Genomic DNA, 55765 nt, shown 5'->3' with positions numbered 1-55765 from the left:
CGAACCGGCGGCTGGCCCGGCTGCTGTCGGGCGAGCGGCTCACCGCGCGCGACTTGTACGCCGAATCGTTCTGGGAGTCGGTGTCGGTCGGAAGCCCCGCCGCGATCGCCGACGACATGCAGGAGCGCTTCGAATCGGGCGCCGCCGACGGCTTCGTCGTGCAGGCGCTCACGCAGCCCCTCGGGTTCGAGTCGTTCGTCGACCTCGTCGTGCCCGAGCTGCAGCGCCGCGGTCTCACCCGCACCTCGTACGAAGAGACCACGCTGCGCGAGCGCCTGGGTCTCGCCCGTCCGGCCCGCCGCGTGCCCGAGCCGGTGACGGCATGACGCGCGACGATCACGCCCGGCTCGCCTTCGCCACCCGGCAGCTGCACGCCGGCGACCGATCGCCGGGTCCGCACCGGCCCCGCGCCACGCCCATCTACCTCACCGCGGGCTTCGAGTTCGACGACTTCGACCAGGCGCACGCCCGCTTCGCCGGCACCGAGGAGGGTTTCAGCTACACGCGCGTCGGCAATCCCACCAACGTCGCCGCCGAAGTGCGCATCGCCGATCTGGAATCGGGTGTCGGCGCCCTGCTGCTGGGCAGCGGCCAGGCGGCGGTGGCGACCACCGTGCTGGCGCTCGTGTCTGCCGGCGATCACGTCCTGGCCTCGTCGAGCATCTACGAGGGCACGCGCGAACTCCTGCGCGACGACCTGGGGCGCCAGGGCGTGGCCGTGGACTTCATCGACGATCCGAACGACGCCGCGGCGTGGGATGCCGCCATCCGGCCGAACACGAGGCTCGTGTTCGCGGAGTCCATCCCCAACCCCAAGAACGACGTGCTCGACGTCGCCGCGATCGCGACGGTCGCCCACCGTCACGGCCTGCCGCTCGTCGTCGACAACACGCTGGCGACGCCGTACCTGGTGCGCCCGCTCGAGCACGGTGCCGACATCGTCGTGCACTCGGCGAGCAAGTTCCTCGCCGGACACGGCACGGTCCTCGGCGGCGTGATCGTCGACGGCGGCACCTTCGCCTGGGCCGACCACCCAGACGCCTACCCCCAGCTCGCACGCCAGCGCGGGCTCGACGGTCTGACGTTCGCGGAGCGCTCGCCCCGCACCGCCTTCCTCGACTTCGCCCGCCGCGTGGCGATGCGGTACGGCCCGGTTCCCTCGCCGTTCAACGCGTTCCTCATCATCCAGGGGATCGAGACGCTGTCGCTGCGGGTCGCCCGGCAGTCGGCCACCGCGCTGCAGCTCGCGACCTGGCTCGAGCAGCAGCCGGGTGTCGAGAGCGTCGACTACAGCGGCCTGCCGTCGAGCCCGCATCACGCGGTGGCGGCGCGCTACCTGCCGCTCGGGCAGGGATCGGTCTTCGCCGTGACGATCCGCGGTGGACGCGAGGCCGCACGGATCTTCACCGACGCGCTGCACCTGTTCACGCGCATGACCCACCTCGGCGATGTGCGGTCGCTCGTGCTGCACCCGGCGACCACCACGCACGTGCTGCGCGACGACGAGCAGCTCGCCGCGGGCGGCATCGGGCAGGGGCTGCTGCGCCTGTCGATCGGGCTCGAAGAGCCCGAAGACCTCATCGCCGACCTCGACCATGCACTGGCAGCCGTCGCGGCGGCGGATCTGCTCAGCACCATAGGAGTGTCATGACCCGACCACAGCACTTCGGCTGGTTCCTCTCGCGCGGCTTCGGCCCGCACGGCTGGGCGCGGCCGTACCACGAGTGGAACTATGCGTGGCAGCGCCCCGACCTGTACCAGCAGTCCGCACGCGAACTCGAGCAGGCCGGATTCGACTTCGTGCTCATCGAGGACGCCCTGTCGGTCGGCATCACGCCCGAGACCCTGAACCTGCGCGTGCGCAAGGCGTACGGCGGCCCCAAGCACGACCCCTGGACGCTCGCCCCCTACCTGTTCGCGGCGACGCAGCATCTCGGCGTGATCCCGACGGCCAACCCCGTCGCGCTGCACCCGTACCAGGCGGCGCGGCAGTTCGCGTCGCTGCAGCACCTGAGCGGCAGCCGGGTCGGCCTCAATGTCGTCACAGACGTCGGCAGCGCCCACCACTTCGGCCAGTCCCGCCTGCCGCACGACGCCGCGTACGACCGCGCGCAGGAGTGGCTCGACGCACTCCGGCTCCTGTGGCACAGCTGGGACGACGACGCTCTCATCGCCGACGCGCGGACGCAGATCTACGCCGACGGCACGAAGATCCACGCGGTGCAGCATCGCGGCGAGTACTACTCGTTCGACGGGCCGCTCAATGCGGAGCCGTTGCCCGCGGGAGACCCGATCGTCGCCTCGCCGGGCGGCTCCCCGCGCGGCATCGGGTTCGCGGGCCGCAACTCCGAGATCCAGCTCGCGCTGTCGAACCTCGACGTGGACGCGATCCGCGCCTACCGCGAGCGCGTCCGCGAGGCGGCGGTCGCCGCCGGGCGGGGCGCGGACGAGATCAAGACCCTGTTCGTCTTCAAGCCGATCGTCGCCGCGAGCCGGGAGGAGGCCGACCGCATCGTGCGCGCATCCGAGTCGCCGACGGATGCGGCGCTGCTCGAGGTCGCCGAGGCGTGGTCGAGCGATCTCGAGACCGACCTCACGGCCCTCGCCCTGGACCGGCCGCTCGATCCCGCGATCTTCGGCGACCACGTGTCGCAGGGGACGATCAAGGGCCTGCGAGGCCGGTTCGACAGCTTCGCCGACGTGCCGCTGCGTGCGATCCTCGCCGGCAAGGCACGGCTCGGCCGGATCGGCGACGGCATCAGCGGCACGGTCGGCACGGCCGACGAGCTCGCCGACCTCATCGAGGCGCTCGGAGAGGATGCCGGCAACGACGGCCTCATCTTCTCCGGCGATCTGCACCCCGTGACGATCCACCGGACGCTCGACGAGCTGGTGCCGATCCTGCGCCGGCGGGGCATCCTCCGCTCCGAGTACGCGGCCGGCGGCCTGCGCGCGAACCTGTCGGCCTTCTGAGCCGCGTGTCGAAAGGAAAGCCCATGTCGTCGATCGTCGTCCTGGTCGGGAATCCGCAGCCGTCGTCCCGCACGCGGCTCGTGGCCGAAGAAGTCGCGCGGCAGCTCGCGGCGCGCAGCGGTGCCGAGGTGGAACCGACGATCGACCTCGCCGACGTCGCCGATCGCCTGTTCCGGTTCCCCGACGAGACGGTCGACGCGCTCCTCCAGCGCGTCACCGCCGCCGACGTGCTGGTCGTCGCGAGCCCGACGTACAAGGCGACATACACGGGACTGCTCAAGTCCTTCCTCGACCGGTACGGCGCGAACGCGCTCGCCGGTGTGACGGCGGTGCCGCTCCTCACGATCGGCGGCCCCGCCCACGCGCTGGCCGTCGAGCACGCGCTGCGGCCGCTGCTCGTCGAGCTCGGAGCATCCACGCCCACACGGGGGCTCGCGTTCCCCGCCGGAGAGGTCGAGCGCCGCAGCGAGCTCGCGTCGGCGTGGCTCGACGCCGAGTGGCACCGCCTCGCTCCTGCCCTGGACTCCGCCCGCGTCGACGCCTGACGGGCCGGACCAGCGGTCATGCCGCGCGGGCGGCCTCCAGCAGCTCCCGCGCGACAGGGGTGAGATCGCGGGCGGTGCCGCGCCAGATCGCGGTGATGGGCCGCAGGATCGGCTCGGTCGCGACCGCCACACGCGCGAGGCGGCCGAGGCGCAGATCGTCGGCGACGACGCGGCTGCTCAGCACGGCCGGCGCCAGTCCGCCCGCGACGGCGGACCGGATCGCCGCGGCGTTCGCGAGCACGATGGCGGGTTCTGCGGGTGGGCGGCCGAGTCGCCCCTCGACGACGAGTTCCCACGCGCGACGCGTGCCGCTGCCGCGTTCGCGCGCCACGAGGCCGGTGGCGGCGACCTCGTCGAGGCCGACCGCGTCGCGTGACGCCCACGGGTGGTCGGTCGCCACCACGACCACGAGCTCGTCCCGGGCGATGACCCGGCTCCACAGGTCGGTCAGCGGCTCGGGACTCTCGATGAACCCGATGGATGCCGCACCGCTGCGCACCCGTTCGCAGGTGTCGGCGCTGTTCGCGGTGAGCAGGCGCACCTCCGTCGGCGGGCGCCCGGCCGCCTGCTGCGTCGTCCGCAGGGTGACGAGCCAATGCGGCAGCAGATGCGCGGCGACGGTCTGGCTGGCGGCGACGGCGAGCTCGCGCCCTGATTCGCCGCGCAGCTGATCGACACCGGTCTCGAGCCGGTCGGCGGCGTGTAGCAGGTCGTCGGCCCACGAGGCGAACACCTCGCCGGCCGGAGTGGCGGTCACGCCGTGCGGCGAGCGCAGCAGCAGCTCGAGCCCGAGCGAACGCTCCATCGCCCGCAGCCGGGCCGACGCGGACTGCTGCGTGACGCCGCGCTCCCGCGCCGCGGCCGAGATCGAGCCCGTCTCGAACACGGCGCGCAGCAGGCGCAGCGCCTCGACATCGGGTACGTATCCCACGGAGATACAGCCTACGCCTGTACCCCTACGCATCCTGTGGGGATACCGGGGAGCCGGCCGATCGCCGAACGTGTAAGGATGCCCCACGCCGTCCCACTCGCCCGCCGCACCGCCGCCGTCGTTCCGGGAGTGCTGCTGTGCGTGGCGATCGCGGCCGCGTCGCTCGCGGTGGGCCGGACCGCTCCGGTCGTCGGCACGGCCCTGCCCGCGATCGCGATCGGCGTCTCCGTGGCGGCGATCCGCCGACCGGGCGCGCGCACGCAGCCGGGCATCGCCTTCTCGGGCAAGTGGCTGCTGCAGGTGGCCGTGGTGCTGCTCGGGGCGCAGCTGTCGCTGCAGGACGTGGTCGCCGTCGGCGCCGAATCGCTGCCCGTGATGCTCAGCACCCTGACCGTGTGCCTGGTCGCCGCCTGGGGCCTCGGCCGCGCCATGCGGATCGACGGGCGGCTGCGCACCCTCATCGGGGTGGGCACCGGCATCTGCGGCGCCTCGGCGATCGCCGCCGTCGCACCCGTGATCGCGGCGACGAGCGGCGAGATCGCGTACGCCGTGTCGACGATCTTCGTGTTCAACATCGCCGCGGCGGTCGCGTTCCCGCTCCTCGGGCACGCGCTGGGACTGGATGCCCACGCCTTCGGACTGCTCGCGGGCACCGCGATCAACGACACCAGCTCGGTGGTCGCGGCGGCGACGACGTTCGGCGCGGGCGCGCTCGGCTTCGCCGTCGTGGTCAAGCTCGTCCGCACGCTCATGATCGTGCCGATCAGCGTCGGGCTCGCCCTCCGTCAGCCGCGCCCGGGCGAGGGCGGCTTGCTTCGTCATCCGTGGCGCATCGCCACGCTGGTGCCCTGGTTCATCGTCGGGTTCGTCGTGATGACCCTGGCGAACACGGCGGGGCTCATCGCCGAGCCCGTGCGCGCCGGACTGCTCGCGGTGAGCGGCGTCCTCATCGCGGCGGCGCTCGCCGGCATCGGCCTGTCGACCGATCTCGGCGCGATCCGCCGCGCCGGCTGGCGTCCCCTCGCTCTCGGCGCGGTGCTGTCGCTGCTGGTCACGGCGACGGCGCTGGTGGCGCTGGCCTTCACCGGCCGGCTGGCGTGAGCCGCGGCATCCCCGCTCCTCCCACAGGTCAACCGCGCCCGCGCAGGACGCTCGCGCCGCATTCCTCCTGCACAACAGCGGTCGACCTGTCGAAAGCAGGCGAGGGATGCCGCCACCCGGCCCGACCCGACGGCTCGGTCATGCGGCGCCTCGCCTACATGGTGACGTGGAACTTCGGGCCCGGCCCCGCACCGGACGGACGCGAGCCGGCGAGGATCGCGGGCAGGTCGTCGAGCGCGACGGTCGCGGCGACGAGCGGGCGCGGGTCGACGACGCCCGCGGCGTACGCGGCGATGGTGCCGGCGAGACCCGGTGACGCGCTCAGCACGCCCACGGCCGTCACGTCCTTGAGGGCGAGATCGCGCGTGTCGATGAGGCTCGGCGTACCGGCGAGGCCGATGTAGACGACGCGCCCGCCCGGTTCGACGAGGTCGAGCGCGCGGGCCGGCAGCGCCGGGGAATTGGATGCCTCGATCACGGCGTCCCACGGCAGCCCGGGCAGGTCGCCGTCGGTCCAGACGTCGTCGAACCCGAGCGATCGTGCGAACGCCGCGGAGCCGGCGTCGCGGGCGAGGAGGTGCACCTCGGCACCGGCAGCGCGGGCGAACAGCGCGCACAGCAGGCCGATCGTGCCCGGCCCCAGCACGAGGCACCGGTCACCGGGGCGCAGTGCCGCGCCCTGCACCGCGCGGAACGCGTTGCCGCCCGGCTCGACCAGCGCGCCCATCGCGTCGTCGACCGTGTCAGGAAGCCGGTGCAGTGACCGCGCCGGCGTCGCGACGCGCTCAGCGAGCGCTCCGGCCTTGCCGCCGCGGATGCCGAGCTCGAGCCGCTGATCGCACACGTGCTGCCGTCCGTGCTCGCAGCGACGGCACGCGCCGCAGCCGAGCATCGTGTCGCCCGTGACGCGGCGTCCGATCCATGAGCCGTCGACGCCGGCTCCGACCGCCGTCACCGTGCCCATCCACTCGTGGCCGATGCGCATCGGATAGGCGGCGTGCCCGGAATGCAGGTACGCCATCTCGCCCGTGAAGAACTCGACGTCGGTGCCGCAGATGCCGGCCCGACGCACCTCGACGATGACCTCGCCGGGCTCGGCGGCCGGCTCGGCGACGTCCTGCACCTCGGCACGACCGGGTGCGGTGATGACGAGGGCCCTCACCGGCCCGCCCGCCGGAGCAGCTGTGGGTCAGTGGGATTCACGGGTGACCTCCGCCCCGGACGCACCGACGAGGAAGTCGAGGTCGGCGCCGCGGTCAGCCTGCAGCACGTGGTCGACGTAGAGCCGCTCCCACCCGCGGGACGGGTTCGCGTACCCGTCGACGGTCGCAGCGTTGGGGGTGCGGCGGGCGAGCTCATCGGCAGGCACGTCGAGGTCCAGCCGCCGCGCACGCACATCCAGGCTGACCCAGTCCCCGGTGCGTACGAGGGCGAGCGGTCCCCCGGCGGCGGCCTCGGGGGTCACGTGCAGCACGACCGTCCCGTACGCGGTGCCCGACATGCGGCCGTCGCAGATGCGCACCATGTCCCGCACGCCCTTCTCCAGCAGCTTGGTCGGCAACGGCATGTTCGACACCTCCGGCATGCCCGGATACCCCTTCGGCCCGCAGCCGCGCAGCACCATCACGCTGTTCTCGTCGATGTCGAGGTCGGGATCGTCGATGCGGGCGTGGAAGTCCTCGATCGAGTCGAACACCACCGCCCGGCCCCGGTGCTTCAACAGGTGCGGGGACGCCGCCGCGGGCTTGATCAGCGCCCCGCCGGGCGCGAGCGACCCGCGCAGCACCGAGATGCCGGCGTGCGGCTGCAACGGCGACTCGCGCGGCGTGATCACGTCGGCATCCCAGATCCGGGCATCGTCGAGGTAGTCCACCAGCGGCTTCCCCGTGATGGTCAGCGCCTCGGGGTCGAGCAGGTCGCGCACCTCGCGCAGCACCGCCAGGAACCCTCCCGCTCGGAACAGGTCGTCCATCAGATACCTGCCCGCCGGCTGCAGATTCACCAGCAGCGGCACCTCCGCGCCGATCCGGTCGAAGTCGTCGATCGACAGGTCGATGCCCAGCCTCCCCGCGATCGCCAGCAGATGCACCACCGCGTTCGTCGACCCGCCGATCGCCGCCAACGCCACGATCGCGTTGTGGAAGCTCCCCTTCGTCAGGAACGACGACGGGCGCCGATCCTCTGCCACCAGCTGAACCGCGAACCGGCCCGTGTCGTGCGCCGCCTCCAGCAGCCGCGCATCCGCCGCCGGCGTGCCGGCAAGCCCCGGGATCACCGTCCCGAGCGCCTCGGCCACCAGCGCCATCGTCGACGCGGTGCCCATCGTGTTGCAATGCCCCTTGGAGCGGATCATCGACGACTCGGACTTCAAGAACATCGTCTCGCTCAGCGTCCCCGCCCGCACTTCCTCGGACAGGCGCCACACGTCGGTGCCGCACCCGAGCGCCTCGCCGCGGAAGTGGCCGGTGAGCATCGGCCCGCCCGGCACCACCACCGCCGGCAGATCGACCGAGGCCGCCGCCATCAGCAGCGACGGGATCGTCTTGTCACACCCGCCCAGCAGCACCACCCCGTCGATCGGGTTCGCCCGCAGCATCTCCTCGGTGGCCATCGCCGCCATGTTGCGCCACAGCATCGCCGTCGGCCGCACGTTCGTCTCACCCAGCGACACCACCGGCAGCTCCAACGGGATCCCGCCCGCCTCGTACACGCCGTTTTTCACCGACTGCGCCACCTCCGTGAGGTGCGCATTGCACGGCGTCAGGTCCGACGCGGTATTCGCGATCGCGATCTGCGGACGCCCGGTGAACGCCGAATCCGGCACACCGCGGCGCATCCACGCCCGATGGATGTAGGCGTTCCGGTCATCCCCCGCATACCACTGCGAACTGCGAAGCGTCATCGTCGACCTCTCGTTCCGCCCGCGCGCAACCGCGGGCCTTCCGCCATCCTCCCCGATCCTCCAGCGACGCGCGCCCGAAGTCCGGCCCGGTAACAAGTGGTCTGCTTCGGGCGCCGACCGCGGCCCCCGGCATCCCTCACCCGTTCAACAGGTCAACCGCACTTCCACAGGCCGAATCGCGGAGATCCCTCCTGCGCAACGCCGGTTGACCTGTTGAACAGACGGCACCGACGGCAACCCGGAGCAAGTGGATGCCGCGACTCGGTGACTTCCCCACGCCGCGGCCCCGGCATCCCTCACCCCTTAAACAGGTCAACCGCACCTCAACAGGACCGATCCAGCCCGTTCCTCCTGCGCAACGCCGGTTGACCTGTCGAGCCGGCGACACCGACCCGCCGCGGAGAGTGGATGCCGCCGGCCGAGGCCTCAGGGCACGCGATAGCCCGCGGCGCGGAACAGCTCGTACCACTCGGCCCGCGTGAGGGTCACGTCGGAGCCCTGCGCCGCCCCGCGCACGCGCTCGGGCGTCGTGGTGCCGAGCACGACCTGCATCATCGCCGGGTGGCGCGTGATCCACGCCACGGCGATCGCGATGGGCGGCACGTCGTACTCCGCGGCGAGGCGGTCGATCACGGCGTTGAGCTCGGGGTAGTCGGGCGAGTCCAGGAAGACGCCGGTGAAGAAGCCGGCCTGGAACGGCGACCACGCCTGGATGGCGATGTCGTGCAGCCGGCAGTAGTCCACGATGCCGCCGGCGTCGAGGGTGAGGGACTGGTCCTCGCCCTGCATGTTGGCCGCCACGCCCTGCGCGATCGACGGCGCGTGGGTGATGGACAGCTGGATCTGATTCGCGACGAGGGGCTGGCGCACCGACTTCTTGAGCAGATCGATCTGACGCGGCGTGTGGTTCGAGACCCCGAAGGCGCGCACCTTGCCCGCGGCTTCGAGGTCGTCGAAGGCCCGCGCGACCTCGTCGGGCTCGACGAGCGCGTCGGGACGATGCAGCAGCAGGATGTCGACGTAGTCGGTGTCGAGGGCGCGCAGCGATCCCTCGACCGATTCGACGATGTGCTCGTACGAGAAGTCGAAGTACGGCCCCTCGCGCACGATGCCGGCCTTGGTCTGGATCGTGAGCTGCTCGCGCTCGGACGGGCTGAGCTGCATGGCCTCGGCGAACCGCCGCTCGCAGCCGTGCAGCTCTGTGCCGTAGATGTCGGCGTGGTCGATGAAGTCGATGCCGGCATCGCGGGCCGTGTGCACCAGCTCCTGCACGGCGTCGTCGTCGAGGTCCTGGATCCGCATCAGGCCGAGCACCACCTCGGGTGCGGGGCGATCGATGCCTGCGAGGCCGATGGTCTTCATACTCTTCTGCTTTCGTTCGACGGCCGCGACGTCGCGACCGGTCGGGAGTCTATGCCCGGCGACGCGCCACGAGGTCAGCGGGTGGGGCCCTCGGGCCGGCCCCACCCGCTCGCTGGATCGCGCCCTACTTCGAGACGGTCACCTTCAGCGGTGCGCTCACCGTGCTGCCTGCGGCATTCGTGAACTCGACCGTGTAGATGTACGTGCCCTTCGCCTTGCCCGACACCGGAAGGGTGGCACGCTGCGCGCCGGGCGTCGCCGCGGTGAGCGTTCCCGAGCCGACCTCGCTCCCGTTCTCGAGGAACCGGTACGACGTGGCATTGGTGCCCCACCACAGGTCGGCGGTGACGGTGTAGGCGCCGTCGCCGTCCTTGTTCGGCGCCGACAGCACGGGCTTGCCGGGCGACGCGTCGGTGACCTTGACCGTGAGCGGCTGCGTGGCCGTCGTGCCCTTCGAGTTCACCAGCTCGCCGGTGAAGACGTACGTGCCGTTCGGCAGCCCCGCGACGTCGACGACCGCGTGCTGCGCGCCCGGGGTCATCATCGTCAACGGCACCTTGGCGACGAGCTCGCCGTCGCGGTAGAGCTTGAACAGCTGGCCGTTCTCACCCCACCAGAGGTCCATCGAGACCTGGAAGATGCCGTCCTTGAGGCCGGTGTCCCACCCGTCGTTCGACGACAGCACGCCCTTGCCCGGCGCCGTCCGCGCACCGTCACCCGAAGAGACCTCCGGGAGGGTGATGGATGCCGTCACGCCCGACCTGTCGCCTTCGCCGAGCACGTTCACCCCGGCGACCTCGTACGCGTGCGTGCTGCCCAGCTCCAGCGCAGTGATGGTGCACGTCGTCTTGGTCGTCTCGCACACCGGCTCGGTGCCGCCCGCCTCGTACACGCGGTACCCCGTGAATCCGGGACCGGCCGGGGACGAGGCATCCCACGACACCGTGATCGACGTGTCGCCCGCAGCGACGGCGGTCGCGTTCTGCGGCGCGGCGGCCTGGGTGGTGTCGGCGACCGCGAGCCACGAGATCACCGGCTTCTCGCTGCCCGCGCCCTCGTTCGTCACGACGTAGTCGACCGTGGCCGGTTCCGTCAGCGTGAACGTGAGCGCCGCCGCGAGCGGGGTGCTCGAACCCGACAGCGGGACGGTGCCCTTGGCGAGCTCCGTGCCGGCGACCGAGACCGTCTGGTACATCGCGCGGTTGATGTTCCACCACTCGGTGAAACCACCGGTCAGCGTGTACGTGCCGGCGTCCAGCGGCAGGCGGTAGACCAGCTTCGTGGTGTCCTGGTAGAGCCCCGTCGAGTACTTGTCGTCGATGTCGGTCGTGCCCTTGGTCTTCATGCCGTCAGCGACATATCCCCACCGGTCGGCGGCGGTCGACACCCGATCGACGCTCTCGTTGCGCAGCTGCACCGCGCCCGCCACCGCCGTGTACTGCGGCGAGGCGACACCGTTCGTGCCCGAGTCGATGTAGTACACGAGCGCCGGAGGCACGATCTCGTACCGGGCGACGACAGCCTGATCCGTGGCGGTCAGGCGCCCCGTCACGGTGAGCGCCGCATACTCGGTGCGCGGCTGCTCGGCGGACGCGGCATCCCATTCGACGTCCTTCTCGGCACCGGCGACCACCACCGTGTCGGGCAGGTCGTCGGCGACGCCGAGTGCGCCCTGCACCCCGAGGTCACGCGGGAGGCTCTGCACGTAGACGAGCGCGAGGCGGGCGTTGTAGCCGCTCGTGCCGTTGGTGCCGAACTCCAGATCGACGACCGCGTCCTGGTCGAGCGTCAGCGTCTGCGCCACCGGCGTGAAGGCGCCGGTGGAGGTCGCGGTCTTCGTGGTCGACACGCCCGCGGCGGTCACCTTGGAGTACACGTTGGTCGTCAGCCCTGCACGCGGCGCCTGGACGCCGACCAGGTTGTACGAGCCGGCCGGCAGCGCCAGGTGGTACGTGACCGGCTTGTTGTAGTCCGCGCCGACGTACGACGAGCCCCAGTCCGCCGGTGACCCCGCGGCCAGCGTGGTCGCCGTCGTGGAGTAGCCCCACGTCTTGCCGGAGGCCGTGCCGTCCCACTTCTGATCGGCGCTGTCGTTGCGCAGATCCGGGAACGCCGTCGCCACGGCCGCGTACGCGGACCCGTCCGCCGCGCCCGACGAGCCGGAGTCGACGAAGTACTCCAGATCGGCGGGCACCACGAGCACGGTCGCGCTGAACCGCTGGTACAGCCCCGACGACAGCTTGTCGGTCGAGCGGCCGGTCGCCGCGAACGTGCCGAGCTCGGGCGCGGTCTTGGCGGCATCGACCGAGCCGGCCGACCACGTCACCTTCTCGTCCGCGCCGAGCAGCTCGAGGTGCGACGGCAGCGTGCGATCGGTCGCCGTGACGGCCACCACTCCGAGGTCGATGACATCCGGGCTCACATCCTTGGGGGTGAGCCGGTCAGCCGCGGCGGTCAGGCGCGCGGCGAGCGCGGTCGCGCCCTCGGCGTCCAGGCCGTAGGCGACCGGATCGGATGCCGCAGCCTGCGCATCCGCCTTGACGGCGGCGAACACCTGCCACGTCTCGGCGGTGTACTCGCCCTCATCGAGACCGTCGACGGAGTCCACCACGGCGGCGAGGGCCGCGGTGTCGACCTTCGACGAGTCGGCGTTCGCGGTGACCACTCCGACGGCGTCGACGTTGATCGAGCTGTCGTTCGCGGTCTTGATGACCACGGTGTGCTCCGCGTTCGAGAGGCCGCGCAGCTGGAACGCGGTGCGCTCGCTGCCGGCGCTGTAGGTCGGGGCGCCGGCCACGACCGGAACGCCATCGACCACGACGTCGAGCGTCGGACCGCCCGAGTTCGTGCCGATGATGTCGAGCCCCGTACCGGTGAACGCGTACGTCATGGCCGCACCCTTGGCGGTGCTCTTGGATGCCGTGCGCTGCCACTCGAACATGCCCTGGCCGTTGACGTGGCTCCAGTTCGCGTCGAACTGCAGCACCGGGACGGACGAATCCGCCCAGCTGGTCTGATGCATGCCGTCGATCATCGCCGCGTAGTACGGCGTGTAACCGGGCACCGTCTGGACCTTGAGGTTGTCGAACTGGACGAAGTTGAAGCTCGAGCCGAGCTGGATGCGCCCGGTCGCCTGCGGTGCGGCATCGGTGTAGGTCGCGACCTGCACGCCGTTGACGGAGGCCGTGTACACGGCTCCCGCCACAGTCACGGCGACGGTGTTCCACACGCCGGCGCCGGTCTTGAAGGCCGCGTTCGCGGGAACCGTGCCACTGGACACGGTCGAGCCGAAGCGCATGAAGGTCCATGCGCCTGCGGGGTCGATCTTGAACTCGGCCGCCGAGACGCTCTGCCCGTTGGCCGTGCCGCCCTGCTCGCGCGCGCCGATCGTCGCGTACTGCGATCCAATCGCCTCGAACAGCACGTCGGCCGAGATGGTGTAGTTCGCCCAGCGGGCGTCGCCGATCGTGGTCTTCGGGTCGCCGCTGTTCCACGCACCGCCGGCCATTCCGGGGCCGACCTGCTGGCGCAGGACGCGGCCGTGTGCGGCATCCACCGTTCCTGAGGAACCGGCGGCGACCGATTCGAAGGCGCCGTTGGTGTCGTTCGTGTAGCGCGGCGTCGCCCCGTTGTCCTCGCTCTGCACGGCAGGGGTGCCGGCCGGCGCCGCCCCGTCGCCGCGGGCGGCGAGGTAGCTCACGCCGCTGTCGACGAGCTGCCCGGTCGCCGGGTCGTAGCCCTGGATCGTGCCCTCTTCGCGGTAGTCGAAGTCGTCGGCGTAGAGGAACGCGTCGTCGGTCACACCGTTGACGTTTCCGGTGGCGTCCGTGTCGAGCACGTCGCGGCCGCCGTCGGCGGCGGTGTACTCGGGCGAGGTCGGCAGGCTCGAGCCGTAGCCGTCCTTCGCCACGACCGAGCCGTCGGCCTTCGTGGTCGCGTGGTCGAGCGTCGTGAGCGTGAGGGCCGACCAGGGCTTCACCGTGACCGTGTACGAACCGTCGGCCGCGGGCTGCAGCTCGCCGACCGGCTTCAGGTAATTGGCGTCGTACGCCTGGCCGGCATCGGCCGCGCGCGTCTCCCACACCTCGGCCGTCTTGTCGTCGCCCAGGCTCAGGCCACTCGTGACGACGCGGTACGTCTTGCTGAATTTCGAGTCGTTGATGACGACCGTCGAGAAGTCCGACGCATCGGGCGCGGCCAGCGTCGTGTACGACGCACCGCCGGCCCGCGCACCGCCCGGCGGGTTGCCGGTGCCCAGCTCGCTCTTGGACGCCTGCGGGATCGCCCGCCAGATGCCGGCGGTGTTGTCGGCGTTCTCCCATCCGAGGGTCGCGAACTGCGTGAACTGCTCGAGCACGGCCAGGCCGCCGTCGTAGTACAGCCACCCCGACCACGGGTCGCGGGCGTTCACGAGCTCCTTCGAGGAGTACTGGAACCCGTCGTAGAACGAGCCGATGGCCGGCTGGAAGATGTTCATGGTGCGACGCGAGGCGGCGAACCCGGTCGTGATCCAGTTGCCCATCTCGAGCGCGCTGTTGGTGCCGCCGAACTCGGTGCCGCTGCCGCCCTGCTCGTCGCTGGCGTTGTTGTTGGGCCGGTCGGCCGAGCTGGAGAACGTCGACTGACCTTCGGAGTTCCACACCTCCTGGTCGAGCTGCTCGGCGATCTTCTTCATGTTGCCGGCGCTGTCGTCCGCGCTGGAGTAGTGGAAGCCGACGATGTCGACGGCGTCGCGCAGCGACGAATCGGTGGCCGAGGTCATGGCGTTGCCGAACGAGAGCGGCGGCGTCCCGACCGTGTCGGCGGCGATCGTGCGGATCGCGTGGAAGAGGTCGGACTCCTGCTGCGTGGCGAACCCGTTGTTCGGGTCGCCCGCCGCGGCGCCCTCGTACCCCTTCGTCTCATTGGCGATCCAGCCGGCGAAGTCCTTGTACAGCTGGATGTTCGGGCTGCCGGTCTCGTTGGTGTCGGGGTTGATCGAGTCGACCATGACGCCGTACTCGCGGTAGGCGGCGAGCAGGGTGTTCTTGAACCAGATGTACTGGTCGGCGTCATTCGCCACCCACGCGGGACGGTTCCAGCGCAGCAGGCTCAGGTGGATGTCGCCGTGCGCGACCAGCTGCGCGTCCGCTGCCAGTTGGAAGCCGGGCTCGCGCAGCACGTTGGGGTACTCGTCGCGCGAGCGCATCGTCGCGGCGTTCGGGCCGGTCGACGTGTTGCGGTCGTTGCCCATCTCGATCTTGACGGTGTTCATGATCGGGTGATCCCCGCCGAACAGCGTCTCGATGAGCTCCCAGTACTTGTCGGGGTGCTGCGACTTGTAGTCCAGCAGCAGCGCGCTCGTCGAGTTGGCCGACAGCACGCCGAACCCCTTGAACGTGAGTCCGTTCTGGTTGAGCGCCGCCGCGGCGACATCCGCGCCCGTGACGTTGACGGTGACCGGGTCGGCTCCCGCGGCCTGGGCCATCGCGGGCACCGTGAGCGGGGCGGCGATGACAGCCGCGGTGACCGCGGCGACGACGGTGGTGCGGATCCGCCGGGTCTTCTGTCCGTCGTTCGGACGCGGCATCCTTGCCTGCGGCATGTGCACTTCTCCTTCGGGCGCTGGCATGCAGATCGGGCACGACCACGTGCCCGCAGCGAAATCCTGCCCTTTGACGAGGGATGCCGGTAGCAAACCGAACAGATTCGTTCATCCTTGAACGCATTCGAACACATCTGTACGCTGAGTCGATCATGGAGCAGTCTTCCGAGCCGCCCACCTTCGGCCTCTCGCGTCGCGAGCACATCCTGGACGAGCTGCGCCGCAGCGGTTCGGTGCGGGTGGCCGACCTCGCGCGCGAACTGGGTGTGTCGGAGCTCACGATCCGGCGGGACATCGCCCACCTCGCCGACCGGGGCCTCGTCACCCGCGTGCACGGTGGCGCGACGCTGCGCAGCCGGCTCGACACCAGCGTCCCCGGCGCCCCGGAACGCGGCATCCGCTATCGCGTCGGCATGATCGTGCCGTCGCTGAGCTACTACTGGCCGCACATCATCATCGGCGCGCGTGCAGCGGCCACCGAGCTCGGCGTGCAGCTGATCCTTCGAGGGGCGAGCTACTCTGTCGACGACCAGCGCCGGCAGATCTCCTCGCTCGTCGAGTCCGGCAGCCTGCACGGGCTCATCGTGGCGCCCGAGACACTGGGTCCGGACGGACGCGCGCTGCTGCACTGGCTCGAGGCGCTGCCGATCCCCGTCGTCCTGGCCGAGCGGCGCGTGCCGTCGGCGCTCGCACTCACGAGCCTGGAGTGGGTGACGACCGACCACGTCTTCGGCGGCTCGCTGGCCGCCGCGCACCTGGAGTCGCTCGGGCATCGGCGTGTCGGCATCCTCACCTCCGAGGGATCTCCGACCTCGTGGCAGCTGCGGCGCGGCTGGGACCGTGCGGTCTCCGAGCTGGGGCTCGACTGCCTCGTCGACGTCGACGCGACCCTCGATGCGCTCGACGGGGTCGCGCGCGAGGAGCTCATCGCCGACGTGCTGCGGCGGTGCCGCGAGACCGCCACCACTGCTCTCCTCATCCACAACGACCCGCAGGCCGTGCTGCTGGAGCAGTACGCGCTCGACCACGGCTGGGCGATCCCCGGCGACCTCGCGATCGTCGCGTACGACGACGAGGTCGCCGAGAGCGCCGAGCCGCCGATCACCGCCCTGCGGCCACCGAAGCAGGACATCGGCCGGCTCGCCGTGGAGATGATGGTCGATCGCCTCGCCAGCGGCCAGCGACTGCCGGTCCGGCGCACGACGGTGCTGCCCGAGCTGCAGCCGCGCGCCTCCAGTGGTGGCCGCTTTGCACGATTAGTCGTTCAGTGCAAAACTGCATGATGTGACAGATAGTGCAGACGGACTGCGTGAGAGGCGCCGCGCCGAGACGACGCGCGCTCTCATCCGCGCCGCACGGCGATTCACCGCTGAGCACGGGCTCGCCGGCTTCACCGTCGAAGAGCTCTGCGCCGAGGCCGACGTCTCTCGTCGCACGTTCTTCAACTACTTCGCCTCGAAGGACGACGCCGTGCTCGGCGTCCCGATCGAGAGAGCGGATGCCGCCGCCGTCGCCCGCTTCGTCGCCGGCGGCTCCGACGGGCCGGGCCTGTCGGCGAACCTGCTGACCGATCTGGCCGTGCTCGCCGAGGAGCGCTGGCGCGCCCTCGACATCGCCCCCGACACCGTGCACGACCTGTTCCGCGCTGTCGAGAAGGAGCCTCGGCTGCTCGGGCGCATGCTCGAGCTCGGCGCCGACGGCGAGCGCTACGACGCGCAGCTCATCGAGCAGCGAGAGCGCCTCCAGCCGGGAGACCTGCGCGCCGAGGTGGCCGCGCAGATCGTGGGCGCGGTCGTCCGCTCCGCCGCCGGCGAGTTCCTCGGCACGGATGACGCCGGCAGCTTCATAAAGATCTTCGAGCGACGCATCGGCGCGGCGCGCGACCTCTTCAGCACGCAGACCGCGCTGACGTCCAGCCGGCGCTGACGCGCAGACCGCATCGACAGGAAGACCCGCATGACCACCGCCACCGCCTCCACCGCCAAGCCCGGCGGGGATGCGCCGTTCCTGCTCACGCAGCGGCGCATCTGGATCATCTTCTCCGCCCTGATCGCCGGCATGCTGCTGTCGAGCCTCGACCAGACGATCGTCTCGACGGCCATGCCGACGATCGTCGGCGAGCTCGGCGGGGTGTCGCACCAGGTCTGGATCACGACCGCTTACATCCTCGCCACGACGATCGTCATGCCGATCTACGGCAAGTTCGGCGACGTGCTCGGCCGACGACGCCTGTTCATGGTGGCGATCGCGATCTTCACGCTCGCCTCGATCGGCTGCGCATTCGCCACCGACTTCTGGATGTTCGTGGTGTTCCGTGCGATCCAGGGACTCGGCGGCGGCGGGCTCATGATCCTGTCGCAGGCGATCATCGCCGACATCGTGCCGGCCGACCAGCGCGGCAAGTACCTCGGCCCGCTCGGCGGCATCTTCGGCCTCGCGGCCGTCGCCGGTCCGCTCCTCGGCGGATTCTTCGTCGACCACCTCACGTGGCAGTGGGCGTTCTACATCAACATCCCGGTCGGCATCGCGGCGTTCTTCGTCGCCGTCTTCGCCCTGAAGCTCCCGAACAAGAAGGCCGAGAAGCCGATCGACTGGCTCGGCGTGCTGTTCCTGTCGGTGGCGACGACGTGCCTCATCTTCTTCACCGACTTCGGCGGCTCGGCGGACTTCGGCTGGGATTCCGGTGCCACGTGGGCCTGGGGCGCGGGGCTCGTCGCCGCCGCCGGACTGTTCATCTTCACTGAGTCGCGCGTGGCGGACCCGATCATGCCGCTGTCGATGTTCCGCAACCCGATCTTCATCAACGCCACCGCCATCGGCATGGCCATCGGGATCGGCATGTTCGCCGCGCTCGGCTTCGTGCCCACGTTCCTGCAGATGTCGTCCGGCACGTCGGCTGCGGCATCCGGTCTTCTCATGCTGCCGATGATGGTGGGCGTCATGGGCACCTCGATCGCGTCGGGCCTGCTCATCACCAAGACGGGCCGGTACAAGCTGTTCCCGATCGTCGGCACGGTCATCGTCGGCATCGCGATGATCCTCATGACGACGCTCACCGCGTCGACGCCGATCTGGCTCATCTGCGTTTATCTGTTCCTGTTCGGCGTGGGCCTCGGCTGCATCATGCAGGTCGTGGTGCTCGTGGTGCAGAACGCCGTGCCCGCCTCGGATCTCGGCACCGCCACCTCGACGAACAACTACTTCCGCGAGGTGGGCGCCGCCCTCGGCACCGCCGTCTTCGGCACGCTGTTCACGACGCGGCTCACCGAGAACCTGACGAAGGTGTTCACGGATGCCGGCGCCACCGCCGAGCAGGCGGGTCAGGCGACGTCGACCATCGACCCGGCCGCGCTCAACGACCTGCCCGATGCGATCCGCACGGGGGTCGTCGACGCCTATGCCGACGCTCTCGCCCCGGTGTTTTGGTACCTGGTGCCGTTCATCGCCGTGGCCTTCGTGCTGGCGCTGTTCCTCAAGCAGATCCCGCTGTCGGACGTCGCCGGACTCGTCGCCCGCGGCGAGGCGATCGGCGGCGAAGAGGCCGAGCGGCTGGAGGCCGAGCTGCGCGCCGCCGAGACGCCTGCGCCGCGCCCGGGACGCCGCGACAAGGTCTCAGCCGGTAGGTAGCCCGAGGCGTGTCCTCAGTTGAGGCACGCCCTCCGGCGAGGCGCGTCCTCAAACGAGGACCAGCGCCGAGATGCGGACCGGTACGCCGTATCGGCCCCGCATCTCGGCGCGCGTCCTCAGTTGAGGATCGGGATGCCGCGCAACGGGGGATACCCGCGCGACGCCCCAGCACCGCGAAGCGGCGTCGCCCAGGCGGGCCAGGCCCCGGGATTCAGGCGCCGAAGCGCTGCTGCAGACCGGCGTACGACACGGCGCCGTCGAGGAACCCGAGCGTGCCGTGCTCGAGCAGCTCGCGGCCGGCCTGCTCGACGGCGCTGAAGGCGGCGCGGGCGATGCTGCCCCCGACGCTCACCCGTGTCACGCCGAGCGAGAACAGCGTCGGCGCGTCGATCACCGGCGCCGTCAGTCCCGCGACCATGTTGACCGGCGCCCCGATCTCGTCGACGAGCCGCCGGATGGTCTCGGCATCGCGCACGCCGGGGACGAAGATGCAGTCGGCTCCCGCGTCGAGGTAGCGCCGCGCTCGCGACACCGTCTCGGCGAACGGATCGTCGACCCCGCCGACGAAGAACGCGTCGGTGCGCGCGTTGAGCACGAACGAACCCGTGGATGCCGCACCCCGCGCCGCCGCGAGACGCGCCGTCGCCGTGTCGACGTCGAACAGCCGACCACCTGCCGCGTCCTCGATGTTGGCGCCGACGATGCCGAGCGACACGGCCCGTGCGACGGTCGCCCCGACCTCGGATGGCGTGTCGCCGTACCCCGCCTCGAGGTCGGCCGATACCGGCACGTCCACCGCGGCGACGATCTCGGCCACGCGGGCGAACATCGTGTCCACGCTCAGCGGTCCGCCGTCGGGGATTCCGCACGACCACGCGATGCCGGCGCTGGTCGTCGCGATGGCCACGAAGCCCTGCTGTTCGAGGATGCGCGCGGTTCCGGCATCCCACACGTTCGGGATGACGAAGCCGCGGCCCTGGTGCAGGGCGAGCAGCGCGGCCGCCCGGTCGACGTTCGCTGTCATGCCACGGCTCCGTTCGCTGGGTCGTCCGCTCGGGATGCTACGCCCCGCCCCCGACACCGGCATCCCGCGGCGTGCGCACCTCCTCCCCAGCGGCCGGTCCGGACGGCGGACTCGGGGTTGTCCACAGGTGGAAAACTCTGTGGGATCTGGGCATTTCGATGTCGTAACCCCTCGCCAGAATCGACTCATGACACACCTCGCCGATGCTCTCGCCGAGCTCGGCGATGCACTCGCAGGTCTGAGTGCGTCGGGCTGCGAAGCACTGCGGGGTGCAGGCGATGCCGACGTGCTGAGCGCCCTCGCGGCTGCCGCACGCATCCGGCGCCTGGCCGAGGCTGTGGTGGTCGAGGCGACCGCGGTGATCGTCGAGCGCGACGAGACGGCCCCGCACGCGGACCGGGTGACGACGCGCTATGGATGCCGCAACCTGGGCGAGCTCGTGCAACGGGCCACGCGCGTCTCGGGCCGGACGGCAGCCGACGTCGTGACGGCGGCGAAGGCGGTCCGCCGGTCGACGGCGCCGTCGACGGGTGAGACGCTGCCACCCCAGTTCCCCGCGATGCGCGATGCGCTCGTGGCCGGAGATGCCGGGCTCGACGGGATCGCGGCGGTGACCTCGGTGTTCCGGGGCAGCCTGGTGGGGCGTGAAGCACTTCTGGCTGCCGACGTCGAACTCGCGTCCGCGGCTCGGGGCAGTGAGGCGGGGCCGGTGTCAGCCGATGAACTGCGAGCGATGGCGCAGGTGTGGGCGGCGTTCCTCGATCCGGACGGCGCCGAGCCCGCCGAGACGCGGGCGATGCGCAAGCGCGGGCTGACCATCGGCCGACAAGGTGCGGACGGGCTGGTGCCGCTGCGGGGCGCCCTGTTGCCCGAGGTCGCGGCTCAGCTGCAACTCGGGTTCGACAGTGTGCTGAACCCGAAGGCGAACGATCCAGCGCCGTGCTTCGCCGAGGCGGCTGAGCCAGACGGGCCCGTCGAGGCCGCTGCGGACACGCGGACGGCCGCGCAGAGGCGGCATGACGAGTTGGCGGTGCTGCTGGGGGCGGCTTCGTCGTCGGGACAGCTGCCGATGCTGGGCGGTGCGGCCCCGACCTTGGTGGTGCACGTGCGGGAAGAAGACCTCGCGTCGGGGAGCGGCTACGCACATCTGCCCGGCGACGACGTGCCGATCTCGATCGCTGCGGCTCGTCATCTCGCGTGTGCGGGTGCGGTGCAGCGAGTGGTGACGGGCGAGAGCGGCCGCATCTTGTCGATCGGGACGCTCGACCGGATCTTCACCCACCATCAGCGGCGGGCGATCACTCTCCGAGACGGCGAGTGCCTGATCCCCGGATGCGACGTGCCGCCGCAGTGGTGCGAGATCCACCACGTCCAGGAGCATTCCCGGGGCGGGCCGACACACACCGACAACGGAGTGCTGCTGTGCTGATTCCACCACCGCACCATCGACACCGGCGGCTGGCAGATCCGCATGGTCGACGGAGCTCCACATGTGCGCGGCCCGTCGTGGTGGGACGCCGAAGCGCGGTGGCGACCCGCCACCAGATCGCCGGTCAGGCGACAGGATCAGATCGCACTGCGCAGCTGATGCCCGCAGGCCGTTCGGCCGACGGGTCTCTCGCCGGGGCTGCGGCCCGCCATGCCGGATCGCCGCGGCGACATAGCTCAGACACCGGCGCGCAGCGCATCCCGCGGGGACGCCCAGCCGGCCATCACCGCGCGCACCTCGGGGTCGCGTTCGACGCCGAGAGCCGTGGCCAGCGACGCCTCGAGGATCTCGTCGAGCGTCACCCGGCGTCCCTCCCGAGCACTGAGCATCGCCGCCTCCACCATCGCGAGGCTCAGGATGTTCTCGTGCACGCGCCCCATCGGCTCGGCACCGGTGCGCAAGGCCACGGCGAACTCCCGGAGCGATCCGGCGATACCGTCGCCGGGCGCGGCCGGCGCCGCCACCCGCCCGGCACCATCGGCCCCGCCGGCGCCGTCGCCGCCGGCATCCACCGTCGGAGGATTGTCGCCGTCCCACAGCACGGTGCCGCGCTCGGCAGAGAGGCGCCATGCCCCGTTCCACGAGGTCTCCTGGCCGGGGCTGCACCAGCTGCCGGTGAAGACGAAGCGTTCGCCGCCTTCGAACGCGAAGGCCGCCGTCGCGGCCGCGTCGCCGGCATACCAGCTCCAGGCCGGGTTGTACTCGTCGCACAGCACCGACACCGGGTCGGCGCCCAGCACGAAGCGCGCCATGTCGAACTGGTGGATCGCCATGTCCAGCAGCAGCGGGCTCGCCATCTCGTCGCGGAACCCGCCGAAGTGCGGCGCCTTGAAGAAGTCGACCGACAGGATGCCGGCACGTCCGAGCCGCTGCGCCGCCGCCCGCGCGGCGAAGAGGTGGTCGTTGTACCGGCGCGACTGGCTGACCATGAACAGCTGTCCGGTCAGCTGGGCGGCGGCGGCGAGCGAGAGCGCCTCGGCGACGGTCGCGGCGGCCGGCTTCTCGCCGAGGACCGGGAGGCCCGCGCGCAGCGCAGCGAGCGTCACAGGGTGGTGCGCGGCAGGAACGGTGACATCGACGATCGCCTGCGCGCCGGTGCGGCGGGCGAGCTCGACGCCGTCGGGTCCGGTCGGCAGCGCCGCCATTCCGATCTCGCCTGCCGCATCGTCTGCCACGTCGACGGCGAGGTCGGCGATGCCGACGAGCTCGATCGCATCGTCGGCGACGATCGTGTGCAGCCACGCGCGCCCCATCGGGCCGGCGCCGACGACGACGACCCGGACGCGTCCCGCATCGGCGGGCAGCACGGCGAAGGTCATGCGTCGCGGACCTCTGCGGCGGCACGGGCCTCGGCGATCTCGGGAGCCGCGTGCGCATAGTCCGCGCCATGGAAGAACTCGCCGGTCTCGTACCGCAGCAGCGTCGGCAGCGCCCGCTCCGCCCGGTCGCTGACGGCCCATGCGACACCGTTCGCGATCACGCGCCGCACGTCGCGGTGGTGGTACACGGGGTACTCCTGGTCGCCCGGGCTGAAGTAGAAGATCCGACCGTGTCCTCGGCGGAACGTGCAGCCCGACCGGAACACCTCGCCCCCGCTGAACGAGCTGACGAAGACGAGCTCGTCGGGCGCCGGGATGTCGAAGAACTCGCCGTACATCTCCTGCTCGGGGATGTCGATCGGATGCGGCACGCCCTGGGCGATCGGATGCGTCGGGTCGACCGTCCACACGAGTTCGCGGTCGTGGTCAGACCGCCACCGCAACGTGCAGCTCGTGCCCATGAGCTTCACGAAGATCTTCGACCAGTGCCCCGAGTGCAGCACGATGAGGCCCATGCCCGACAGCACATGCCGGTGGACGCGTTCGACCACCTCGTCGCTCACCTCGCCGTGCGCCACGTGTCCCCACCACGTCAGCACATCCGTGTCGGCCAGCACCTCCTCGGTGAGGCCGTGGTCGGGTTCGTCGAGCGTGGCCGTGCGTACGACGGCACCCTCGCCGAGGTTCTCACGGATGCCCTCGGCGATCGTGTTGTGCATGCCGTCCGGGTAGATCCGGGCGACGCTCTCGTCGTGCTGCTCGTGGCGGTTCTCGCCCCACACGGTGACTCTGATGGGTCTGGTCATGAGGCGATTCTGGCCTGCGCGCGCCGCCGTGGCGGTGAGGCGCGGCGCCATTTCGCGGGCGCAACGACAAATGGCCCCGGGTCACGCCGGCCGATCCCGTCACCCCAGCATCTCGTCGCGCAGCCGCCGGGCATCGCGCACGGCGGCCCCGCCGCCGTCGTTGTTGAAGTAGCACAGCACCGCGAGTCCGGCATCCCGCCACTCGGCGATCCGCCCCGCCCACCAGGCCAGCGCTGCGTCGTCGTAGCTGCCGACGTAGAGCCGCTCGGGATCGGGGCCGTGGAACCGCACGTACACGAAGTCGGTGGTCACCCTCGGCTCCAGCGGCATGTGCGCTCCGCTGGTCACGCAGTACGCGGCATCCCGGTCCTGCAGCAGCGCGAAGACGTCATCGGCCACCCACGACGGGTGGCGCAGCTCGACGACGACGCGGCAGTCCGGTGGCATCGCATCGAGCGCGGCGGAGAGGCGCTCGTCGTCGCGCTCGAGGTCGGGCGGCAGCTGCAGCAGCAGCGGGCCCCGCACCTCGCCCAGCCCGGCACTGCCCTCGGCGAGCCGATCGGACCACGCCTGTGCTGAGGCGAGCTTGCGCGCGTGCGTGAGGCCCCGGGGCGCCTTGACCGCCATGAGGAAGCCCGGTGGCACCCGGCTCGCCCACGACTCGAACGACGACCGCCGCGGCCAGTGGTAGAAGCTCGAATTGAGCTCGACGGTGTCGAAGGACTGCGCGAACTCCTCCAGCCTCCGCGACCCGGTGCCGCGGGGGTACAGCACGTCCCGCCAGTGGTCGTAGCTCCACCCCGACGTGCCGATCCGGACCTCTCCCGGCGAGAGTCGGAGGTGCGCGACGGTGTCCATCGCCTTCCACCCTCGCGCGGGCGGCGCGATCCGGCGAGGGGGTTGACGAACGGGTGCTCCCACGCCTGCGCGAGAACCTGTCAACCCCCTGCAGGGCCGGCGCCCGCGCGCCTAGCGTCGGTCACCTGAGACGAAGGAGGAAGAAGATGACTGTCGCACGCGACATCATGACCACCGCTCCCCGCTGCGTGGGCGAGAACGACACCCTCGTCGACGCCGCCAGGCTCATGGCCTCGCTGGATGTGGGCGCCCTGCCCATCTGCGGTGACGACAAGCGGCTCAAGGGCATGCTCACCGATCGCGACATCGTGGTGAAGTGCCTCGCCGACGGCGGCGACCCCGCCACGACGACGGCCGGCTCGCTGGCCGAGGGCAAGCCCGTCACCATCGGCGCCGACGACGACGTGAACGAGGCGCTGCAGCTGATGAAGCAGCATCAGATCCGCCGGCTTCCGGTGATCGACGGCCATGACCTGGTGGGCATCATCAGCCAGGCGGACGTCGCCCTCGCCCTTGCTCCGGCCGACACCGGCGAGACCGTCGCCGAGATCTCGGAGTGAGCATGACCACCGCACTGGCACTCAACTGCAGCCTCAAGCCGTCGCCGGAGTCCTCGAGCACCGACCTGCTGCTCCAGCAGGTGCTGGACGCGCTCGGCGAGCACGGGGTCACGGGCGAGCAGCTGCGCGTCGTCGACTTCGACGTGCGGCCCGGCGTCCTCGCCGACATGGGCGACGGCGACGAGTGGCCCGCGATCCGGCGGCGCGTGCTCGATGCCGACATCCTCGTCTTCGGGACGCCCACCTGGATGGGCCACATGTCCAGCGTGGCCCAGCGAGTGCTGGAGCGGCTCGACGCCGAGCTGTCCGAGACCGACGACGCGGGCCGGCCGATCCTCACCGGAAAGGTCGCGGCGACGTGCGTGGTCGGCAACGAGGACGGTGCGCACAAGATCACCGCCGACCTGTACCAGGCGCTGGGCGACGTCGGCTTCACCGTCGCCGCACAGGCGGGCACGTACTGGAACGGCGAGGCGATGCACACGGTGGACTACAACGACCTCGGCTCGACGCCCGACGAGGTCGCCTCCGCCACCGCGACCCTGGCGCGCAACAGCGCGCACCTGGCCGCGCTCCTCGCCGAGCACCCGTACCCGGCGCCCTGACGCGAAAAGACGAGTGGATGCCGGCGGCCCGGGCCGCCGGCATCCACTCGTTCTTCGTGAAGGCGTTACGCGGTCTGCTCGGCGGCGACCTCGTTCGTGATCACCGGACGCAGCGGCATGAGCGCGCCGGCGACCTGGTTGATCGCGTCGGCGTCGACGCCCGCCTCGGCGAGCGCGGAGGCGGCGTGGCCGATGACGCGGTCGAAGTCCTCGCCCGAGATGCCCCGGCCGGCGTGGGCGACCCCGAGGTCCTTGCCCTTGTAGCCGTCCGGCCCGCCGGCCGCGGCGGCCAGGAACAGCGCCATGTGGCGCTTCTGATCGACCATGCGGGTCTCGGTGAAGTACGGCGCGAGGGTCTCGTCGCCGAGGATGCGCGTGTACAGCCCGTCGACGACGGCGGCGATGCCGGCGCCCTCGCCGAGTCGCTGGTACAAGGTCGCTTCGGTGGTGTCGGTCATGTGCGTGCTCCGATCGTGAAGGTGGGGATGGTTTCGTCGGTGAAAGCGTCAGTACTCGGTGTCGCCCGGGCGCCACTCGGCGCGGGCGGGCTGCGGCTGAGCCTCGGCAGGCGCCGCCTGGGTCGGCGTCGCAGGCTGCGCTCCCGCGGCCGGGGTGGCGCCGAGCCTGCCCAGTTCGCGCTCGATCGACTCGAGCAGCGAGTGCACCTGTGCCGAGGCCATGCGCGCGAACTGGCGGGCGCGGACGACATCGTCGGGCGACGCCGGACCGGCCGCGACGAGGTCATCGGTCGCGAAGGCCAGCGCGGGCGAACGGTCGGCGGTGTACGGCGACGCCGTCGGAGCGGGTGCGCCGGGCGCAGCGGCAGCCGGGGCGACGGCCTGCGCAGGATTCGCCGCGGCCTGGCTCTCGATCGAGTGGGCGACATGCTGCGCGCGCTCGATGATCTCGCGGTACTGCTTGCGGGCGGTCTCGATCAGGTCTTTGGCGTACGACTCGGCCTCGGCGACCGCGTCATCGGCGATGCGCTGCGCCTTGCTGAGCAGGAGCACCGCCCGGCTGGAGATCTCACCCTCTTCGCCGGCCACCGCGCTGGCGGTCAACGCGTCGTTGTCGCGCCACGCCAGCTCGAGGGCATCGGCGGCAGCGGCCAGCAGGGCGTGGACCTCGCCGTGCGCGTAGCCGTTGCGCTCGTCGGCGAACGAGACCGTGCGCAGCAGCTCGGGGGTGATGGATACGGACTGGGTCGGGGTCATTTCGTCTCTGCCCTCTACTGGATTCCCTGCCCGGCGCCGGAGCGGGCGAGCTCGGGGGTAGCCGCCTGGACGCCGGTGGCGCTGGGTTGTTGCGTGAACGGGTCTTCGTACTTCTCCGCGCGGATGGACTGCTCATCGAACCCGGCACGGCGCAGGGCGGCGATGGTGTGCTCGACCATGCGCGGCGAGCCGCAGACCATTGCGAGCCGTCCGTCCCCGGGACCGTCGGCTGCGGCGAAGTCGCCGATCAGTCCCTGACGCCCAGGGAACGACGGGTCGTCCGAGACGGCGTAGACGACGGTCAGCCAGGGTGCGTCCGCGAATCGCTCCAGCTCGGGCTTGGCGTAGAAGCCCCAGGGATGCCGCACGCCGTGGTACAGGGTCACGTTCGGGCCGCTCCCGCGAGACGCGTGGCGCGCGGCGACCTGGTCGAGCACGGCCAGTAGCGGCGCGATCCCGGTGCCGCCGGCCACGAGCACCAGATCCGGCCACTCGCTGTCGAAGGGCAGGGTCAGCAGCTCGCCGATCGGCGGGCCGAGGCGCACCTTGTCGCCCGTCTTGACGTCGCGCAGCAGCGCGCCGCTGACCTGGCCGCCGGCGACCAGCTGGACGTGGAAGGTGACGGTGCCGTCGGCGCGCGGGGCGTGCGTGGGCGAGTAGTACCGCCACTGCCGGGGCCGCTGGGGGATCTCGAGCGCGAGCGACTGGCCGGCCTGGTAGCGGTAGCGGTCGGCCACGCGGACCGTGATGGTGCCGATGTCCATCCCGCGACGCTCCGTCGAGACGACTTCGCCCGCCCACGTGGCCGGCTGGGACTCGACGGACTCTGCGGCGGTGATCATCGTCGTGGCGATGAGGTTGTACGCCGCGGCCCAGTCGGCGGCCAGCTCCGGCGTCCAGGCCGAGCCGAGGAAGTGCTTCAGGGTGGCCAGGAGCGAGGCGCCGACGGCCGGGTAGTGGCCGGCGATCGTGCCGAACTTGCGGTGGTCGCGTCCGAGGTCCTCGATGTAGCCGACGACGTCTCCGACGTGGTCGACGTTGCTGACCATGTGGCCGAGCGCCTTCACCAGGCGATCGCGCTGATTCGCCATGGCCACGGGGAACAGGTCGCGCGTCTCAGGGTGGGCCAGGAAGAGGTGCGCGTAGAAGTACCCGGGAACCGCGTCCCCGTACGCCGCTACCTGCGCCCAGGTCCGCTTGAGTGCATCCGCATCCACCTGTGTCGTGTCCCATCGTCGGCGAGTCGGTAGGGGCGACGCTAGTACGTTCCACTTGCATCCGCAAAGCCTTCACCTGTAAGTGCAAGGGCATATCATGGACGCGCAAGCGCCCGCGACCGGGCACTCAGGCTGGGGGGCCTCATGACCGTGCTCTTGACGAACGGAACCGTCTTCGTCGACGACGATCTGCGTGCGCAGGCCGCGGAGTTCGTGCAGCGCGCGCAGGAGCCGGGAGTGCGAGGACTCGCGCTGGTCTGCGACGACGCGGCGCCCGGGGAGCTCGCGCCGGATCTCAGCGCGCTGGTGCTGCAGGTGCTCGCCGGCCTCGCGCGCGGCCCGGTGTCGGTGACCGCTCTTCCGGACGAGCTGACCACGACTGTCGCCGCGGAGCTCATCGGCGTCTCACGTCCGACCCTCATGAAGTTGGTGCGCGACGGCATCCTTCCCTCGCACCAGGTCGGCAGCCACACCCGGCTGCGCACCGCCGACGTGCTGGCGCTCCGACGCGAGCGGGCGCGTGAGCGCCGTGAGGCGTTCGAGGCGCTCCTGCGGTTCGACGAGGAATTCGGAGCCGACTGACAGGCTGCGCTCGGTAGTCTGTCCCCCGTGCTGCAACCCCCCGTGCCGCCACGCGTGTTCGTCGGTGCCGACGTCCTCGCCACGCGCACGCCGTTCTGCTGGCTGGCGATGCTGCGAGATGAGACCGACGGCGCCTTCCGGCTGTTCACCTCGGCCGACACCCTCGCGGCCGCGACGCATGAGTGGCGCGAGCAGCACCCAGCCGCCGGAAGCACCGCCTCGGCACGACGCGAGGAGCTGCTGAGGGCCGTCCTCGACGAGGTGACGCCCGATGGCGCGCGCGATGACATCTTGAGCCCCGACGAGTTCCTGTGCCTGGTCGACGACGAAGAGACCGCGAGCGTGCGGGCCGTGACGCTCCGCCGGCAGGGAGACCTGGACCGGCGCCGTCAGGACGGCATCCCGTCCGCCTCCCTCACCGAGGCGCTGGTGGCCGCGGGCTGCCCCGCCTTCGCCGACCGGGTGGGGGCGCACCTCAGCACCGCTGAGTGAGACTCAGTCTCGTATAGAATGATCCTCAGTTTCATCGCGGTCCCATCCTCCGCGACTCCCTGAGCTGAGGAGCCTGTCATGGCCGACACCTCTTACACCGCCCCCGTCGACGACTACTCGTTCCTGTTCGGCGAGGCGTTCGGCATCGACGTCGTCGCCCGCGCGACCGGCGGCGAGCTGACGGCAGAGGACGCCACCGAGATCGTCGCCGGAGCGGGCGAGTTCGCGGCATCCGTCATCGCACCGCTCGAGACCGTCGGCGACCGCGTCGGCGCACGCCTCGAGAACGGCGAGGTGCGCCTGCCCGAGGGCTTCGCCGAGGCGTACCAGGCCTTCGTCGAGGCCGGCTGGGTCACGGCCGAGGCGCCGGTCTCGGCGGGCGGCGACGGCCTGCCCGGCGCGATCCGCGCGGGCCTCGGCGAGATCTGGAACGGCTCGAACGCCGCGTTCGCCCTGTGCTGGCTGCTGACGGCCGGGCAGATCCACGCCCTCGACGCCGCGGCATCCGACGAGATCCGCGAGACCTACCTGACCAAGCTCGTGTCTGGCGAGTGGACCGGCACCATGAACCTCACCGAGCCCGACGCCGGCACGGACCTCGGTGCGATCCGCACCACGGCGACACAGCGCGAGGACGGCAGCTGGAGCATCCGCGGTCAGAAGATCTTCATCACGTGGGGCGACCACGACGTCGCCGAGAACATCGTCCACCTCGTGCTCGCGCGCACGCCGGGCGCGCCCGAGGGCGCGAAGGGCCTCTCGCTGTTCGTCGCGCCGAAGTTCCTCGTGAACGAGGACGGCAGCCTCGGCGAGCGCAACGGCGTGACGACGGTGTCGATCGAGCACAAGCTCGGCATCCACGGCTCCCCCACGTGCGTGCTCGCCTACGAGGACGCCACCGGCTACCTCGTCGGCGAGCTCGGCGGCGGCCTGGCCGGCATGTTCGTCATGATGAACTCGGCACGCGCCGGCATGGGCTTCCAGGCCACCGGCATCGCCGACCGCGCGTACCAGGAGGCGGCCGCGTACGCCGCCGACCGCGTGCAGGGCCGCGTGCTCGGCCGCGACGGCCGGTCGCCCATCGCCGAGCACCCCGACGTGCGCCGGCTGCTGCTGTCGATGTCGAGCAAGATCTTCGCCATGCGTGCGCTCGGCGTGTACGCCGCCGACCTGCTCGACCGCGCGGAGCACGACGAGTCGATCGCCGCACTCGCCGACTTCTTCGTGCCGGTGCTCAAGGGATGGACCACCGAGGACGCGGTGCAGACCACGAGCGAGGGCATCCAGGTCTACGGCGGAATGGGCTTCATCGAAGAGACCGGCGCCGCCCAGCACTACCGCGACATCCGCATCACCCCCATCTACGAGGGCACGACGGCGATCCAGTCCAACGACCTCGTCGGCCGGAAGGTGATCCGCGACGGCGGTGCGGCGGCCGAGCAGCTGTTCGTCCAGATCGACGCGACCATCGCCGCACTCCGCGGGAACGACGACCCCGTCGCCGCGCGCACCGCGGACCGCCTCGAGCGGGCGGTCGCGGCATCCCGCCGCGCCACCGCCGACGTGCTCGGCTTCGCCGACTCGCCCCGTGATGCGTACGCGGTCAGCGTGCCTTACCTGCTGCTGCTCGGCACGCTCGCCGGCGGCTGGATGCACGGCCTCGCGGTCAACGCCGTGCTCGCGCACGACGCCACGAGCGAGGCGGATGCCGCACGCCTGACGTCGGCGGACTTCTACGGCGCCCACCACCTGCCCCGCGTGCACGCGCTGGCCGAGACCGTCGCCGGCGGCGAGGTCACCTGACGCGAGAGCCTCGGCACCGCGTTCACAGACTTCGCACAATCGCGCGGGAATCGCAGGATCCGCCCGATTCCCTGCGAAGTCCGTCGGTGTCTGCGAAGTCTGTGAACGGATGCCGGCGCGCGGTACTCTGTGGCGCATGCCCGAGCAGCCGTCGTCGATCGAGATCCTGCACCGGTTCCGCGCGCCGCGGGACGCGGTGTGGAGCGCCTGGACGGAGCCGGAGCTCGTCGGGCGATGGTGGGGATCGGATCCCGACGGGGTCGTGACGGCCGCCACCCTCGACGTACGGGTCGGCGGCCGGTTCGCCGTCTCGTTCCGGGATGCCACGGGCGATGCGCACACGTCCGAGGGCACCTACCTCCACGTCGAGCCGCCGGCAGCCCTCGGCTTCACGTGGTCGTGGGCGAGCGAGCCCGGCAACACGTCACGGGTCACCGTGGCCCTCTCGGCCGACGGCGGCGACACCGAGATGCGGTTCGTGCACAGCGAGCTCCGCGGTGCGTCCGGCCACGACTACGCGGACGGCTGGCGCCGCACGTTCGCCAAGCTCGACCGCGTGCTCGCGGAGCGCTGAGCGCCGGGCTCAACGCCGCCCGCCGGGCCAACGCTGCCGGCCGCGCCGGGCTCAGTGCGGGGCCGCCGGCATCCATCCGTCCCCGCACGCGCCGCCGTCGGCGGTCTCGGCGATCGTGACCTCGGTGCCGTCGAGGCGCAGCAGCGGGTTGTAGAACCGCGAGATCTCGGTGCTGTCGACCGGCACGTAGTGGAAGATCAGCGATCGGCGGAAGCGGTCGGCCGACCGGTTCGGCCCTGAGCCGTGCACCATGCTGCCGTGGAAGAACAGCACATCACCCGCGGAGAGCTCGGTCTGCACGGTCGAGAACCCGTCGGGCAGCGTGATCTCGGTGGTCGTGAACGACTCCTCGGGATCGGCCTCGTCCGGGCAGACGATCTCGTAGCGGTGCGATCCGGGCACGACCTTGAGTCCGCCGTTCTCGGCGTCGCAGTCGTCGATCGCCACCCAGGCGGCGATGCAGGTCTCGGGGTGCGCCTGCAAGAAGATGTTGTCCTGGTGCAGCGCCTGGCCGCGCGCGGTCGGCGGCTTGAAGTAGAACATCGACTGCGCCGCGTACACGGGGCCGACCATGTCGGTGACGCGGCCGACGATACGGGGGTCGAGCATCCAGCGACGCGCGAGCTCGCCCATGGCGAGGTCGGTGCGCCGGTGCGGGTGGATGAACCGGGGGTACCGCGCGAGGATGTCGTCGTCGGGGATGCTGTCGTCGTGCCCGATGCTGCGGTCACGGTCGACCTGCTCCATGAAGACGTCGCGGATCTCGGCGACCTCGGCGGGGGTGAGCAGGCCGCGCAGCTGCACGACGCCGTGCTGCTCGTAGTCGAGGGCGATCGCGGGTGCGGTGCTGGCGATGATGGACATGACGGTCACTCTGCTCCCCCACGCGCCTGCGGGCCATGGGATGATCGGGCGATGACATGGAACATCCTGCTGTGATGCCGGCGTCGGTGGACCCCCGCGAGACGTCCCATCCCCAGGTCGTCCGGGTCGTCGCCGGCGAGTTCACGGGAGGCGGCGACTACTCCACGTGGCGTACCCGAGGCACCACCGACTGGCTCCTCATCCACACCGTCGCTGGGTCCGGCCGCGTCGGCGGCCCGACAGGTGACGTCATCACCCGCGCGGGCGACAGCATCCTGCTGCGCCCGCACGTGCGCCACGACTACGCCACCGACCCGGACGCCGGGTCGTGGTCGCTCGCGTTCGCCCACTTCCACCCGCGGGCCGAATGGAGCCCGCTGCTGGACTGGCCGCAGCGAGCGGATGGCGTGGGGGTGATCCACGTGCCCGGAGACATCCGCCCGCGCGTGCTCCTGGGGCTGCGCGCGTGCGCGCGGGCCTCGGCCGGATCACTGCCGCAGTCCGAGCTCTTCGCCGTCAACGCGCTCGAGTCGGCCCTGCTGTGGCTCGACACGCAGAACCCGCTGCGCGGAGCCATGGACGAACGCCTGCTGCGCGTCGTGGAGCACATCGGCGCCGACCTCACCGCGGAACTCGGCGTCTCCGCGCTGGCCCGTGTCGCCACCCTCTCGCCGTCGCGTCTGACGCACCTGTTCACCGAGCGCCTCGGCATGCCGCCGCAGCAGTACGTGGAGCGGGAACGCCTCACGCGGGCCGCGCAGCTGCTCGCCTCGACCGATCGGGCCGTCGCCGAGATCGCACGCGACGTCGGCTGGAACGATCCGCTCTACTTCTCGCGCCGCTTCTCGAAGCTGCACGGCAGGAGCCCGACGGCGTACCGGGCCGCCCGAGCGGCCCGGTAGCGTCCGGGGAGTCCCGCAACCATTGACACGAGCGATTCCGACCCGTAATGTAATCAACATCTCCGTTGATAAATGCAAAGGTTGTTCAATGTCGGACGATCCTCTCGACCAGGCGTTCCTGGCGCTGGCCGACCCGGTGCGGCGGGCGATCATCGCGCGCCTCAGCACCGGCTCGGCCACCGTCAACGAGCTGGCCGAGCCGTTCGCCATCACCAAACAGGCGGTGTCGCGGCACATCGCCGTGCTCGAGGCGGCGGGCCTCGTCACGCGCTCGCGCGACGCGCAGCGCCGTCCCGTCCACCTCGACCCCGCCGCACTGGAGCGCCTCACCGCCTGGATCGACCGCTACCGGCTCCAGGGTGAGGCGGCCTACCGCCGGCTCGACGTCGTGCTGGCGGCATCCATCACCGAGGAGAAGGAATCATGAGCACCGGCCTCTTCGTCGAGACCCTGCCCGGTCAGCCCATCGTCGACTTCGTGCGCGAGTTCGAGGCGCCGGCGGCGGCGGTCTACACCGCGCACGCCGATCCCGACGTGTACGTCCGCTGGGTCGGCCCGACCACCTACGAGACCGCCGTCACCGCGTGGGACCACCGCTCGGGCGGCGCGTACCGCTTCGTGCAGCGCGAGCCCGGCCGCCTGGGCGAGTACGCCTTCCGCGGGGCGATCCACACCGCGCGTCCGGGCGAGCTCATCATCCAGACCTTCGAATGGGAGGGCGCGCCCGACCAGGTGAGCCTCGACATCATGCGCTTCGAGGATCTGCCCGGCGGGCGTTCGCGCATCGTGGGGCGGAGCGTGTTCCCCTCGCTCGACAACCTGCGGTCGATGCTCGACGACGGCATGACCGAGGGCATGGAGACCGGCTACCGCGCCCTCGACGACCTGCTGCGGGAGGGCTGAGCCGTGCTGACCGAAGTCGCCGACGGCGTGTTCGTGCACGAGGCCGAGTTCGTGCAGAGCAACAGCGTGATCGTGCGAGGTCGCGATGGCGCACTGCTCATCGACCCCGGGATCACGCGCGCTGAGCTCTCGTCCATCGCATCGGACCTCGACGACCTCGGGCTCCGCGTCGTCGCGGCCTTCTCTACGCATCCGCACTGGGACCACCTGCTGTGGGACGCCCGGTTCGGCGACGTCCCGCGGTACGGCACGGCAGGCTGCGCCGCATCGGCGCGTACACAGCTGGCACCCGAGGCGAAGGCCGAGATCATCGCGCACCTCGACGGCACCGGCATCGAGGACGACGTCCCGATGGAGCTCTTCGGCCTGGTGAGCGGACTGCCCGAGGGCGCGGCCGAGGTGCCGTGGGACGGCCCCCGCGTGCGGATCATCGAGCACGCGGCCCACGCACCGGGCCATGCGGCCCTGTGGATCGAGGACCGGTCCGTCCTCGTCGCCGGCGACATGCTGTCGGACGTGCTCGTGCCGATGCTCGACTTCGACGGCACGGCAGATCCTTTCGCCGACCACCTCACGGCCCTCGGCCTGCTGGAGGAGGCGGCGGCGGACGCCGCCGTCCTCGTCCCCGGCCACGGCTCGGTCGGCGGGCCCGGCGCCGTCCCGGCGCGCGTCGCTCACGACCGCGCGTACGTGGAGGCGCTGCGCGACGGTCGCTCGCCCGACGACGCCCGGATCGGTCCCGACGCGCGTGCGGGGTGGGAGTGGGTCGCCGATGTCCACGCCGGGCAGGTCGCGGCGCTGAGCCGCCGACGCGAGGTCAGCGACTGACGGCCCCACGCCGGCCCGGCTTCGACCGCCACCCCCGCTAAGCCCGGCCGCCCGGGCCGAACCCTCAGGTCGCGAGGCGGCGTAGAAGGTCATCAGCCGCGCGCCCACCGTGGCGAAGTCGGTACGCGGATCGTCGGTGGCCTCCGGCACCAGGTCGAACCCGCCGAGCCGTTCGGTGAGGACGCCGAGGTAGATCGCGAGTCGATCCGCACCTCGGTGTCGGTCGCGAACTGAGCGGCTCCGGAACACTCAGCGAAATGCCTCTTGATCACCTGCCCACGGCGGCGTCACCGGCGCTACGATCACAGCACCGTCCGCAAGCCGAGCAGGGGGCGCTGGGCCGAGGGCTTCGGACGCGACCGAAGGAGCTGTCGATGGGAAAGAACCTTGTACTGGTGGTCGGCTCGTACGACGACGTGACGTCGGCGGCGGAGGATTACGACGACCTCCGCAGCGGCCAGGACTCCGGTGGATACGAGGTCGTCGGAGCCGTGGTGCTCGTCCGCGGCAAGGACGGCAAGGTGCAGGTGCACGAGCACGGTGACAAGTCGGTCGGCCACGGTGCCGCGTGGGGCGCCGGTGCCGGTGTGGTCGTCGGGCTCTTCGCACCGCCGCTCCTGGCCGCCACGGCGATCGGCGCCGGCATCGGTGCGGTGCTCGGCAAGATCAAGAAGAGCAACGACGAGAAGAAGTTCGGCGTCGACGTGGACGAGTACCTCGCCCCCGGAACCTCCGCCGTCGTCGCGGTCGTCGACGACAAGTGGGCCGATAAGGTCGAGAAGGCGCTCACGCGCTCCGAGAAGCGGATCAGCAAGGCGATCGATTCCGACGACTACGAGAAGCTGCGCAAGGCTCTCGAGCAGTCGGCCGACGACGTCGTGGAGCAGATCAACTCCTGACGCGAGACCGCTGACGTTCAGTCGGAGGTGTCGGTCCACGACGCGATGTCGACGCCGTGGTTGTCGGGCGACGCCAGCGACCACCAGGCGGGTGCGTGCGAGTCGTCGGCGAGTCTGCCGCCGGCGGCGAGTGCGGCATCCACTCGCGCCCTCGCCTGGTCAGCGGGAACGAAGACGTCGAAGTGCGTGCGGCCGCGCGCCGGCACGTCGCCCGAGATCGGATTGAAGGCGAGCGGCGGACCGCATCGCAACGGATCGACGGCGTCGGTGTCGCCGAGATCCTCGTAGCCCAGGGCGGCTCTGAAGAACGGCCGCGCGTCGGCACCGGAGTGCTGCGCGACGTAGATGCCGATCGACTGCACGCGCGACGGCGCAGCGATGAGCCGCAGCTCGGCGGCTGCCTCGGAGACGGCGGCGGCGAACGCCGCGGCCCCCTCGGGGATGCCCTCCGGGTCGCGGATCGGGATGCGGACCACCACGCCCTCCGGGCGGACGTCGATGTCGGGCAGCACACCGCAGCGATCCGCCGCGAGGGCGACCGGGCGGACGAGCTCCGCCGCGTGCGATAGTGAGGTCGCGGTGAAGACCGCTTGCGGACCCGTCCCCGTGACGCGCCAGTCCGAGACACCCGGCGCTCGATGGAAACCGGCCGGCGTGAGCCGGCCCGGTCCGCTCGTCGACTCGTCCATGAGCGCCTCCTTCATCGGTCGTCTCGGCCCACGGTACTCGGAGGTCTCATCGCGCTGTCTGAGACCGCTTTTATCCGCCCGGCGGCGCGCCCCGCGCCGACCAGCCGGCATCCCCGGCGGGCGACGGCTCGTCAGGGATGCCGGCTGTGGTCTTCGACGTCGGGCTTCGCCCGCAGCACGTCGGCGATCTCCTCCTCCGGACGGGGCGCGATGTTCTCGTCCTCCTCCAGTTCCGGGATACTCGGCTCACCGGCATCCGGGACGTGATCCGGGGTGGGATGTGGGTCGTGAGCGGACACCGCGGCTCCTTCGTTCCGTGTTGCTCACAGCGTAGGTGAGGACGGCACGGGAGACGACGGATGCCGCACTCACGGCTCGCGAGGCGGTGAGCGCTCCCGCGCCCCCGCTCGTCCGGAGTCGCTCAGGTCGCCTCGACGACGCACGACGCGACCGCCCGACGGCGACCTTCCGCGTACCGGACGCGAGGCACCACTCGTCGGTCCGGCCGGCGCCGCGGGCCAGTTCGCCGCGATGATCGCGTCGAACTCCTCCGCGAGAAGCTCCTCGTCGCCGTAGACGATCTCGAAGAACTCCTCGTCGACGCTCCGGCCGGTGCCACGCGCAGGCATGTCGGCTCCTCGCGGTCAGGCGTCGATCGCCTGCTGCGTCCGACTGCCCGCGACCGGGATCCTGCGCGGTTTCGCCTGCTCGGCAACCGGGATCCGCAGCGCCAGGACGCCCGCGTCATAGCTCGCGCTGATGTGCTCGGTGTCGAGGTTGTCCCCGAGCACCAGCTGACGGCTGAAGATGCCGCGGGGGCGTTCGGCGGCGATCAGCTCGGCGTCGCTCGCCCGATGCGGGCGCTCCGCGCGGACGGTGACCACGTTCCGTTCGACATCGAGATCGATCGACTCCGGATCGACCCCCGGCAGGTCGAACTCGACGTGGAAGGTGTCCTCATCCCTCCACGCATCGAGCGGCATCACCGCCGGTCGTGCCAGCGTCCCGTCCGAACCGAGCATCTGCTGCGCGAGTCGGTCCAGTTCGCGAAACGGATCAGTGCGCATCAACATCGTTCCACCTCCGTCTTCTTGTTGAGTTGATGCTGTGGCGACTCCGATCAGTTATCTACATCGGTCGCCATAGATTTTTTGTACCACTCGTGGCATGCTGATGCAAGAGACCAGCTGGATGTTCTTGACGGAGACGAGGCCATGGCCGGTATTGAGCACGATCCCGACCGGGGCGTCTACGGCATCTCGGTCGCAGCCGAGCTGGCGGGTACGGGAGTCCAGAACCTGCGCGCCTACGAGGCACGCGGACTGCTGCTGCCCGATCGCTCGACCGGCGGCACGCGGCGCTACAGCACGAACGATGTCGTGATGCTGCGCCGGATCGGCGATCTGCTCGAAGCGGGGCTGAACCTCGCAGGCATCGCCATGGTCATCCCCCTGCAGGACGAGAACAGCCGGCTGCGCGCCCAGGAATGAGCACCAGTGAACCTCGAACGCACCGAACGCCGCCACGACAGCGACACCGACGGCGGAGAGGGCACACCATGAACGAACGGTTCGTCCTGCAGCAGCTGACGCCCGTCGAGTGGATCATCGTCGACGCGTGCTGCGAGCCTCACGACCCGCACCGCACGGTCGTGTGCATCCGCGAGATCGGGTCCGCCGAATACGAGGCCGTCTGGCTGCGCCATCTCGCACTGCCGGTGACCTACTCCTCACCCCGACGGGTGCTCGACGACGTCATCCGAGTGGCCGGTCATCCCTCGCGCGTGCCGTCGCGCAAGCCGGTTCCCATCCCCCACGTGGCGCCGCCCGCACGCCTGGCGCGTTGAACGGCGCCGACGGCATCAGCGGTTGATTTCGTGCGGACCGTCCGCGAGTATGCGCCCATGAGCGACAAGCCGGACTCCGAGCAGATCGATGACATCATCGCGCAGCAGAGCGGCTGGAAGCACGACGTGTACGTCGCGCTCCGCGCGGCGATCAGAGCCGGCGATCCGGCCGCCGTCGAGGTGGTCAAGTACAAGAAGCCCTCCAAGCCCGAGGGCGTGGCGTTCTGGACGCACGAGGGCGACGTCTGCTTCATCGATGTGCTCAAGAGCGCGGTGAGGCTCACGTTCTCGAAGGGCGCCCGCCTGACGGACGACGCACTCTTCAACACCCGACTGGACAGCAAGGTCGTGCGCGCCATCGACTTCTCCGAGACGAGCAGCGTCGATGCGCGGGCGATCGCGGCACTCGTCGAAGAGGCGGCGGAGCTGAACGTCCAGGCCGGCTGAGCCGCTCAGTCGCGCACGCGGATCACGGTCTTGCCCGACCGTCGCACCGCCGGGTCGAGCACCGCGACGGCGTCGTCGAGGGGCGCGACCGTGCCCACGTGCGGGCGAAGTCGCCCGTCACGCACCCGCTGCACGATCTCGGTCAGGTGAGCCGGAACCGACTCGACCACGAAGTCCACCGCGCGCCCGTCGACCGGTCGGGCCTCGACCGGGCCGACGATCGACACGAGGGTCCCCCCGGGCCGGATGATCCGCGCCGACTGCTCCTGGATGCCGCCGCCGATGACGTCGAACACGAGGTCGACGCCTCCGACGTCGTCGAGGCTCTCTTTCTCGAGATCGACGAACTCGTTCGCACCGAAGTCGAGGGCGGCCTGGCGTCCGGAAGCCCTCCCGGTGCCGATGACATAGGCGCCGAGCTCCCGCGCCAGCTGCGTCACGACCGACCCGACCGCTCCGGCCGCGCCGTGCACGAGCACCGCCTGTCCCGCCTGCAGACGGCCGTGCTGCACCAGCCCCTGCCAGGCCGTCAGACCCGAGATCGGCAGACTCGCCCCGACGGTGAAGTCGACGTCGCCGGGCAGCGGCGCCAGGTTGCGCGCCTCGACCGCCACGTATTCGGCCAGCGTGCCGTCGCGATGCCAGTCGGCGATGCCGAAGACCCGCTGGCCGAGCGAGAGCCCGGTGGTGCCGTAGCCGAGCGCGCTCACCACGCCGGCGAACTCGTGCCCGATGACGGGCCGTCGCCGTTCCTGGCCCGCGCGGTCGACCCAGGTCGACGGCCAGTCCCATTCCGCGGGCACGAAACCCGACGCGTGGACCTCGACGACGACGTCGTTGATCGCCGCCGCCGGTTCCGGAACATCGGCCAGGGTGATCCCGGCCGCAGCCGCCGAGGGATCCGTCGCGACGATCGCCTTCATCCGTACCTCCGTGAATTCGCCTTCTCCAATATGGTGCGAACGGCGGGGCACGTGAAGCCCCCGGCGGCGCAGAACCCCGGCGAGGGGATGCCGCGGCCGCCGGCATCCACTTCTCCCAGGTCGCTCGCGAAACTGCGCCCCGTTTCGGGTCTGCGCGGACGTCGCCTATACTCGCGCGGAGTATCCCCCCAACGTACGATGCCGTGTGCAAGATACGCTGTCGTATCCCACAGCGGGCCCCGACCCGCCGTCCATCGGAGTGCAAGTGGTTCGAGTGCAGCCGAACACGCCCGCAGGCGACAACGCCCCGACGCGTGCGGCCACACGCGCCGCGAAGCAGCGCAGGCGCGCGCTGATCCTGCTCGGCGTCGTCGTCCTTCTCGTCGTCGCGATCGTCGTCGTGGTGGGCGTCGTCTTCGCCCGCGGCGCAGGTGATGACCCCCAGTCCGAGCAGCAGCAGCCCGCGGCGACCGGCTCGTGCGTGCCGGCCGATCTGCGCATCACTGCCGACCCTGCGGTCGCCGAAGCCCTCGAGGCGGTGGCCGCCGGCATGGGCTCGGACTGCGCCGACCTCACGATCCACACCGAAGACAGCGCCGTCACGGCGACGGCGCTGTCGACCGGAGCAGAGCCCGACTTTGACATCTGGGTGCCGGATTCGGCGATGTGGCCCGCACGCGCGACCGGTCAGGCCGAGCGCACCGGCGTCGAGGCGGCGGAACTCGTGGTCAGCGACCCCGTCGCCAGCACGCCCGTCGTCTTCGCCGCGACCGAGCCCACTTCCGCCGCGGTCGGCAGCAGCGGCGCCGGCTTCTCGAGCCTGACGCAGCGCACGGTCGCCGTCGTCCTGCCCGACCCGTCTGCGGTCGCGGCCAGCTCGTCCGCTCTGCTCGCGCTGCAGACCGCCCTGAACGGCGACGCGCGCACGTTCACGGCGCTCGCACTCGGCCTCGACCCCGGCGTCGTCCCGACCGCGACTGCCGCGCTCGACGCGGTGTCGGCGGCGACCACGCCGACGATCGCAGTGACCACCGAGCAGGCGGTGCAGATGTACGACGAGGCCGCCAGCACGCCGCTCGTGGCCGTCTTCCCCGCCGACGTGAAGCCCTCGGTGGGCGTGCCTCTCGTGACGCTCGCCAGCGCCGATGACACGACGACGGCGGCCGTCGAGTCGCTCTCGGCCGCCATGGCCGAGGCGGGCGACGTGCTCGCCGAGTACGGACTGCGCAACGCCGAGGGCAACCCGCCCGCGACGGCGACCGGCGACGCCGAGACCACCATCGCCGCGCCGGCGGCAGCCGACAGCGCCAACCAGGCCGAGGCGCTGCGGACCTGGCAGGTCATCACGGCACCGTCGCGCATGCTGTCGCTCAACGACGTCTCGGGATCGATGCTGCAGCCGGCGACGGCCGACATGCGACGCATCGACCTGTTCGAGCAGGCGGCGGTCCGCGCCGTCAACTCACTGTCGACGGAGTCGTCGCTGGCCACCTGGGTCTTCTCGAGCCGGCGCATCGGCGGCCAGGACTGGCAAGAGATCGTGCCCTTCGGCTCACTCGGCGACCCCGCGCACAAGCAGCTCACCATCGACACGGCGAACAACCTCGACAGCCTCGTCGGGGGCGGGACCGGCCTGTACGACAGCGTGCTCGCCGCCGTGACCTACATGCGGCAGACGTACGAGCCCGGCAAGATCAACCTGGTGCTGCTCAACACCGACGGCGTCAACGAGGACGACGACGGGCTCGACCTGCCCGGCCTGCTCGCCGAGCTCGAGAAGCTGCGCGACCCGTCGAAGCCCGTCGCCGTCATCGCGATCGGCTACGGTCCCGACACCGACCAGTCGGCTCTGGAGCAGATCGCCGCCGCCACCGACGGCGCCGCGTACCAGGCGCTCCAGCCGACCGACATCGGCACGGTGCTGATCGACGCCGTGACCCAGCGCGGCTGCCGACCCAGCTGCGGCTGATCCTCGGAGGAGTGGATGCCGCGGCCGCCGGCATCCACTCGTCCACCGTCACACCACGTTGCGCTCAGCCGTCATCGCGGCCTGAATGCGCCGGTCCAGATCCTCGAGTTCGGCGAGCAGCTCCGACGCCACCCAGACGCGGTCCCGTTTGCGTCCAGTCACCTCTTGGATGAAGCCCGCCTCGACAAGCTTCGCGATCGCCTTGTACGCCTGCTGCTCGGACGACCCCGAGCGCTCCTCGATCTCGGCGGCTGACATCACGGGATGGTCGTAGAACGCTGGGATGAGCGATGCGACCGCCGACCCTGCGCGGGGCCGTAGCTCGGCCGCCCATTCCGCGGGCAACGCTGTGAGACGCGCGATGGACTCGCGGGACGCCGTCGCCGCGATGCGAGCGGATCGGGCGAACAGGTCGATCAGCGGCGCCGGATCGCCGAGGCGATAACTGCCCAGCGCGGCGAAGTACTCGTTCCGCCGAGCCAGGAGTCCGCTGGCGAGGGGCACGACGGCGTTCCGGGTCACGCCGCGGCGCCGGAAAACGGCAGACACCAGCGCGCGGCCGATGCGACCGTTGCCGTCCGTGAACGCATGGATGGATTCGAACTGCGCGTGGGCGATCGCAGCCTGCACGAGCACGGGGACGTCGTCGCGATTGAGATAGTCGATCATGTCGCGCATGAGCGCGGGCACGCGTTCGGGAGCGGGTGGGACGTAGAGGGCATCGCGCGGCGAGTAGTCGCTGCCGCCGATCCAGTTCTGCACATCGCGCAGGCGTCCCGCGTAGTCGGACTCGCTCGGATCGTCCTTCATCAACGCGCGGTGCGCGACCAGCAGGTCGTCGAGCTCGAACTGCCCGCGCTCACCCACGCCGGTCACGAGACTGTGGAGGGCCGTGCTGGCGGCCACCATGCTCGTCGCCGAACTGTTCGAACGGTTTCCCCCTAGAGCTTTGGCGTAGTCGATGGCTCCCGCGGTGATGCGCTCGATCTTGGACGAGGCCACGGACTCCGTCCGTATCATGAAGCGGCTCAGGGCGGCGGAGTGGCCCTCGGCGTCCGTGTCGGCCTGCGCGACGGCCAACAGGGCCAGTTCTGAGTCGACCACCGACTGCACCGACGGCATGAAGTCGAGTCCCGCGATCAGCGGCGGAATCGTCGCATCGACCGACGAGATGGTCCGGTCTGCCCGCGTGCCGCCGCGCACGCGTTGGCGCCACGGAAGCGTCTCCACACCATGCGCCGGCCACGGGTCGGCGGCCGCGCTCCTCGCAGTCGTGTCCATGCCTGAGTGTCTCACACTTTACTCGTGTTTAAACACGTTAAACACGAGTAGCGGCGCCACTGCTCGCGGGCCGGGAGAGATGGCTGGTCAGGATATGAAAGCCTCGACCCCCTGTCCGACACCGCTCTCGCGCGATGTCGGCCCTCCGTCGGACAATGGCACCACCGACGCGAGGAGGCTGCCGTGGACGTGTCGACGACACACGTGATCAAGCCGCTGACGCCCGAGACCTTCCCGGCATGGCTGGCGCTCGCGCAGAAGCACAACGGGGTGTGGGGTGGATGCTACTGCTCGTACTTCCACGGCGACACCGCGCAGACCGTCAAGAGCGAGTACGACCGGGCGACGTTCAAGCAGCGGCTGGTCGAGGAGGGCGTCGCGCACGCGGCGCTCGTCTTCGAGGGCGACCACGCCATTGCGTGGTGCGAGTACGGCAGCCCGGACGAGCTGCCGGGCATCTACCACCGCAAGGAGTACGACGCCGGTGAGGCCCATCCGGCGCCGTGGCGGATCACGTGCTTCTTCGTCGACCGCGACCACCGGCGCTCCGGCGTGGCGCGAGAGGCACTGGACGGCGCCCTGGACCTCATCGCGCAGGCGGGCGGCGGCGAGGTGGTGTCGTTCCCGAATGAGGTGCCGACCGACAAGAAGACGTCATCGTCGTTCCTGCACAACGGCACGCGAGCCATGTTCGAGAAGGCCGGCTTCACGTTCGAGCGGCACATCGGCAAGAACAAGACCGTCGTGCGCAAGACGGTTCCCGCCCGTGGCGACGATTGAGGACGTCCTCGCGCTGGGCTCGGAGCTGGAGCGCTCCTACCCGGTCCACGTGTACGGACGTCTGAAGTTCCGCGTCAAGCAGATCGTCTACGTCGCGTTCTCGCACGACGAGACGGTGATGGAGTTCGCGTTCCCCCGAGAGGAGCGCGAAGCGCTGGTCGGCGGTCAGCCCGAGAAGTTCAGCCTTCCCGCTCCGAGCGACATGCGATTCCACTGGGTCCGTGCGCAGCTGTCGGCGCTGGAGCCCGCCGAGGCGCGCGAACTCGTCGTCGACGCGTGGCGGATGGTCGTGCCCGTCAAGGTCTCGCGCGCCTACGACCTCGCCCACCCGGAGGGGCCGGGCTGACCCCCGCGGCGGCGCACCGCCTCGGCGACCACTACCGTTGGCGTCTGGGAGGGCGGATCGCCGAAGTTCCGCCCAGAGACGAGGATTCGGTGACGGACACGCAGGCGGGCTGGTACGACGACGGTTCGGGAACCATGCGGTGGTGGGACGGGCAGAACTGGACCGAGTCGATCCAGCCGCCGCCGCCCAAGGCGCCGGGGCTGGACGGCATGATCAGCCGTGCTCAGGCGGACGCCGTCGCGGGCGCGCAGCCGCGGCCTGCGCCCACCGGGATGAGCTACGTCGTCCTGCAGGTCGTGCTCAAGGAGAAGTTCTTCGGCACCGGGTCGGGAAACCTCACCGAGCTGGAGAAGGTCATCAACAAGCAGGCCTCGCTCGGGTACCGGCTGCACACGATCAGCACCACCTCGTCGGGGAGCGGCGGCTTCGGCGGCGGCGACCGGATCCAGGCGACCATGGTCTTCGAGCGCCTGGCATGACCCGGGCGCCCAGGATCGGCACGGTGGCCTTCACCGGCGGATAGGCCGGTCGGGTGATCAGGCGAGGACGCGGACGCGTCGGCCGTCGAAGCCGACGACGTCTCCCGGGTGGAGCTGCCGTCCGCGGCGGCGGTCGACCTCGCCGTTCACCGTCACGTAGCCGTCGATGACGGCCTCCTTGACGTCGCCGCCCGAGTCGAACAGCCCCGCGAACTTCAGGAACTGGCCGAGGCGGATGACCTCGCCCCCGATGGAGACGTCGTCGATCGGTGCCGGGCTCGTCATGGTCGAAATGCTAGCCGAGCCCACTGCGCCGGGCCGGCTGGACCGGCGTCGTCTGCGGCCGCCATCGCCGAACGAAGCTCCTTGCCCGCCCAGAGGCGTCCTGAGCGGGCAAGGAGGGCCTCAGGCGAACTGCGTCGTGCGGCAGCTCGGTCTCGGGAGACGTGCTCGCGCCGGCACCGCGCGGGCATGTCCCTGTATCAAGAGGACCCGTTCAAGGCCGTTCAGATCCCCCACCCTCGCGGCTGCGAGGAAGGCGTCGACCAGCAGACGGTGGGATGCGGGGGCTACGGGGCGTTCGCGACCCGAGGTCGCCCGGGCCTGCGCCCGCCGGATGAGCTGCCGGGCGTTGGGGGAGGTCGTCCGCAGCAGACGTGCGATCTCGGCATAGGGGTAGTCGAAGCACTTGCGCAGCAGGTACGCCGCGAGCTGGGCCGCCGACAGTCGCGCCATGAGCACAGCGAGTATCTCGGTCACGGCCGCACGTTCTTCGACAGGCCGCGACGGGTCCGCACCGTGGAGCGCGGGCTCGTCGTGCAGCCACTCCGAGGTGATCTCGTGACGGTGGGGCGCGCTCTGGATGGCGTTGATCGCAAGATGGGTCACGGTGGTCGCGAGGAACGCCGACGGGTTCACGATGGCGTCGCGGTCCGTCAGCTGCCAGCGGAGCCATGCCTCTTGCACGCAATCCTCGGCCCGTGGCGCATCACGCGTGATGCGAAGGGCGATGCGCATCAGCGAGGGGCGTTCTTCGAGGAAGGTGTCGAGCGCACGTGCCAGCTCGCTTCTGGCCGGCCGAGCGCCCCCGCCGCTCTGGTCCGTGTCGTCGCCCGCGCGGATGGCGATATCGAGTGAAGCCATGACGGTTCCTCCTGCCGGGCTGCCGCTGTCGTGTGAGGGCGACGACCTCACTCTCGGCTCATCGGACTCCCGCTCGCACCACGTGACCGCGTAGTCGACCACGTGGTCACCGCGGAGAAGTCGGCGGCGACGGCCCCATCGCGACGTCGAATCTGCGGAACATGTCACGCCTGGTCCGGCGGTCCGGTCGTCCAGGTGAAGCAGGTACCTCAACGCAAGGAGCAAGCCATGACCGACACGCCACTCACCGCGTCGACCGCCCAGAACGGCGGCAAGCCCACCGTCGTTCTGGTCCACGGGTCGTGGGCCGACGCATCCAGCTGGTCCGAGGTCATCCCGCGCCTCGAGCACGACGGTTTCGTGGTGCGGGCCATTCCGAATGAGCTGCGGTCGCTCGCGGGCGACGCCGCCGTCGTGCGGGCGTTCGTCGAGGCCGTCCCCGGTCCTGTCGCGCTCGTCGCGCACTCGTACGGCGGCGCGGTGATCACGAACGCGGCGACCGGCCTCAACAACGTCGTCGCGCTCGTCTACGTCAACGCCTTCGTCCCGGCCGAGGGCGAATCGGCGTTCCAGCTCGCCGGACCGGACTCGGCCCTGGCCGTGCCCGACCCGACGACGGTGTTCGACCTGGTGCCGCCGGCCTTGCCGCCGACCGCGGACAGCGCCGTCTACCTGAAGGAATCCGCCGTCTTCGGTCCCTTCGCGGCAGGGCTCGGCCGCGACGACAAGGCGCTCGTCTACGCGACGCAGCGACCGGCGGCGTTCGGTGCGCTCACGGAACCCTCGGGCGAACCCGCGTGGAGGTCGATCCCGTCGTGGTACGTGCTCGGGGTGAAGGATCAGATCATCCCGCCGGCGGCGCAGCGCGCCATGGCCGACCGTGCCGGCTCGGTCGTGACGGAATACGACGCGGGGCACCTCGGGCTGCTGTCCGAGTCCAAGGTCGTGGTCCACGTCATCGAAGAGGCCGTCCGCGCCGACGTGACCGTGGCATAGTCGACGGCGCCGGGCCGGCCGCTGACCGGCGGACCGGCTCGACGCCGCCCTGATGGCGCTGCTTCGGCGGGTGTAGCATCCGACCGGAGGCCACGTGACTCACAGCGGTTCAGGCGTCGAACTGCTCGGACGACAACGGGAGTGCCAGGTCCTCGACGACCTGTTGGCAGGCGCGAGGACCGGAACGAGCGCTGCCTTGGTCGTGCGCGGAGAACCCGGGATCGGCAAGACCGCCCTGTTGGACCACATGACCTCGACAGCGAGCGGATGCCGCGTCCTGCGGGTCGCCGGGGTGCAATCCGAGATGGAGCTGTCGTACGCCGGGCTGCACCTCCTCTGTGCGCCCCTCCTCTCCGGTCTCGAGGATCTGCCCGATCCGCAGAAGAACGCCCTCGCCGGCGCATTCGGCCTGCGCGACGGCGGCCCGCCCGATCGATTCATGGTGGGGCTGGCGGTGCTCAACCTCCTCGCCGACGCGGCTGCCGATCAGCCGCTGCTCTGCGTGGTCGACGATGTGCAGTGGCTCGATGAAGCATCCGCCCTGACCTTGGCCTTCGTCGCGCGCCGGCTGCTGGCGGAGGCGGTGCTCCTGGTCTTCGCCGAGCGGGATCCATCCGAGCACCCGATGCTGACGGGGCTTCCGGAGCTGCACGTGACGGGTCTGCCCGATGGCGCGTCCCGAGACCTGCTGCGCACCGTCGTACCAGGACGCATCGATCGACTGGTGCGCGAACGGATCCTGACCGAAGCCGCCGGCAACCCGCTGGCCCTTCTGGAGCTGCCGCGTGGGTTGACCCCGCCGGAACTGGCGAGCGGGTTCATCGGCATCGAAGCCCATCGCGTGCCGAATCAGATCGAAGACGATTTCCTCCGCCGCGTACAGGCGCTGCCGGACGACGCCCGGCAGATCCTCGTGGTCGCGGCATCCGACCCGCTCGGCGATGTCCGGCTGCTCCGGCGCGCGACCCGGCGGCTCGGGATCGACGCCGACCATGTGCTGGCGAGAGGCGAGGCCGAGGGTCTGCTCTCGCTGGACGCCCAGGTTCATTTTCGGCATCCGCTCGTCCGCTCGGCCACGTATCGCGCCGCGTCGCACGCCGAGCTCCTGGACGCACATCGAGCGCTCGCCGAGTCCATCGACCAGCACTCGGATCCCGACCGCCACGCGTGGCACCGCGCCCAGGCCGCCGCCGGGCCGCAAGAAGACATCGCTGCGGAGTTGGTGAGATCGGCCGAGAAGGCCGGCGAACGCGGGGGCGTGGCCGCGATGGCGGCCTTCCTCGACCGCGCCGCGACCCTGACACCCGAGCCCGCGCAACGGTCCTCGCGCGCACTGGACGCCGCCCAAGCGAAGCTGCTCTCCGGCGCATTCGATCAAGCCGCGGGTCTGGTGGCGATGGCGGAGGTCGCGCCGTCCGACGATCTCGGGCGAGCTCGCATCGACCTGCTCAATGCCCAGATCGCGTTCGCGCAGAACCGGGCCAATGAGGCGACGCCCCTCCTGCTCTCGGCCGCGCACCGGCTCCAAGAGGTGGACGTCTCACTCGCTCGGCAGACGTATCTGGATGCGATCGGGGCGGCGTTGTTCGCCAGTCACCTCGCACGCGGTCCCGGGCTCCGCGAAGCCGGTGAAGCGGGACGCGAAGCGCCGAGGCCCGACGTGCCGGCCCTTCCCGACCGGCTGCTCGACGCGCTGTCGATCCGGCTCACGGAGGGCTACGCAGCGGGCGCTCCGCACATGGCCGCCGTCTTCGAAGAGCTGAACGATGACCGTCTGCCGGTCACCGACAGCCTTCGCTGGCTGTTGTTCGGGTCGGTGCTGGCCTCCGAACTGTGGGACTTCGACGGGTGGCGTGCCACGACGGCCCGGCACGTCGTCGTCGTCCGCGAGGCCGGAGCGCTCAGCGAGCTGCCGCCCGCGATCGACGCGCTCACGACCGTCCATCTGTTCGCCGGTGAGCTGGCAGCCGCCTCCGCCCTCATCGACGAGGCCAAGACCGTCTGCGAAGCGATCGGAAGCCCCCAAGCACGCCTCGGGCCCCTGGGGCTCGCGGCCTTCAGTGGCCACGAGCACGAAGCGCGTGCACTGATCGACGAGAATCTGGCGGATGCGACCGCGCGCGGTCAGGGTGCTGCCGTGATCATCACCGAGTGGTACCGCGCACTGCTCTGCAACGGCCTGGCACTCTACGACGAAGCCCTCGAAGCGGCCGGACGCGTGGTCGAACACCCGGAAGCCTTCACCTCGCTGCCCTGGGGGCTCGTCGAGCTGATCGAGGCGGCGACGAGGACGGGCAGGACGGACGTCGCAGCAAAGGCGAACGAGACCCTCTCGCGCGTGCTGCGGGCGGCCGGCACGGAGTGGGCGCTCGGCGTCGGGGCCCGTTCCCACGCGCTTGTGAGCTCCGGCTCGGTCGCGGAAGAGGCGTACCGGAGCGCGATCGATCACCTCGCCCGAACGCGGGCGGGCACCGATCTGGGGCGGGCACACCTGCTGTACGGCGAGTGGCTCCGGCGGGAGAACCGGAGAGCAGACGCCCGAGACGAACTGCGCACTGCCTACCGGATGCTCGACGAACTCGGCCTGAGCGGATTCGCGGAGCGTGCGCGCAGGGAGCTGCAGGCGACGGGAGTCGTCGCCCGTCCGCGCACGGACCCCACGAGGACCACGCTCACCGATCAGGAGGAGCAGATCGCCCGCTTGGCCGGGTCGGGGCTCACGAACGCCGAGATCGGTTCGCGGCTGTTCCTCAGCCCTCACACCGTGGACTGGCACCTGCGCAAGGTCTTCTCGAAGCTCGGCGTGGGCTCCCGACGCGAGATCCCGGCGCGCATGGCTACGCCACGAGGTCGGCGTACTCCGGATTTGCGGCGATGAACGCCGACACCACCTGACAGGTCACCGCAACCCGCGCCCCGTCCTCCCTCAGATCGTCGAGCACGTCGGCGATGAAGTCCGCGGCGATCCCCCGGCCGCGAAACGCCGGCTCCAGGAACGTCCAATCGATCACCAGGACATCGTCACGACGCTCGTAGTGGATGGCACCGATCTCGCGGTAGCTGATCGTCCCGACCTCCCATTCGCCGAGCACGGCCGCGTACCGGTCCTCGCTGTCGCGCCGACGGACCGATATCTCGATGTCGGTCTCGGCGGAGGGGATCTCCAGTTCCGGCACGCTCTCCCCGCTGACCTCCGCGACCAGTGCGGCGGTGTCGGACTCCGTCGCCCTTCCCGTGAAATCCTTCGGCTGTGCGTTCACATCGTCTCCTTCGATCATGTGCAGTGCGGCGGGAGAGGACCAGATCCACCCGCCGCTGACGGAACCCGTGACGGAACCCGTCACCAGAGACGACAGGACACGGTGCACCGATGTGACAGGAAGTGTCACGAAACCCCCCGTCGCGCGGTCGGGACTGATGACGGGCGACCGACATGCCCGCACAGACGGAAGGGGCAGACATGAACATCGTGGTCGTCGGAGGCACGGGCCTCATCGGATCCAGGGTCGTCCAGCTCATGAACGGACACGGTCATTTCGCGGTGGCCGCGTCGCCGGACTCCGGGGTCGACACGATCACCGGCGAAGGGCTGGCTGCAGCCTTCGGCGGGGCTGACGTCGTCGTCGATGTCTCGAATTCACCGTCGTTCGCCGACGAGGACGTGCTGCGGTTCTTCACCACGTCCACCCGCAACCAACTGGATGCCGAAGAGACCACCGGCGTCACCCACCATGTCGCGCTCTCCATCGTCGGGGCGGAGCGCCTGCCCGACTCCGGCTATCTGCGCGCCAAGGTCGCGCAGGAGCAGCTGATCCGGGAGTCCGGCCAGGCTTTCACGATCATCCGCGCGACGCAGTTCTTCGAGTTCGCCATCCGGATCGGCGATGAGGCCACGGTCGACGGGGTCGCGACGCTGAGTACGGGGCTCATGCAGCCGATGGCCGCCGCGGACGTCTCGCATGCCGTCGCGCGAGCGGCAGGCAGCACCCCTGTGGGCGGGGTGCGCGAGATCGGCGGCCCCGAGCGAATTCCACAGGACGAGTTCGTCCGTCGTGCGTTCGCCGCGAAGGATGACCCGCGCACGGTGATCGGCGACCCGCAGGCGCCCTACTTCGGAACAGTGCTCACCGGCGATGAGCTGACGCCGGCGGCGGATGCGACGCTCTCGTCGACCACATTCGCCGAATGGATCGCCGGGCAGCGATGGATCGCTGCCCGCTCCACCGCACCCGCGCTGGCAAGGTAGGCGAGCCCGCCCAGCCCGACGTGCTTCCTCCGACGAAGGCGCCGCGCCCGGACTCGCTAGGGTCGTGAGCGTGGATGAGACTCCGACGGTGCCCGCCCTGAGGTTGTCGGGGCTCGTGAAGCGGTTCGGCGACAAGCTCGCCGTCGCCGGGCTGGACCTGGAGGTGCCGACGGGCTCGTTCTTCGGCCTCGTGGGTCCGAACGGCGCCGGCAAGACGACGACGCTCTCGATGGCGACGGGCCTGCTGCGTCCGGATGCCGGCACGGCACAGGTCCACGGCGTCGATGTCTGGCAGCATCCGGTAGAGGCGAAGCGGATGATCGGCAACCTCGCCGACGGGGTGCGTCTGTTCGACCGGCTCACCGGCGAGCAGCTCATCACGTACACGGCCATGATGTTCGGCATCCCGCGCCCCGAGATCGCCCCGCGCGTCGCCGACCTGCTCGCCCTGATGGACCTGCGCGAAGCCGCCGGGACGATGGTCGCCGACTATTCGGCGGGCATGACGAAGAAGGTGGCGCTCGCCTGCGCCCTGGTGAACGCGCCCCGCCTGCTCGTGCTGGACGAGCCTTTCGAATCCGTCGACCCGGTGTCGGCCGCCAACATCGAAGACGTCCTGCGCGGCTACACGTCCACCGGCGGCACGGTCATCGTGTCGAGTCACTCGATGGACCTCGTCCAGCGCATGTGCGACCACGTCGCGATCATCGTCGACGGCGGCGTGCGCGCCGCGGGAACCGTCGACGACGTCCGCGCGGGCGAGACCCTCCAGTCGAGGTTCCTCACCCTCGTCGGCGGCCGCCACACCTCGGAAGGACCGGAGTGGTTGCGACAGTCCTGAGGCTGCGGTATCGCCTCCTCGGCAACTCGCTCACCCGCAGCCCGTGGCAGCTGGTGGGGTTCGTCTTCGGGATGCTGGCCGCCGTGTGGCTGGTCGGCCTCGTCGTCGTGGGCCTCGTGGCCGTCAGCTTCCTGCAGGGTCTCGAGGCGACCCGGGCGATCGCCGTGGTCGCCGGCTCTGCCCTGCTGCTCGGCTGGACGCTCGGCCCGCTGATCGTGTCGGGGTCGGACGGGATGGTGGATGCCGACCGCTTGGCACCCTTCCCGCTCTCGCAGCGTCAGCTCATGTTCGCGCTGGCGGGCACCGGGCTGACCGGCATCCCCGGCATCGCGACCTCGCTCACCGCCCTCGCGTCGGTCGTCCTCTGGGTGCGCTGGCCGCTGGCGGCCGTCGTCGCGCTGCCCATGGTCGTGGTCGCCGTGCTGACGTGCGTCCTCTTCAGCCGGCTCGTGACCACGGTGACGACGGGCTTCTCGGGTCGCCGCCGCGGGCAGGAGATCCTCGGCACGGTCGTCATCGGCCTGCTGATCATGACGGGGCCGATCCTGACCGGCGTCCTCGGACTCGTCGACGCGGCGGACGACCTGATGGCCCGGCTGGGACTGGCCGGCACGATCCTCGGATGGACGCCGATCGGAGCCGCGTGGGCGGTGCCCGGAGACGTGGCGGCGGGCGCGTGGCTGCCCGCACTGTGCAAGCTGGCGATCGCGGTCGGCACGCTGGCGGCTCTGTGGCTCGTGTGGGCGCGGGCACTGCACGCCGCTGCCGGCACGCGCCCGCGCCCGACGACGCGGACGGTCAAGTCCGGCGCGCTCGGACTGTTCGGCGTGATGCCGACCGGTGGAGTGGGCGCCACGTGGGCGCGGTCGCTCAACAGCTGGCTGCGCGATCCGCGCTACCTGCGTCAGCTCATCTTCATCCCGCTCTTCCCCGCCCTGTTCGCGTTCACCACGGGAGTCGACGGCGTGATGTTCGGCGCGTCCGCGGTGTTCGTTGCGCTCATCCTGGCGATAGCGAGCTACGCCGACGTCTCGTACGACGGCACGGCGTTCGCCTCCGTCCTCTCGTCGGGCACCACCGGTCGCGCCGATCGCTGGGGCCGCGTGCTGGGAGCGGGTTCGGTGGGTGTTCCGGCGGTCATCGCCATCGCGGTGGTCGTCGCCGCGATCACCGGCACGTGGGGTCACCTGCCCGCGGTGCTCGGCGGCGCGCTCGGGCTCGTCCTCGTCGGCTACGGCGTGTCTGCAGTCTCGTCGGCGCTCCTCGTCGTGCCGGTCCCCCGCGCGGGCGACAGCCCCTTCAAGACGGTGCCCGGCCAGACGTTCGCGAGCGGGATGCTGGTGTTCGTGGTGATGGGAGCCTGCCTCCTGCTCAGCGCACCGGCGATCGTCCTCGCGATCGTCTCGCTGGTGACGGGGTCCGCTCCTCTCGGCGCGCTCGCCCTCGTGGTCGGAATCGTCGTCGGAGCGGGCGTCATCGTGGCGGGCGTCATCGTCGGCGGCCGCATCCTCGACCGGTCAGGACCGGGGCTGCTGCTGCGCATCAAGGCGTTCCCGATCTGAGCCGCCCCGCTGCGGTAACGTCGCTAGCGCGTGCAAGCTGGAGAGGAGGCATCCGATGCCCACCACCGCCGCCAAGCGGGTCACCGCGGCCGACGTCGCCCGGTCGCTGGGGATCTCTCGCGCGACGGTCGGCTTCGTGCTCAACGACACCCCCGGTCAGAAGATCTCGGATGCCACGCGGGAACGCGTGATCGCCGAGGCGAAGCGGCTCGGCTACCGCGCCAACACGGCCGCACGAGCGCTGGCGAGCGGCCGGACCCGGATCGTCCTGCTGGTCATGCCCGACTGGCCGCTCGACCACAATCTGCGCACGAACCTCGACGAGGCCTCTCTCGCGCTCGACGAGGCGGGGTATTCGCTCGTCACAATGACCCCTCACAGCGGCGGCAAGGCGCAGCCCCTGTGGGAGACGCTCAACCCCGACGTCGTGATGGGTCTCACGCCCTTCAGCCGCGCCCAGATCGCCCGATTCCGTGCAGCGGGCGTCGAGCACATCGTGCCCGACACGGCTCGAGAGGATGGCACCGTCCTCGATGAGCTGAGCGACGGCCCCGCGCTCCAGGTGCGCCACCTCGTCGAGCGAGGCCGCGCCCGCCTCGCGTACGCGGCATCGCCCGACGTCCGTCTGGCCGACCTGCGCGACCTTCGCCTGGCGACCGCGCGCGCCGAGGTCGACCGCACGCCGGACGCCGAGCTCGTCGACGTCGTCGAAGTGGATGCCGCGACCGCCGCCGACCGCCTTCGCGAGCTCATCGCGGTGGGCGTCGACGGCGTCATCGCCTACAACGACGATGTCGCCGCGCTGCTGCTTCGCGCCGCACTTCGAGCAGGCGTCGCGGTGCCGGACGGTCTCGCCATCGTCGGGCACGACGACACTCCGCTGGCCGCGCTTCTCGTCCCCTCCCTCAGTTCGGTGCGGGTCGACATCGCGGGCCTGGGTCGCTACTTCGCACAGATGGCCCTCACGGCGGCGGCGGGCACGGCGGTGCCGGCGGACCGGCCGCGGGCGACCACCGAGATCGTCGCCCGCGAGACCACCTGACGGGTCGGGCTCACAGCCGCAGCTTGCGCGCGCTAGTGCGTTGATCTACTGTGTCGGTAGCGCGCGCTAGCCACCTTCCCTGTGAGACATCGGAGTCCCATGGCCCCTCTCGACGAGACCAGCATCGCGGTCTCCCCCGACGCCCCCTCCGCCGAAGCCCCCACGCGGGTCGGCGGCCTGTTCCTGACGCTGTTCGGCCTGATGAACTTCGGGCTCTACCTCACCGTGATGATGCCGGCGCTGTTCAGCCTCCCGTTCAAGGTGCAGCAGCTCGCACCCGACGACAAGGCCGTCACCCTGGGCCTCGTCTCGGCCATCGGCGCGATCGTCTCCATCGTCAGCGGTCCGGTGGCGGGGGTCCTCAGCGACCACACACGCTCGCGCTGGGGCCGCCGCCGCCCGTGGCTGCTCGGCGGCATCCTCGTCGTGCTCGCCGGCTCGGTCGGCGTCGCCCTGGCCCCGTCCGTGCCGCTGCTGATCGGCGCGTGGTGCATCGTCTGCATCGGCGGCGCGGGATCGGCCGCCGCGATCGTCCCGGTGGTCGCCGAACGCGTGCCCGAGGCGCAGCGCGGCACCGTGGGGGCCATCGTCGGCGTCGCGACGCAGCTCGCCGGCGTGCTCGGCTACACGATCGGCGGCATGCTCACCGGCAATCTCGTGCTGCTGTTCGCGCTTCCGGTGCTGGTGCTGGGCGTGTTCGCCCTGATCTATTCGCTGGTGTTCCCGGACTCGACGGCTCCCCTCGAGCACACGACAGTCAGGCAGACCTTCCGCCTGCTGATCTTCAACCCGCGCAGGCATCCGGACTTCTCACTGGTCTGGCTGGGCAAGTTCCTCATGCAGACGGCGCTCGCCTTCTTGACGACGTACCAGCTGTACTTCCTCGCCGACCGTCTGGGGTTCACCGCCGAAGAGGCGGGGCAGAAGCTCGCTCTGGTGGGCGGCATCGGCATCCTCGTCACCATGGGCTTCGCCGTCGGATCCGGACTGCTCTCCGACAAGCTCCGCCGCCGCAAGGTGTTCATCTTCACCGCCTCAGCACTGACCGCCACCGGGCTGGCGCTCATGGCGTTCACCGACGGGTTCGGTCTGTTCTTCGCCGCCGTCATGTTCGTCCTCGGCGCCGCGGGCATGTTCGGCGCCACCGACGTCGCCATGGCCAGCGACCTCGTGCCCGAGAAGGATCAGGCCGGCCGCTGGATGTCGATCTA

56 protein-coding genes (2 of these 56 cut by a window edge) are annotated in these 55765 nt (G+C 70.8%); 34 read left to right on the top strand and 22 right to left on the bottom strand.

What is annotated here, in order from left to right:
- The 4 genes in view from FB391_RS00550 to FB391_RS00535 are tightly spaced (at most 23 nt apart) and all read left to right on the top strand, a layout consistent with a single transcriptional unit that may run on beyond the window.
- On the top strand, positions 1 to 326 hold the 3' end of the coding sequence (locus FB391_RS00550) for an NtaA/DmoA family FMN-dependent monooxygenase (RefSeq protein WP_141892370.1). Its footprint begins 1006 nt before the window's first position; only the last 326 of its 1332 coding nucleotides appear in the window; its start codon lies beyond the left edge, outside the window; its stop codon occupies positions 324 to 326.
- On the top strand, positions 323 to 1651 hold the full coding sequence (locus FB391_RS00545) for an O-acetylhomoserine aminocarboxypropyltransferase/cysteine synthase family protein (protein WP_141892369.1): 1329 nt from the start codon (positions 323 to 325) through the stop codon (positions 1649 to 1651). Before FB391_RS00550 ends, FB391_RS00545 begins: the two co-directional genes overlap by 4 nt.
- Positions 1648 to 2973, top strand: coding sequence for an NtaA/DmoA family FMN-dependent monooxygenase (locus FB391_RS00540; protein ID WP_141892368.1), 1326 nt, complete (start codon positions 1648 to 1650; stop codon positions 2971 to 2973). The genes FB391_RS00545 and FB391_RS00540 overlap by 4 nt, the downstream gene beginning before the upstream one ends.
- A 23-nt stretch (positions 2974 to 2996) precedes the next feature.
- Entirely contained in the window at positions 2997 to 3518 is a 522-nt protein-coding gene (locus tag FB391_RS00535; protein WP_141892367.1) for an NADPH-dependent FMN reductase, read from the top strand.
- A gap of 16 nt (positions 3519 to 3534) precedes the next feature.
- On the opposite strand, the gene FB391_RS00530 is transcribed toward FB391_RS00535, so the two are convergent.
- Entirely contained in the window at positions 3535 to 4449 is a 915-nt protein-coding gene (locus tag FB391_RS00530; RefSeq protein ID WP_185842869.1) for a LysR family transcriptional regulator, read from the bottom strand.
- 78 nt (positions 4450 to 4527) lie between these two features.
- Here FB391_RS00530 and FB391_RS00525 point away from each other — a divergent pair, with 78 nt between their 5' ends.
- Positions 4528 to 5550, top strand: coding sequence for a YeiH family protein (locus FB391_RS00525; RefSeq protein ID WP_141892365.1), 1023 nt, complete (start codon positions 4528 to 4530; stop codon positions 5548 to 5550).
- 154 nt (positions 5551 to 5704) lie between these two features.
- On the opposite strand, the gene FB391_RS00520 is transcribed toward FB391_RS00525, so the two are convergent.
- The 4 genes from FB391_RS00520 to FB391_RS00505 form a co-directional block, all read right to left on the bottom strand.
- Positions 5705 to 6712 (bottom strand): zinc-dependent alcohol dehydrogenase, encoded by a 1008-nt coding sequence (locus FB391_RS00520; protein ID WP_141892364.1) that lies wholly within the window; start codon positions 6710 to 6712, stop codon positions 5705 to 5707.
- Positions 6713 to 6739: 27 nt separating this feature from the next.
- The gene (locus tag FB391_RS00515; RefSeq protein WP_141892363.1) at positions 6740 to 8452 is read right to left on the bottom strand and encodes an IlvD/Edd family dehydratase; all 1713 of its coding nucleotides are present in this window, start codon (positions 8450 to 8452) and stop codon (positions 6740 to 6742) included.
- A 426-nt stretch (positions 8453 to 8878) separates the two neighbouring features.
- Complete coding sequence (locus FB391_RS00510; RefSeq protein ID WP_141892362.1) at positions 8879 to 9814, bottom strand: aldo/keto reductase; 936 nt, start codon at positions 9812 to 9814, stop codon at positions 8879 to 8881.
- Positions 9815 to 9938: 124 nt separating this feature from the next.
- Complete coding sequence (locus tag FB391_RS00505) at positions 9939 to 15398, bottom strand: 3-keto-alpha-glucoside-1,2-lyase-like domain-containing protein (protein WP_141892361.1); 5460 nt, start codon at positions 15396 to 15398, stop codon at positions 9939 to 9941.
- A gap of 152 nt (positions 15399 to 15550) precedes the next feature.
- Here FB391_RS00505 and FB391_RS00500 point away from each other — a divergent pair, with 152 nt between their 5' ends.
- From FB391_RS00500 to FB391_RS00490, 3 genes are read left to right on the top strand one after another with little or no spacing between them, the layout of a single operon-like run.
- Positions 15551 to 16681, top strand: a complete 1131-nt coding sequence (locus FB391_RS00500) for a substrate-binding domain-containing protein (protein WP_141892360.1) — start codon at positions 15551 to 15553, stop codon at positions 16679 to 16681.
- A gap of 1 nt (position 16682) precedes the next feature.
- Positions 16683 to 17324, top strand: a complete 642-nt coding sequence (locus tag FB391_RS00495) for a TetR/AcrR family transcriptional regulator (RefSeq protein WP_141892359.1) — start codon at positions 16683 to 16685, stop codon at positions 17322 to 17324.
- Positions 17325 to 17354: 30 nt separating this feature from the next.
- Positions 17355 to 19025, top strand: a complete 1671-nt coding sequence (locus FB391_RS00490; protein WP_141892358.1) for an MDR family MFS transporter — start codon at positions 17355 to 17357, stop codon at positions 19023 to 19025.
- A gap of 211 nt (positions 19026 to 19236) precedes the next feature.
- On the opposite strand, the gene FB391_RS00485 is transcribed toward FB391_RS00490, so the two are convergent.
- Positions 19237 to 20049, bottom strand: a complete 813-nt coding sequence (locus FB391_RS00485; protein WP_221886267.1) for an isocitrate lyase/PEP mutase family protein — start codon at positions 20047 to 20049, stop codon at positions 19237 to 19239.
- Between the two features lie 187 nt (positions 20050 to 20236).
- Between FB391_RS00485 and FB391_RS00480 the strand changes: the two genes are divergently transcribed.
- Positions 20237 to 21478, top strand: a complete 1242-nt coding sequence (locus tag FB391_RS00480; RefSeq protein ID WP_246093302.1) for an HNH endonuclease signature motif containing protein — start codon at positions 20237 to 20239, stop codon at positions 21476 to 21478.
- Positions 21479 to 21714: 236 nt separating this feature from the next.
- Here the strand turns inward: FB391_RS00480 and FB391_RS00475 are convergent, their stop codons facing one another.
- The 3 genes from FB391_RS00475 to FB391_RS00465 all read right to left on the bottom strand — a co-directional run bounded on the left by FB391_RS00475 (position 21715) and on the right by FB391_RS00465 (position 24521).
- On the bottom strand, positions 21715 to 22857 hold the full coding sequence (locus FB391_RS00475) for a Gfo/Idh/MocA family protein (protein WP_141892356.1): 1143 nt from the start codon (positions 22855 to 22857) through the stop codon (positions 21715 to 21717).
- The gene (locus tag FB391_RS00470; RefSeq protein WP_141892355.1) at positions 22854 to 23663 is read right to left on the bottom strand and encodes a ThuA domain-containing protein; all 810 of its coding nucleotides are present in this window, start codon (positions 23661 to 23663) and stop codon (positions 22854 to 22856) included. The genes FB391_RS00475 and FB391_RS00470 overlap by 4 nt, the downstream gene beginning before the upstream one ends.
- Positions 23664 to 23762: 99 nt before the next feature.
- The gene (locus FB391_RS00465) at positions 23763 to 24521 is read right to left on the bottom strand and encodes a DUF72 domain-containing protein (protein ID WP_141892354.1); all 759 of its coding nucleotides are present in this window, start codon (positions 24519 to 24521) and stop codon (positions 23763 to 23765) included.
- Positions 24522 to 24667: 146 nt separating this feature from the next.
- Here FB391_RS00465 and FB391_RS00460 point away from each other — a divergent pair, with 146 nt between their 5' ends.
- Both FB391_RS00460 and FB391_RS00455 read left to right on the top strand, forming a co-directional pair.
- Positions 24668 to 25081, top strand: coding sequence for a CBS domain-containing protein (locus tag FB391_RS00460; RefSeq protein ID WP_141892353.1), 414 nt, complete (start codon positions 24668 to 24670; stop codon positions 25079 to 25081).
- A gap of 2 nt (positions 25082 to 25083) precedes the next feature.
- Complete coding sequence (locus FB391_RS00455; protein WP_141892352.1) at positions 25084 to 25686, top strand: flavodoxin family protein; 603 nt, start codon at positions 25084 to 25086, stop codon at positions 25684 to 25686.
- Between the two features lie 65 nt (positions 25687 to 25751).
- On the opposite strand, the gene FB391_RS00450 is transcribed toward FB391_RS00455, so the two are convergent.
- Genes FB391_RS00450 through FB391_RS00440 form a run of 3 tightly spaced genes read right to left on the bottom strand, consistent with a single transcriptional unit; the run spans position 25752 to position 28117 of the window.
- Complete coding sequence (locus FB391_RS00450) at positions 25752 to 26144, bottom strand: group I truncated hemoglobin (protein ID WP_141892351.1); 393 nt, start codon at positions 26142 to 26144, stop codon at positions 25752 to 25754.
- Positions 26145 to 26192: 48 nt separating this feature from the next.
- Entirely contained in the window at positions 26193 to 26900 is a 708-nt protein-coding gene (locus tag FB391_RS00445; RefSeq protein ID WP_141892350.1) for a DivIVA domain-containing protein, read from the bottom strand.
- Positions 26901 to 26914: 14 nt separating this feature from the next.
- Positions 26915 to 28117, bottom strand: a complete 1203-nt coding sequence (locus FB391_RS00440; RefSeq protein WP_141892349.1) for a globin domain-containing protein — start codon at positions 28115 to 28117, stop codon at positions 26915 to 26917.
- A gap of 144 nt (positions 28118 to 28261) precedes the next feature.
- On the opposite strand from FB391_RS00440, the gene FB391_RS00435 reads away from it, so the two are divergent.
- The 4 genes from FB391_RS00435 to FB391_RS00420 all read left to right on the top strand — a co-directional run bounded on the left by FB391_RS00435 (position 28262) and on the right by FB391_RS00420 (position 31568).
- Positions 28262 to 28699: a helix-turn-helix domain-containing protein gene (locus FB391_RS00435; RefSeq protein ID WP_141892348.1), complete on the top strand. Its 438-nt coding sequence runs from the start codon at positions 28262 to 28264 to the stop codon at positions 28697 to 28699.
- Between the two features lie 27 nt (positions 28700 to 28726).
- Positions 28727 to 29191, top strand: coding sequence for a hypothetical protein (locus FB391_RS00430; protein ID WP_141892347.1), 465 nt, complete (start codon positions 28727 to 28729; stop codon positions 29189 to 29191).
- Between the two features lie 78 nt (positions 29192 to 29269).
- Positions 29270 to 30994, top strand: a complete 1725-nt coding sequence (locus FB391_RS00425; protein WP_141892346.1) for an acyl-CoA dehydrogenase family protein — start codon at positions 29270 to 29272, stop codon at positions 30992 to 30994.
- Between the two features lie 136 nt (positions 30995 to 31130).
- Positions 31131 to 31568, top strand: a complete 438-nt coding sequence (locus FB391_RS00420) for an SRPBCC family protein (RefSeq protein WP_185842868.1) — start codon at positions 31131 to 31133, stop codon at positions 31566 to 31568.
- Between the two features lie 51 nt (positions 31569 to 31619).
- Here FB391_RS00420 and FB391_RS00415 read toward each other — a convergent pair whose 3' ends face one another.
- Positions 31620 to 32432: a phytanoyl-CoA dioxygenase family protein gene (locus tag FB391_RS00415; protein ID WP_141892344.1), complete on the bottom strand. Its 813-nt coding sequence runs from the start codon at positions 32430 to 32432 to the stop codon at positions 31620 to 31622.
- A 74-nt stretch (positions 32433 to 32506) separates the two neighbouring features.
- On the opposite strand from FB391_RS00415, the gene FB391_RS00410 reads away from it, so the two are divergent.
- The 5 genes from FB391_RS00410 (at position 32507) to FB391_RS00390 (ending at position 35964) form a co-directional block, all read left to right on the top strand.
- Entirely contained in the window at positions 32507 to 33334 is an 828-nt protein-coding gene (locus FB391_RS00410) for a helix-turn-helix domain-containing protein (protein ID WP_185842867.1), read from the top strand.
- A gap of 88 nt (positions 33335 to 33422) precedes the next feature.
- On the top strand, positions 33423 to 33761 hold the full coding sequence (locus tag FB391_RS00405; protein WP_141892342.1) for an ArsR/SmtB family transcription factor: 339 nt from the start codon (positions 33423 to 33425) through the stop codon (positions 33759 to 33761).
- Positions 33758 to 34237 carry an SRPBCC domain-containing protein gene (locus FB391_RS00400; RefSeq protein ID WP_141892341.1) on the top strand — a complete coding sequence of 160 codons (480 nt, stop codon included), beginning with the start codon at positions 33758 to 33760 and terminating at the stop codon, positions 34235 to 34237. Before FB391_RS00405 ends, FB391_RS00400 begins: the two co-directional genes overlap by 4 nt.
- A 3-nt stretch (positions 34238 to 34240) precedes the next feature.
- Complete coding sequence (locus FB391_RS00395; protein ID WP_141892340.1) at positions 34241 to 35065, top strand: MBL fold metallo-hydrolase; 825 nt, start codon at positions 34241 to 34243, stop codon at positions 35063 to 35065.
- A 374-nt stretch (positions 35066 to 35439) separates the two neighbouring features.
- Positions 35440 to 35964, top strand: coding sequence for a DUF1269 domain-containing protein (locus tag FB391_RS00390; protein WP_185842866.1), 525 nt, complete (start codon positions 35440 to 35442; stop codon positions 35962 to 35964).
- 17 nt (positions 35965 to 35981) lie between these two features.
- On the opposite strand, the gene FB391_RS00385 is transcribed toward FB391_RS00390, so the two are convergent.
- The 4 genes from FB391_RS00385 to FB391_RS00375 all read right to left on the bottom strand — a co-directional run bounded on the left by FB391_RS00385 (position 35982) and on the right by FB391_RS00375 (position 37726).
- Positions 35982 to 36653, bottom strand: a complete 672-nt coding sequence (locus FB391_RS00385) for a VOC family protein (protein WP_141892338.1) — start codon at positions 36651 to 36653, stop codon at positions 35982 to 35984.
- A 131-nt stretch (positions 36654 to 36784) separates the two neighbouring features.
- Entirely contained in the window at positions 36785 to 36952 is a 168-nt protein-coding gene (locus FB391_RS19550; protein WP_185842865.1) for a hypothetical protein, read from the bottom strand.
- A gap of 69 nt (positions 36953 to 37021) precedes the next feature.
- Entirely contained in the window at positions 37022 to 37282 is a 261-nt protein-coding gene (locus FB391_RS00380) for a hypothetical protein (protein WP_141892337.1), read from the bottom strand.
- A gap of 15 nt (positions 37283 to 37297) precedes the next feature.
- Positions 37298 to 37726 (bottom strand): Hsp20/alpha crystallin family protein, encoded by a 429-nt coding sequence (locus FB391_RS00375; RefSeq protein WP_141892336.1) that lies wholly within the window; start codon positions 37724 to 37726, stop codon positions 37298 to 37300.
- A 141-nt stretch (positions 37727 to 37867) separates the two neighbouring features.
- Here FB391_RS00375 and FB391_RS00370 point away from each other — a divergent pair, with 141 nt between their 5' ends.
- The 3 genes from FB391_RS00370 (at position 37868) to FB391_RS00360 (ending at position 38946) form a co-directional block, all read left to right on the top strand.
- The gene (locus tag FB391_RS00370; protein ID WP_141892335.1) at positions 37868 to 38143 is read left to right on the top strand and encodes a MerR family transcriptional regulator; all 276 of its coding nucleotides are present in this window, start codon (positions 37868 to 37870) and stop codon (positions 38141 to 38143) included.
- A gap of 68 nt (positions 38144 to 38211) precedes the next feature.
- The gene (locus FB391_RS00365; RefSeq protein ID WP_141892334.1) at positions 38212 to 38499 is read left to right on the top strand and encodes a hypothetical protein; all 288 of its coding nucleotides are present in this window, start codon (positions 38212 to 38214) and stop codon (positions 38497 to 38499) included.
- A gap of 57 nt (positions 38500 to 38556) precedes the next feature.
- Positions 38557 to 38946 carry a DUF1801 domain-containing protein gene (locus FB391_RS00360; RefSeq protein WP_141892333.1) on the top strand — a complete coding sequence of 130 codons (390 nt, stop codon included), beginning with the start codon at positions 38557 to 38559 and terminating at the stop codon, positions 38944 to 38946.
- Between the two features lie 5 nt (positions 38947 to 38951).
- Here the strand turns inward: FB391_RS00360 and FB391_RS00355 are convergent, their stop codons facing one another.
- On the bottom strand, positions 38952 to 39869 hold the full coding sequence (locus tag FB391_RS00355; RefSeq protein ID WP_141892332.1) for an NADP-dependent oxidoreductase: 918 nt from the start codon (positions 39867 to 39869) through the stop codon (positions 38952 to 38954).
- A gap of 265 nt (positions 39870 to 40134) precedes the next feature.
- Here FB391_RS00355 and FB391_RS00350 point away from each other — a divergent pair, with 265 nt between their 5' ends.
- A complete protein-coding gene (locus FB391_RS00350; protein WP_141892331.1) occupies positions 40135 to 41838 on the top strand; it encodes a VWA domain-containing protein in 1704 nt (567 codons plus the stop codon).
- Between the two features lie 48 nt (positions 41839 to 41886).
- Here the strand turns inward: FB391_RS00350 and FB391_RS00345 are convergent, their stop codons facing one another.
- Entirely contained in the window at positions 41887 to 43119 is a 1233-nt protein-coding gene (locus FB391_RS00345; RefSeq protein WP_141892330.1) for a Fic family protein, read from the bottom strand.
- 183 nt (positions 43120 to 43302) lie between these two features.
- Here FB391_RS00345 and FB391_RS00340 point away from each other — a divergent pair, with 183 nt between their 5' ends.
- The 3 genes from FB391_RS00340 (at position 43303) to FB391_RS00330 (ending at position 44724) form a co-directional block, all read left to right on the top strand.
- Positions 43303 to 43899, top strand: a complete 597-nt coding sequence (locus FB391_RS00340) for a GNAT family N-acetyltransferase (RefSeq protein WP_141892329.1) — start codon at positions 43303 to 43305, stop codon at positions 43897 to 43899.
- Positions 43886 to 44245 (top strand): MmcQ/YjbR family DNA-binding protein, encoded by a 360-nt coding sequence (locus tag FB391_RS00335; RefSeq protein ID WP_141892328.1) that lies wholly within the window; start codon positions 43886 to 43888, stop codon positions 44243 to 44245. Before FB391_RS00340 ends, FB391_RS00335 begins: the two co-directional genes overlap by 14 nt.
- A gap of 89 nt (positions 44246 to 44334) precedes the next feature.
- Positions 44335 to 44724 carry a DUF2510 domain-containing protein gene (locus FB391_RS00330; RefSeq protein WP_141892327.1) on the top strand — a complete coding sequence of 130 codons (390 nt, stop codon included), beginning with the start codon at positions 44335 to 44337 and terminating at the stop codon, positions 44722 to 44724.
- Positions 44725 to 44781: 57 nt separating this feature from the next.
- On the opposite strand, the gene FB391_RS00325 is transcribed toward FB391_RS00330, so the two are convergent.
- Together FB391_RS00325 and FB391_RS00320 are read right to left on the bottom strand one after the other, a co-directional pair.
- Positions 44782 to 45009 carry an RNA-binding S4 domain-containing protein gene (locus tag FB391_RS00325; protein WP_141892326.1) on the bottom strand — a complete coding sequence of 76 codons (228 nt, stop codon included), beginning with the start codon at positions 45007 to 45009 and terminating at the stop codon, positions 44782 to 44784.
- A gap of 120 nt (positions 45010 to 45129) precedes the next feature.
- Positions 45130 to 45867 carry a sigma factor gene (locus tag FB391_RS00320; RefSeq protein WP_141892325.1) on the bottom strand — a complete coding sequence of 246 codons (738 nt, stop codon included), beginning with the start codon at positions 45865 to 45867 and terminating at the stop codon, positions 45130 to 45132.
- Between the two features lie 228 nt (positions 45868 to 46095).
- Between FB391_RS00320 and FB391_RS00315 the strand changes: the two genes are divergently transcribed.
- On the top strand, positions 46096 to 46863 hold the full coding sequence (locus FB391_RS00315; protein ID WP_141892324.1) for an alpha/beta fold hydrolase: 768 nt from the start codon (positions 46096 to 46098) through the stop codon (positions 46861 to 46863).
- A 94-nt stretch (positions 46864 to 46957) separates the two neighbouring features.
- Complete coding sequence (locus FB391_RS00310) at positions 46958 to 49741, top strand: helix-turn-helix transcriptional regulator (RefSeq protein ID WP_141892323.1); 2784 nt, start codon at positions 46958 to 46960, stop codon at positions 49739 to 49741.
- Here the strand turns inward: FB391_RS00310 and FB391_RS00305 are convergent.
- A complete protein-coding gene (locus FB391_RS00305; RefSeq protein WP_185842864.1) occupies positions 49701 to 50123 on the bottom strand; it encodes a GNAT family N-acetyltransferase in 423 nt (140 codons plus the stop codon). The genes FB391_RS00310 and FB391_RS00305 overlap by 41 nt on opposite strands.
- 200 nt (positions 50124 to 50323) lie before the next feature.
- On the opposite strand from FB391_RS00305, the gene FB391_RS00300 reads away from it, so the two are divergent.
- From FB391_RS00300 to FB391_RS00280, 5 genes are all read left to right on the top strand, one after another.
- The gene (locus FB391_RS00300) at positions 50324 to 51109 is read left to right on the top strand and encodes an SDR family oxidoreductase (RefSeq protein WP_141892321.1); all 786 of its coding nucleotides are present in this window, start codon (positions 50324 to 50326) and stop codon (positions 51107 to 51109) included.
- 70 nt (positions 51110 to 51179) lie between these two features.
- Positions 51180 to 51950 carry an ABC transporter ATP-binding protein gene (locus tag FB391_RS00295; RefSeq protein ID WP_141892320.1) on the top strand — a complete coding sequence of 257 codons (771 nt, stop codon included), beginning with the start codon at positions 51180 to 51182 and terminating at the stop codon, positions 51948 to 51950.
- Entirely contained in the window at positions 51932 to 53512 is a 1581-nt protein-coding gene (locus FB391_RS00290) for a hypothetical protein (RefSeq protein WP_141892319.1), read from the top strand. Before FB391_RS00295 ends, FB391_RS00290 begins: the two co-directional genes overlap by 19 nt.
- A gap of 55 nt (positions 53513 to 53567) precedes the next feature.
- Positions 53568 to 54554: a LacI family DNA-binding transcriptional regulator gene (locus tag FB391_RS00285; RefSeq protein WP_141892318.1), complete on the top strand. Its 987-nt coding sequence runs from the start codon at positions 53568 to 53570 to the stop codon at positions 54552 to 54554.
- A gap of 99 nt (positions 54555 to 54653) precedes the next feature.
- Positions 54654 to 55765 carry the 5' portion of an MFS transporter gene (locus FB391_RS00280; protein WP_141892317.1) on the top strand. 166 nt of this gene lie beyond the right edge of the window, so 1112 of the gene's 1278 nt are visible here — the first part of the coding sequence; it begins with the start codon at positions 54654 to 54656; its stop codon lies beyond the right edge, outside the window.

Origin of the sequence: Microbacterium kyungheense (assembly GCF_006783905.1) — a bacterium.
Classification (GTDB): domain Bacteria; phylum Actinomycetota; class Actinomycetes; order Actinomycetales; family Microbacteriaceae; genus Microbacterium; species Microbacterium kyungheense.
The sequence above is the reverse complement of the archived record's forward strand: the minus strand, read 5'-3'. Positions and strand labels throughout refer to the sequence as shown.

Excerpts from the sequence above, each read along its gene's own strand:
- FB391_RS00510 (WP_141892362.1), bottom strand. The coding sequence starts at position 9,814 with ATGAAGACCATCGGCCTCGCAGGCATCGATCGCCCCGCACCCGAGGTG.
- FB391_RS00325 (WP_141892326.1), bottom strand. The coding sequence starts at position 45,009 with ATGACGAGCCCGGCACCGATCGACGACGTCTCCATCGGGGGCGAGGTC.
- FB391_RS00285 (WP_141892318.1), top strand. The coding sequence starts at position 53,568 with ATGCCCACCACCGCCGCCAAGCGGGTCACCGCGGCCGACGTCGCCCGG.
- FB391_RS00515 (WP_141892363.1), bottom strand. The coding sequence starts at position 8,452 with ATGACGCTTCGCAGTTCGCAGTGGTATGCGGGGGATGACCGGAACGCC.
- FB391_RS00410 (WP_185842867.1), top strand. The coding sequence starts at position 32,507 with ATGCCGGCGTCGGTGGACCCCCGCGAGACGTCCCATCCCCAGGTCGTC.
- FB391_RS00435 (WP_141892348.1), top strand. The coding sequence starts at position 28,262 with ATGACCGTGCTCTTGACGAACGGAACCGTCTTCGTCGACGACGATCTG.
- FB391_RS00490 (WP_141892358.1), top strand. The coding sequence starts at position 17,355 with ATGACCACCGCCACCGCCTCCACCGCCAAGCCCGGCGGGGATGCGCCG.
- FB391_RS00500 (WP_141892360.1), top strand. The coding sequence starts at position 15,551 with ATGGAGCAGTCTTCCGAGCCGCCCACCTTCGGCCTCTCGCGTCGCGAG.
- FB391_RS00370 (WP_141892335.1), top strand. The coding sequence starts at position 37,868 with ATGGCCGGTATTGAGCACGATCCCGACCGGGGCGTCTACGGCATCTCG.
- FB391_RS00320 (WP_141892325.1), bottom strand. The coding sequence starts at position 45,867 with ATGGCTTCACTCGATATCGCCATCCGCGCGGGCGACGACACGGACCAG.
- FB391_RS00525 (WP_141892365.1), top strand. The coding sequence starts at position 4,528 with ATGCCCCACGCCGTCCCACTCGCCCGCCGCACCGCCGCCGTCGTTCCG.
- FB391_RS00505 (WP_141892361.1), bottom strand. The coding sequence starts at position 15,398 with ATGCCGCAGGCAAGGATGCCGCGTCCGAACGACGGACAGAAGACCCGG.
- FB391_RS00460 (WP_141892353.1), top strand. The coding sequence starts at position 24,668 with ATGACTGTCGCACGCGACATCATGACCACCGCTCCCCGCTGCGTGGGC.
- FB391_RS00365 (WP_141892334.1), top strand. The coding sequence starts at position 38,212 with ATGAACGAACGGTTCGTCCTGCAGCAGCTGACGCCCGTCGAGTGGATC.
- FB391_RS00455 (WP_141892352.1), top strand. The coding sequence starts at position 25,084 with ATGACCACCGCACTGGCACTCAACTGCAGCCTCAAGCCGTCGCCGGAG.
- FB391_RS00420 (WP_185842868.1), top strand. The coding sequence starts at position 31,131 with ATGCCCGAGCAGCCGTCGTCGATCGAGATCCTGCACCGGTTCCGCGCG.
- FB391_RS00415 (WP_141892344.1), bottom strand. The coding sequence starts at position 32,432 with ATGTCCATCATCGCCAGCACCGCACCCGCGATCGCCCTCGACTACGAG.
- FB391_RS00465 (WP_141892354.1), bottom strand. The coding sequence starts at position 24,521 with ATGGACACCGTCGCGCACCTCCGACTCTCGCCGGGAGAGGTCCGGATC.
- FB391_RS00355 (WP_141892332.1), bottom strand. The coding sequence starts at position 39,869 with ATGAAGGCGATCGTCGCGACGGATCCCTCGGCGGCTGCGGCCGGGATC.
- FB391_RS00400 (WP_141892341.1), top strand. The coding sequence starts at position 33,758 with ATGAGCACCGGCCTCTTCGTCGAGACCCTGCCCGGTCAGCCCATCGTC.
- FB391_RS00540 (WP_141892368.1), top strand. The coding sequence starts at position 1,648 with ATGACCCGACCACAGCACTTCGGCTGGTTCCTCTCGCGCGGCTTCGGC.
- FB391_RS00475 (WP_141892356.1), bottom strand. The coding sequence starts at position 22,857 with ATGACCTTCGCCGTGCTGCCCGCCGATGCGGGACGCGTCCGGGTCGTC.
- FB391_RS00445 (WP_141892350.1), bottom strand. The coding sequence starts at position 26,900 with ATGACCCCGACCCAGTCCGTATCCATCACCCCCGAGCTGCTGCGCACG.
- FB391_RS00470 (WP_141892355.1), bottom strand. The coding sequence starts at position 23,663 with ATGACCAGACCCATCAGAGTCACCGTGTGGGGCGAGAACCGCCACGAG.
- FB391_RS00300 (WP_141892321.1), top strand. The coding sequence starts at position 50,324 with ATGAACATCGTGGTCGTCGGAGGCACGGGCCTCATCGGATCCAGGGTC.
- FB391_RS00345 (WP_141892330.1), bottom strand. The coding sequence starts at position 43,119 with ATGGACACGACTGCGAGGAGCGCGGCCGCCGACCCGTGGCCGGCGCAT.
- FB391_RS00450 (WP_141892351.1), bottom strand. The coding sequence starts at position 26,144 with ATGACCGACACCACCGAAGCGACCTTGTACCAGCGACTCGGCGAGGGC.
- FB391_RS00385 (WP_141892338.1), bottom strand. The coding sequence starts at position 36,653 with ATGGACGAGTCGACGAGCGGACCGGGCCGGCTCACGCCGGCCGGTTTC.
- FB391_RS00375 (WP_141892336.1), bottom strand. The coding sequence starts at position 37,726 with ATGTTGATGCGCACTGATCCGTTTCGCGAACTGGACCGACTCGCGCAG.
- FB391_RS00360 (WP_141892333.1), top strand. The coding sequence starts at position 38,557 with ATGAGCGACAAGCCGGACTCCGAGCAGATCGATGACATCATCGCGCAG.
- FB391_RS00480 (WP_246093302.1), top strand. The coding sequence starts at position 20,237 with ATGACACACCTCGCCGATGCTCTCGCCGAGCTCGGCGATGCACTCGCA.
- FB391_RS00380 (WP_141892337.1), bottom strand. The coding sequence starts at position 37,282 with ATGCCTGCGCGTGGCACCGGCCGGAGCGTCGACGAGGAGTTCTTCGAG.
- FB391_RS00545 (WP_141892369.1), top strand. The coding sequence starts at position 323 with ATGACGCGCGACGATCACGCCCGGCTCGCCTTCGCCACCCGGCAGCTG.
- FB391_RS00425 (WP_141892346.1), top strand. The coding sequence starts at position 29,270 with ATGGCCGACACCTCTTACACCGCCCCCGTCGACGACTACTCGTTCCTG.
- FB391_RS00485 (WP_221886267.1), bottom strand. The coding sequence starts at position 20,049 with ATGACAGCGAACGTCGACCGGGCGGCCGCGCTGCTCGCCCTGCACCAG.
- FB391_RS00315 (WP_141892324.1), top strand. The coding sequence starts at position 46,096 with ATGACCGACACGCCACTCACCGCGTCGACCGCCCAGAACGGCGGCAAG.
- FB391_RS00535 (WP_141892367.1), top strand. The coding sequence starts at position 2,997 with ATGTCGTCGATCGTCGTCCTGGTCGGGAATCCGCAGCCGTCGTCCCGC.
- FB391_RS00405 (WP_141892342.1), top strand. The coding sequence starts at position 33,423 with ATGTCGGACGATCCTCTCGACCAGGCGTTCCTGGCGCTGGCCGACCCG.
- FB391_RS00390 (WP_185842866.1), top strand. The coding sequence starts at position 35,440 with ATGGGAAAGAACCTTGTACTGGTGGTCGGCTCGTACGACGACGTGACG.